Below are 57671 nucleotides of genomic sequence, written 5' to 3' on the forward strand. Positions count from 1 at the left end.
TTTAAGTCAATAACAGGCTCTAAACGGCGAAGCAATGCCAAGTGGTCAGGTGATTCGATCGACCATTGCTGCTCGCCCTTGAACCATTCGTCATAACGGTGGTAGGTGACTGCGCCATTCGTCACCTTGCGACGCACGTAGTCGCATTCTTTGGAAGTGGCGTCGGTCAATCTGAAGTAATCAACATGTTTCTTATGCGCTCCATGCCGCATGACGAAGATGCCTGGGTAGCACGTCACGTCAGGTTCAAAGGGAGATGCTTGCGCTAAATCGAGTACATATTCGACAGCGAAGCGCTCCGCTATCAATCCCCGCAGCTTCTTGCCATACTTGTTCTTGGCAAATCGGTCAGGACAAATGAATGCGAGCCGCCCCTCTTTTTCCAGCAGTTGCAAGCTTCGCTCAAAAAAGGCGACGTACAGGTCGGCACGGTCGTAAAAGCACTTGAGCGACGATCGGTATCGTTCAAGTTTTGCTTTGGGGATTGCTTCCTGCCGAACGTAGGGCGGATTGCCAACGACCAAATCGAACTTGCGATCGAAATCATGCTCTAGAAAATCGCCGATGACGACCCAATGACCTGCCAACTTGTTCGCCAGGCTCTTCGAGACTCCTTCGGTCACAAGTGCTTCGGCCACGCGATCTCGGCAAATGGCAACCGCGTCGTGATCTCGATCAATCGCGAAGATGCAATCGGCGACTTCAGCAAAAGATTCCGGAATCCCTCCGGCATGCACAAGCCGAACGGCCGCCGCTACGGTGAATGCTCCCTCGCCACAGCCGGGGTCCAGCAACTTTGTTGATCGCTCACCGGTGTATTGCGCAAGATCGAGCATCAACGCAACGATATGTGGCTTGGTAAAGACCTGGCCATGCACAGCTACTTGCGGCGAATCGTCGATCTTGCGGTAGACACTGAATGCCTGTTCCATGCTGGCGCACTCTCGGAGCATCCGTGATGACTGGGCGACGCGAGAAAGCGGATGGGGAGGGATTCGAACCCCCGGATGCCTTGCGACATCGGCGGTTTTCAAGACCGCTGCCTTAAACCACTCAGCCACCCATCCGGCTGCGAGTTCGCCCCGCCAGTTTACCAATTCTGTCAGTAGGCACACTAGGGGCGGTCGAGTTCGCTGCCGTGTCTAGGTTGGGTTGTGGCGTTGAATCGAGAATCCCCCCACACTTCTCAATGAGCCGAGGGTTGGGAGCGCAGGTCGCGGGCGAGACGCCGCTAGTCCCGGTTGGGATAGACGTCTAAGTCCTGGCGGCCGAAGTTGTAGTCGGACCAGCGGCTGTTGTAGCTCGGCGACTGAGCTGGATACCAGGTCGACGACGACGGTGTCGAGCGAACGGATGGCGAGGGCTGCGAATGGTAATTGGCAGACTCGCGACTGCGAAATGCGCGAAACCGACCGGCCCTGCCCCAGGTCGGAGTCAGCAGCACCGCTGCCCCAGCGACCACGGCCAGTGGCACTCGCGTCAAAGAATGAATCGTCATAGGGCACCTTGCGCGAGAAAGGCAGGATCAGTTCGTCAGCCGAGGATTATTGCATCCGATTAGCCACGGTTTCGCCGTCAAACCTTCGATTCACGCCAAAACGGCACTTTAATCACCGCCTGCTACTTGGACATCAATGCCGCAAGGCGAATCTGAGCGATGCCCAGGGCGAGCAATAAAGTGGCCTAGAATCCAACAACACTGGACGGAGCAGAGGATTGTTTCAGGACATCGCCACTGATTAAATGGAGGCCGCTGGCTGGCAACCAGATGACACCCGCGCCTGAGGCGTACACGAAGCCGGACGCGGTTCCAATGAAGGAAGGCAGAAAATGTTGCGCACATCGTTAACATTGATCCTTTGGGCTGGGCTTGTGGCCCCCATCGCTGCCGAGCCAACCCGAGAGTCAGTCGCTCGGGGCAAAGCTGCGACGGCCTTCGTTCATTTTGGGAGTGCCGAGGGATCGGCGACGGCGTTTTGTATCGATGCCGAGTCAGGAATCTTCGTCACGAATCAGCATGTGGTCAAAAAGCTTCCCAACAACGGAAGGCTGCAACTCGTCGTCGATCCAAGCAGCGATCGCCCGCGCGAGCTGCTGGCGCGGGTGTTGCGAACCGACGTGGAAGCGGACCTGGCGATTCTAAAGGCAGTCGATCATGCCGAAGGGTTGACGGCGCTGGAGTTGGGCGACGACACCGCACTCTTTGAAACGATGTCAGCCACGACATTTGGCTTTCCATTCGGAAAGCAACTGGCAGCCAAAACGGAAAAGTTTCCCGAAGTCAGCGTGAGCATCGGGCGCGTCACCGCCTTGCGGCGCAAGCAGGGCAAGCTTGATCGTATCCAGCTTGACGCCACGCTGAACCCTGGCAACTCCGGTGGCCCTGTCATCGATGAGAATGGGAAACTCATCGGGGTTGTCAACGCTGGCATCTTTGCCACAGGGGTCAACTTTGCCATCCCCACCAGCAAGCTAGAGGCCTTGCTTGCCAAGCCGATCGTTTCGTTTACGCCACCGGCCATCAAGGCCGAGGAGCAAAGTGCCACCACATCGTTCGAGGCCTCGATCGTGTCGCTGGCAAAGACCGCCGAGCAATATGTAGTTGAGCTCGAATTGCGCGGGGGGGGGGCAACCGGTGCGAAAGTTCGCCACTCGACGGGGGGCGGAAAGTAAATATGTCGGCGAGTTCGTGGCGATTCCAAAGCCGGATAGCCCAAAAGTCAATGCAGACGGGCAGGATGTCTGGTTGGACGCGACCGCAACGCTCGGCAGTGGGAAAGTTGAAGGAAAACTGCTCAATCAATCGTTTTCGGTGAATGGAGAGTCGTTGCGTTTCGACAATGTGCGATTGTTCGAGAATCAGCAACCTGTTCAAGTCACGCGCCGCGACGGCACTCGTGTCGGCGGCAAGCCAGTGGGATTGCGACCTGCAAAATTCAATCTCGGGGGGGCGACGGTCGAACTGGATATCGCCGCGATCAAACGCATCGAGATTCGACATACCGAACCGCACCGCGAGCCATTGCAGTACACGCTCACCGTTCGGCTGGCCGGCCAGGAAATTGCCAAGCAAGAAGGAACAGTCGCAATACTTGCGGCCGCCAGCAGCCTTCCGGCGGCCATGTCCACCACTTCGTTCCAGCCGTTCTCGGGCGAATCGCGGCAAATTGATTTGCCTGACCCGATCGCCGACGTGGTGGTGGCGCGAGGAGGACAATTGGTGCTGCTGTATCTGAAGAACAGCCGCAAGCTGGCGGTCTACGACGTGAATCAAGTCAAGATCGTCCGCTACCTTTCGTTGGCCATGGACGACGCGCTGATTGCCGCGGGGCAGGACAAGCTGGTGATTATCTCGCCGTCCGCTGGGACGATCGAGCGCTGGTCGTTGGACACGTTTGAACGTGAGACGCGCCGCACGCTGACACTGCCTGATCCAACGGCAGCGATCGCTTTGGGCTATGCGTCGCAAGGCCCCTTGATCGCAAACAATTCGGCCAAGACACCTGGCCATGCTCCCAGGTTTATCGACCTCCAATCGTTGGCCCAACTGGATGTGAAGATCGAAGGCTCGTCTCCGCGCGACTGCCGGGCTGATTCTCTGGTTCGGGCTTCGGCAAACGGCCGTACGTTCACCTGGTGGGCCACCGAAACATCTCCCAATGGGATCAACGTGCTTCGCCTGGCTGGAAGTCGGGGGCAGTATGCCTATGAACATTCGTCTGCCTCTTACTTGGCGCCGAACTTTGACGGCTCGTATGTCATGACCGGCAATTACGGAACATTTCGCTCCGATCAGATTGCGCAAGGTTCCGTTCGCGGCTATTGCGTTCCCACGACGCATCCCCGTTTTTTCGTGAACCTGCCCGCGCCGCAGATTCCGGCTATTCGCAATAATGCCAAGCAAAACGACAAGACGATTGCCACGATTTATTCCGTGTCGGGACAAGTCCCCGTGGCAACATTACCCGACATTGAGCTCGGCGCGCCCGAAAAACTGATCGGCTGGAATCGCAGCAACTTTACTTTTGACAAGCGGTTTGTTTATGTCGTGCAAGCTGGTCAGTTTCTTTACATTCCGCTGTCGAATGATCGATTGATGGTGCGTAAGTTTGACCTCCGCGAGGCCCTTGACGCGAGCGGCAATGACTATCTATACGTCTCGTCGCTGCCGCCGAGCGCATTTCGCAAAGGTGAAGAGTTCAGCTATCAACTGGAAGTGGTTTCCAAGCCAGCCGAGTTTACCGCCCGACTTGATAGCGGCCCCGATGGCATGGCGCTGAGCGCTGATGGCAAGCTCACCTGGAACGTGCCGGCTGATTTTGCCGACCGCCGTATCGACGTGATCATCTCAATTGAAAACAAGAGCGGGCAAGCGGTGTTTGAACGGTTCGGCGCGGATCAGGAATGAGGCCCTGCCGCTTCGTCAGGCGGCAGCGGACCAACTCGGAACGGTCTGAGTGGCCGAACCTCGGCGGCTCGCGGAGTGTCTATTACAACTGCCCCTGCCGGCCGGTTTTCGCTATACTTTCCGGCTTACGGTGGGTTGGCTGCTGGTGTTACGGACTGGGACGCCCTTTGTATCGGCGTCGCATCGGCGGCAACGACAACTCATCGCTGGCACCAGTTAGGCGCGCCATTCATGCTTTCGGTCAAGTTGCCCGACGGATCGACCAAGGAATATTCCCGTCCCGTTCGCCCGCTCGACGTCGCCCAGGAAATCGGTCCCCGGCTGGCCAAGGCCGCCGTGGCCGCGGTCGTCAATGACCAAACGGTCGACATGACCACCCCCCTGCCCGCCTCGGGCCAGGTGGAGCTTAAGCTCCTCACGCGCAAAGACGCCGAGTCGTTGCGGATCATGCGTCACTCGTGCGCCCACATCATGGCCCGCGCCGTGATGCGCTTGTATGACGGCGTGCAACTGGCGTTCGGGCCGACGATCGAGAACGGCTTTTACTACGACTTTGAATTGCCGCACAAGCTGACCGAGGAAGACTTCCCAGCCATCGAAGCCGAGATGCGCAAGATCATTAAGGAAGACGAACCGTTCGAGCGGATCGACGTCCCCCGCGCCGAAGCGATCAAGATTTGCGACGACCTGAAGCAGACCTTGAAGGTCGAGCACATCAACACCGGGCTCGTCGATCAGGCTTCGCTGTCGTTCTATCGCCAGGGCGAGTTCCTGGACCTGTGCCGCGGGCGCCACATCCCGAGCGCTAGCTTCGTCGGCGAGTTCAAGCTGCTGAGCGTGGCCGGCGCCTATTGGAAAGGGGACTCCTCGCGTCAGCAATTACAGCGTCTGTACGCGACCGCTTTCTTCACCAAGGAAGAACTCGAAGCTCATCTCAAGCTGGTCGAAGAGGCCAAACGGCGCGATCACCGCGTGCTGGGCAAGGCGCTCGAACTGTTCACTATCAACCCGATGGTGGGGCAGGGGTTGGTTCTGTGGCTGCCGCGCGGCGCGATCATCCGCAGTATTCTCGAAGGCTTCATTCGCGACGAGCTGTTCCGTCGCGGCTATGACCCGGTCTACACACCGAACATCGGCCGCGTCGAACTATACGAGACCTCGGGGCATTTCCCTTACTACTCGGACAGCCAGTTCAAACCGATCGAGATGGAAGAAGGCGAGCGGTATCTGCTGAAGCCGATGAACTGCCCGCACCATGCCATGATCTACCAGTCCAAGCCGCGCAGTTATCGCGAGCTGCCGGTGCGGTTGGCCGAGTTCGGCACGGTGTATCGCTATGAGAAGTCGGGCGAGCTTGGCGGCATGACCCGCGTGCGTGCGTTCACTCAGGACGACGCGCACCTGTTCTGCACTCACGACCAGGTGGCCGATGAATTCCGCGGCTGCCTGGAAATGACCCAATACGTGTTGAAGACGCTGGGGCTGACCGACTATCGCGTGCGGCTTGGCTTCCGCGATCCAGCCAGCAGCAAGTACGTCGGCTCGGCCCAGGTTTGGAACCAGGCCGAGCGCGAACTAGCCGATGTGTGCAAGAACCTGGGCATCGATGCCCAGGCCGAAGCGGGCGAGGCGGCGTTCTATGGACCGAAAGCCGACTTTGTGGTCACCGACTGTCTGGGACGCGAATGGCAGTTGGGGACCGTGCAGCTTGACTACAACTTGCCCAGTGCCGAGCGGTTCGCGCTCGAATACGTCGGCGCCGACAACACGATGCACCGTCCGGTGATGATTCACCGCGCGCCGCTGGGGAGCTTCGAACGCTTCATCGGTGTGCTGATCGAGCACTTTGCCGGAGCGTTTCCGTTGTGGCTCGCGCCGGAACAGATGCGAGTGCTGACTGTCAGCGAAAAGTCCGAAGAGTACGCCCGCAAGGTCGAAGCCCGACTGCGGCAAGCCGGTTTTCGCGTGTCGGGGGATTACCGTAGCGAAAAGCTCGGCTCCAAGGTGCGCGATGCCCAGCTTCGGCTGGTGCCGTACATGTTGGTCATTGGCGAACGCGACGCCGAGGCGGGCACGGTTAGTCTGCGCGATCGGATCGAGGGGGATCTGGGGGCCATGCCGATCGAGCAAGCGGTCGCCCGGCTACAGGCCGAGGTGGCCGAGCGGCGAATCCGCCAAGTGGCGAAGATGGGGGGCTCGGCCTTCGGCGACCGCCAGTCGGAAAACGCCTATTAAGAGGCGTTTCGTTGACGGTCGCTTGTTCTGGTCCACGCTAACCGGCGGCTTACGCTACGGGCTGCTAGGGACAAGCACGTACCGTGCTGTCGCACGGGGCACTATCGCGCCCCGTTGAAGGTCGCCCCGGAAATCGCCGGCCCGGCCCACATTTTTGTCGGGTGGCGGTTGACGGTCGCCCGACGCGTACCCGATACTGAAGTATTAGGCATCGTCGCGGCGTTCGCGGCAGCCGGTGATACCCAACTTATTGAGTTGTTTTGCAGTTCAGAGTGTAAGGACGTTTACGATCGAACGGTCTCAGAGGGTCAACGAACAGATCCGCATTTCTCCTGTGCGTGTGATTGCCGCCGACGGCGCTCAGTTGGGCATTATTCCCACCGATCAAGCGCTGAGTTCGGCTCGCGAAGCGGGCTTGGACCTGGTCGAAGTGGCGCCGAACGAGCGGCCCCCCGTGTGCCGCATCATGGACTTTGGCAAGTTCAAGTACCAACAAAAGAAGCGGCAGCACAAGGCCCACACGCACCAGACCAAGATCAAGGAAATCCGCGTTCGCCCCAAGACCGGCGAGCACGACATCGAGGTCAAAGTCACGCACGCCCGCGAGTTCCTGCTGCATAAAGACAAGGTCATCGTGTCGGTCGTGTTCCGCGGCCGCGAGTTGGCCCACATCGAAGAAGGCCAGCGCGTCGTTCGCCAGGTGATCAAGAACCTGGAAGACGTCGCCAAGGTCGAGTCCCCCCCCAGCCAACAGGGGAAGCGGATCATCTGCGTCCTGGCACCGAAATAGGTCGGACGCGTAGACAGGTATCTCCAATAGATCCAGGGCTTTCATCTCCTGGATACTTCGCACGCGGCTAATGGCCTGCCTATTCGTCCGTCATTCCCGCGCAGGCGGGAATCTAGAGATTGGGTCGCGCGCCTAGATTCCCGCCTGCGCGGGAATGACGGCAGGGGAACCGCCTTGCCACCCATTGAATTGCGCACTGGACCCACGGGTGAAACCCTTGGCCTTGAGTGCCGTAGTCGAACGTAAACCGCTGCCCTGCCCCGTTTTTCGTTGACAGTCGCGCTTTTCGGCTAGTAGAGTGGATGGTTGCGGAACGAGAGGTGTCACCGCGCCACGCACGCGCCTTGCGCGGCTGTTGCCGATCGTTGACTGGCCGCCGGTGTATCGAGCGCCGCTGTCCGCGCGCATCGACTGTTGCGCGCTGTCAACTCACGGCGAGCGATGCGCATGCGCCCAGGCCGCCGGGTCACGCCGGCTTGCTGATCGTGACACCGCGCCGACGGGCGATGGTCCTGCTCGGCAGACGAAACTTATCGCGCTGTTTCAGCGCCCAATTCATACGAACCCGCTAGACGATTGCTATGGCAAAACAGGTCGCAACCTGGGGCATCGACATCGGCGACTCCGCGCTCAAGGCGCTACGCTGTGTCCCCAACGAAGACGGTAGCCACATCACCGCCGTTGCCTTCGACTACATCGAGTATCCCAAGCTGCTCAGCCAGCCCGATGCCGATCGCAACGAGTTGGTCGTGGAAGCGCTCAAGCAGTTTCTGTCGCGCAATTCGGTTCGCGGCGATCGGGTGGTGATCTCGGTTGGTGGCCAGGCCGGCCTGGCCCGGTTTATCAAGTTGCCGCCGGTCGAGACCTCGAAGATTCCCGACATTGTCCGTTACGAAGCCCGACAGCAGATCCCCTTTCCGTTGGAAGATGTCGTCTGGGACTTTCAGCAACTCAGCGGCGGCATGGCCACCGAAGGGTTCGCGCTCGACTCGGAGGTGGGCTTGTTCGCGATGAAGCGCGACCAGGTTTACAAGTATCTCAAGCCGTTCGACGACGTCGACGTGGAAGTCGACGTCATCCAGTTGACGCCCGAGGCGCTGTACAACTACGTCGTCTTCGACCAGTTGACCAACCTGCCGCCGCCGGACGAATACGACCCCGACAACCCGCCCGACAGCATCGTGGTGATGTCGCTGGGGACTGAATCGACCGATCTGGTGGTGACCAATGGGTTCCGTATTTGGCAGCGCAGCGTGCCGGTCGGCGGCAACCACTTCACCAAGGCGCTGGTCAAAGACCTGAAGATGAACTTTGCCACGGCCGAACATCTGAAGCGGAATGCCGCGCAGGCCGAGGATCCCAAGGCGCTGTTCCAGGCGATGCGCCCCGTGTTCAACGATCTGCTCTCCGAGACGCAGCGCTCATTGACCTATTTCAAGAACAACATCGATCGCAAGGCCAAGATCAGCCGCATTCTGGTTCTTGGCAACGCCATCCGGTTGCCGGGCCTGCAAAAGTTCCTGGCCCAGAATCTGGGTCACGAGCTGGCCAAGGTGGAAAGCCTGCGCGGGCTAAGCGGCAGCGGCGTGATCGACCAGCCCGCCTTCCGCGACAACCTGCCGGCGTTTGGCGTCTGCTACGGGCTGGCGCTGCAAGGCTTGAGCAAAGCGCGGTTCAACACCAACCTGCTGCCCCCCGAGATCATCCAGTTCCGCAAGATTCGGGCCAAGAAGCCGTGGGTGGCGCTGGCGGCGTCGCTGATGTTGATCGGCTTTGGCGCTAGCTTCTTTATGTGGTCCGAGGCGCTCAAAGCCGTCTCGCTCGATCCGCCGCAGGGAGATCAGTTTTCGACGTTTCGGAAGCCAATGGATAACGCAAACAGCGTGATTAACGACGCGGCTAAATGGCAGAAGGAATTTGAGGAGAACCGGGCCGCGTTTGTCAAAACCGATGAAGTGGGTCAGAGCATCGTGCAAAACGTGATGCACCGGGACACCTGGATGCAATTGTTGCGGGCGGTCAATCTCTGTCTGCCGCGCAATGCCGGCGAACGCCCCAAGGAAGAAATCAAGCTGCGCGACGAGATCAAGATCGACAGCTTTGACTGCCGCTTTGTCCCCAAGCTCGAGGAGTGGTACGCCGCTCATCACAAGCCGGCCGTTCCCGCGCCGGGCGCGCCTTCGATGGACGGCTCGCAACCGGGCGAGCAGCCGCCGCCTGACCCGAACGCCGACCCCAACGCGCAGCAGCCGGTGCCGACCGCGCCGACCGACGCGGGGCCGACTGGCCCAGGTTGGGTGATTCAGATCACGGCGCACCATTATCGAAACATTCGCAGTGAGCCAGCCACGAACCAGGGGGCCAACTTCCTTCGCCGGACGCTGATGAAGAATTTGGAACAAGACACCGTGCCCATTCCCGACAGCGAACGCAAGGAAGGTGATCCACCGCGGTTCCCGGTGAAAAAGCTGGGCATCACTTACCCGTTGTTGATGGGCGACGCCGCCATCGACTGGAACTACAAGCTGACGATCCCGCAGGGGGATGGCGGCGACCATGGCGCCGGCGGCGGTGGTCAGGCCCCGCCGCCCAAGATCGTCGAGCAGCCGCGTTATGACTTCAAGGTGCAGTTCTGCTGGCAGCCCTTCAAGCCCGCCGAGTCGGCCGCCAAGCCGGCCCCCGACGCCGCGGCCATGAACCAGTAAACGAGCGAATGACCTGGCGACCGAGCATTAGCGACCAACGAACGCAAGCTGAAAGCGAAACGATATGGACAAGGTGAAGGTCTATCTCACCTGGCTGAAGCGCAATAACTTCTGGGTGCTCTGCTTCATCCTGCTGGCGACGGCAATTGTCTGCTGGAATATGGCGACCAGCCAAGTGGAGGCGGATGTCCAAAAGAATACCAAGCAGATCAATGACGTGAGTTCACGTCTTCGCAGGTTGCAAAAACAGCAGAATCCAAACGAGCGGTTTATCGAAGGCTTGAAAGCCGAGGATAAGAAGATTCGCGATCAGGCGTTGCGGGTCACCGAACTGGCTTACGAGACGCAGCACAAGCTGCTGAAGTGGCCGCTGCCGGCCGAAGTCGAAGCCATCGGCGAATTGAAGCTCAGCTCCAAGGAAGAAAAAGAGAATCACCCGCCCGGAGATCCTCGCGTCCCCGAGATCCCGATCGGCACGCGCGAAATCTATCAGAACCTGGTGGCCCAGCCGGAGATGAAGCGGATCATCGAAAAGGTGAAAATTCGCCGTGTGAAGCCGGCCGACAAGGGAGCCAATCCCAACGCGAACCCGAATCACCGTGCGCCGGCGGCCTTCACCGGGATTGTCACCTGGCCCGAGGACCAGTGGAGCACACTGCTCGACCGCTATCGCATGGACATCACCCCTTCGACGGTGCGAGTCTATGTGACGCAGGAAGACTTCTGGGTCTTCGAGGCGTTGATCGACGTGATCCTGTACATGAACCGGGACGCGACCGACCACTTGAACGCCGTGGTCCGCGGCGTTCAAAAGCTCGACGTGGCGCAGTGGGCCACGCTGGCGGCTCAGCAAGAACCGGGCGTTGATGTCATGCCCGTCGATGCCGACGCCGCGGCCGGCCTGCCCGGCGGTATGGGTGGCCCGCTGGGTGGCGGCGGAGCGTCGCCGCCAGGAATGCCCGGCAGCGAAGCTGAATACGTCAAGATTCCCGGCCAGAAAGGCGCGGCCGGCGACGAGAACAAGCTGAGCCCCGATGACCAGTTGATCGATGGCCGCTATGTGGACGGCGAGAACAAGCCCGTCCCGGCCGAAGCGGTGAAGACCACACCGCCCTTCAACGAATTCAAGCAGTTGCCGATCGTGATGCGATTGCAGATGGACCAGCGCCGTGTGCCCGACCTGTTGGCGGCGCTGGCCAATTCGCCCGAGCCGAAGGCCTTGCCGATCGAAGTCCGGCAAGTGCGGATGTTCTTTTTGGACGTCGACCAGAAGGCCGATGCCGCGGGCTTGGGGGGCAACGCGATCGAGCAGCGAGCCGACCGCGGCCCGTATGATTGTGACGTCGAGATTCGTGGGATTGTGTACTTGTACAATCGGCCCGACGCGTCCAAGCTCGGCTTGGGCTCGGCGGCCACGCCGGCCAAGCGCGAGTTCGGCATTCCGGTGCCGTCGTCGGCCAGCGTGCCGATGCCGCCGATGAACTTCGATCAGCCGCAGTAAGACCAGCTTTGATGGAGCGCGGAACCTTTAGCCCCCGGTCAATGACCGGGGGCCTTGTGGCGCGAAGCCACCAGGGAGTCTCAATACCATGAAGATGAAACTCAAGCTCGACTCGGCCCGCTTCAAAGGGTTTTTCATCGAGCACGGTGAAAAGGTGGCCCTGCTCATCGCGCTCGCCGTCTTGGGATGGCTGGGCTATTCGGCTTACCTGACGCCCATCTATGCCGAGAAGCCGGCGGATTTGGATCAGGACGCGGTCAAGATACGTCGTGTCATTAAAGATGCGCCTTGGGATCCCAAGCTCTACGACATCAAAATTCCCCAGCCCGAGTACCGCCAGCAAGCCGAAGTGGCGATGGTCACGTTGGACCCGAATCGCTATGGCATGGGCATGTTGTGGAGCCCGCCGATCCGCGATCTGCGCGTCCGCCGCGTGGCCCCCACGATCGTCGCCGCCCAGAAGCTGCAAGCGACGTATCGCTTCTCGGCCGTGGCGATGAAAAGCGGCAAAGATGCGTACACTGGCCGTAACTGGATCGTGGTGACGGCGCTGCTTCCTTACGGCGAGCAAGCCGCCGAGTATCGCAAGCTATTCGAGAATTGCTTGAATCCCGTCACGGGCGATTTTCCCAAGTACAACCAGGTGATGATCGAACGCGCCGAAGTGCCGCCAGGGGCCAAGGCCGATGCGCTGGAATGGAAGGCGCTCGACATGGCGGCCAACCGGGCCCAGCGCAAGGGGCTGGTCACCGGCGCCGACAGCGTCGAAAAGAAATTCTTCGACAAATACGTCGCCGAATCGTGCCTGCAACTGGTTGGCACCACGAACGGTCCCGAGGTGGCGCACGAGCCCGAGATTCCGTTCGTGGTTCCCGCGGCCGCCGACGCCAACAAGCCCGCCGCCCAGGCCACGCCGGGAGTCGATGACGACGCGCCGAAGAGCCTGCTCGAGGAAGAAAAGAAGCAGGTTGTTCAACATCAGCAGAATCAAGGCAATGAACCGCAAAAAGCCCTGATCGAAACTATCGATTACAAGCTGATTCGCTTCTTCGACTTCACGGTCGAGCCGAGCAAGGCCTACGCCTATCGCGTCAAGTTGCAATTGATCAACCCGAACCACGGGATGCCGCAGCATTTCTTGAAGAGCCCCGATCTGGCCGAGGCCCAGACGCTCGACTCGGCCTTCAGCGAGCCGAGCGAAACGGTCGCCATTCCCAGCCCGTTCCGCGTGGTGGGTGGCGACGTGACGCCGGCCCGCAGCCAACTGCAAGAAGCCAAGGGGCGCGTGATGATCGTCAAGTGGTCTCCCGAGCAGGGGGCCGAGGTGGCGCACGAGTTCACCTTGGAGCGGGCCGCGGTGTTGAATTATCGCGACATTTCCGCCCAGGTGCCCGTGCCCGGCAAGACGGGTGAATTCAAGGACGGGACGATCACTTACGAAACCGATTACGTGCTGGTCGACGTGGCGGGTGGCGAGGACATCACCTCGCGCGAGAATAGCCAGCGTCGTTATCGCCTGCCCGGCGAGTTGTTGCTGTGGACCCCCACGGGCAAGTTGGCGCTGCGTGGTTCGATCGACCAAGGTGGCGACGCCGAGCGCAACCGGCCGCCGGTCAAGGCCAAGGAAGGAAAAGCCGCCGCCGACAAGGACGCCGATGGGCCAGGCGCGCCAGGAGGCGGCAAGTCGTTTGAAGACTTGATCAAAGGGAAATAAGCTGAGCCGACACGCCATGGGCGTGCGCGCATCTCCGCGGAATTGCGGTTAAAACGCCAGCGTGATTGAAGCCGGGACTCAACTCTCGGCTTTTTTCATGCGCCGATCGACGGCACATCGCCGACAGCGTGGCTTCCCGCCTCCCTGCTCCCACTCCCCTGTCCTTGGCGCGTCAGCACGCCGAGTTGGATAAAGATTCTAATGATTCCGTCGCGAGTGACCTTGACCGGCTTTGCCGGCATCGGTATTAACACCGCCTCTTGTCTGAACTTGTCCCTTGATCCGACCAACAGGTGAGCTCAAACGGCCCACGTTTTCCGGCGAAATTCAGCGGTTTTCGCTGAATCGACCTGGACAACGCGACCCCCGCCGCGCGGTTCACCGAACCTGCCGAACGACCCGTCAGAAAAATCTTGCCGGAAAAAAGTCCGGTCAGATTTGCGCTGACAACAACGTCCCATCCTTTGCGTTGTCACGGTCGAGCGTCGCAGGCCAACCAACACCGAACACCCCCGCCCGCCGCACACTACGCCTGGCCGCAAGGCCCGGCGCGCAAGTCTACGCATCTCGAAAGGAGATCGGCTTGAACACCACGTCGCGATTCCTGCTTGGCTGCCTGGCCACTGGCGCGCTCGCCTTGAGCAGCGTCGTTTGGACCGGCATGCCCGCTCAAGCGCAGAACCCGGCGGTCGGCGTACCGTCCGAGGACGCGAACGAGGCGTTGGAAAACGAGTCGGTCGAGATGCGCCGCGTCAAGGTGCTCGACTTGTGCAAGCGCGCCCGCCAGGCGATGGAGGCCGGCAATTGGGAAACGGCCGACTCGCTGATTCGCCGCTCCGAGGCGTTCCAGGTCCGCTGGCCGGTGATGTATTTCGGCGACCGCCCCGAAAAGGTGCGCAAGGACTACCAGAAGGTGCGCGGCACGTCGGCTGGGCTGCCCAGCAAGCAATACCAGGCCAACAGCACCACGACCAGCACGCCCGACGCGCCGGTCGCCAAACACAACAGCAAGACCCCGACCGATCCATTCGCCGCCCAGGCGGCATTGGCCGCCCAGAACGAAGCCGCCCCCAAGGCCCCGTCGATCAACGACCCGGGCAGCCAGGCCAAGCAATGGCTGGCCAAGGGCCGCGCTGAACTCAGTCGTGGCAACGTCACCGGCGCTTCGCACTGGTATCAGAAGGCCGCCCAGGCCCAGACCACTTGGAATCCGAACGAAGACACGCCCGAGAAGTTGTTCGTCGACCTTCGCGCCGCCGGTGGCAAGGCGCCAGCCGCCGAGCCGATCGCGGCGAACCCGGGCGCCAACGCGCGCAATCCGGTCGCCGCCGGCAACAGCCCGTTCGCGCGCCCCGAGACGACCACGCCGCCGGCCGCCGACGACCAACTCCCCCCTGCCCTGCGCCGCGCGGGCGCAAACAACGCGCCGGCCACTGCCCAGGCCGCCCAGGCCAATCCGATGACGGCGCCGGTCAATCCGCCGTCCGCCCCCCCTGTCACGAATCTGCCCGCGGTGACACCCGCGTCGTTCAACGCGCCGCCGGTTGCCGCCGCGCCGACGACCGCTTCTTACCCGACGACGAATGTGCCGGCGACCGCTTCGCTGCCGACCACGGCCACTCCAAACGACACGGAAAGCCGCCGCGCGCAAAGCGACGGCTTGTTGTGGACCGCCCGCCGCGCGCTGGCGGTGGGCGATGTGCGCCGCGCCACCGAAGCGGTGAACCAGGCCAAGGCCTTGGCCGTGAACTATGACCCGCGTGAAGATTCGCCGGCCCGCGTCGAAGCGGCTGTCGCCAAGTTCGCCGACCTGGCCCAGCGTCCCGCCGGCGAACGTGACTCGGAAGGTTACCGTCGCCGCTACGCCGAATTGCAAATGCAGCAGGCCGACGACCTGCTCCGCCTGCGCGACTTTGACGAGGCCGAACGGCTGGCCACCGAGGCCAAGCGGCGCGGCATCATCTACTCGCCGTTCGAGAACAATCCGGACGATCTGCTGAAGCGGATCGCCGAAGCCCGTCGTGGCACGAACTCGCGCTCGATCGAACCGTTGCCCAGCCCGACCGGGGCCCCGGTGACGATGACTCCGCCGGCCGCCGCCAACCCGACGGCAACTCCCGCGGCCACCAACGAACTGAAGCTCCGTGCGCAGAATCTGCTGCAACAAGCCCGGGTCGCCATGGCGGGGGGCGATTTGAACCAGGCCGAAGCCTTGGCCCAGGAAGCCGATCGGCTGCGCGTGCCCGAGGAATCGCTCGGCCAGCGTGACGACCGTCCCTGGCTGGTGTTGATGCAGATTCAAAAGGCCCGGCAGCAGCAAGCCACCGGCGGCGTGCAAAACGTCGGCGCCGTGCAGCCCGCCTCGGGCGTGATGCCGATTGCCGGCGCGAACGCGGCGTCGCAGGCATACTACGATCCGGCCACCGACGCGACGCACAATATGACCGTCGCCAACCAGCAACCGCTGACGACCGGCGCGTCGACACCGGCTGCTGGTCCGTCGAGTTCACAGAAGATCGGCGTGGCCTTGTTCGTGCAAGGTGAGGAGGCCTTGCGGCGCCACGATCCGAAGACCGCGGCGGCCCTGTTCCGCGAAGCGGCCACGCACCACGACGACCTTGACCAGCAAATGCAACAGCGGCTGCAAGATCGCCTGCAACTGACCGCCGGCACGGCGCCGTTGCCGACCACCCAGCCCAACGAAGCCAACTCGCTGATGCGCGAAGCCGCCCAGGGTCAGGCCCTGAAGCTGCGCCAGGCCAGCGACGAATTGAACCGCAAGATTTCCCAGGCCAAGCGCCTGCAAGAGTCGGACCCCAAGCAAGCCACCCTGGTCTTGCAACAGGCCCGCACCGAAGTGGAAAAGTCATCGGTCGATTCGAGCAACAAGGAAATGTTGCTCCGCCGCGTTGACCGAGTGAGCGACGAACTGGCCAAGTACCTCGATGCCAATCGGCCGCGCATCGAGCTTGACGAAAAGAACCAAGCGGTCAAAGACGAGATCGCCCGCGAAGAGCAAGCCAAATTCGACATGCAGGACAAGCTGGCCAAAACGATCGATGAGTTCAACGAACTGATGGACCAGCGCCGCTTTGCCGAAGCCGAACTGGTGGCCAAGAAGGCCTTCGAGATCGCGCCGCGCGAACCGGTGGTGATGCAGGTCATGCGTCAGGCCAAGCTCGTGCGAAGCAACGAAAATGCCAAGGCGCTCCGCGAGGAAGGCCAGGACGGCTGGGTTCGCCAGATGGAAAGCATTCAAGAATCGGGCATCCCCTTTGATGACCGCCAGCCGATGCAGTTCCGCGACGCCAAGGAATGGAAGCAACTGAGCGAGACCCGCGGCGCCTGGTTGGCCCGACAGTCCAAGCGGAAGACCGAGCGCGAAATCGAAATCGAACAGCGACTCCGCACGCCGGTCTCGATGCAGTTCAAGGACACGCCGCTGCAAGAAGTGATGCGGCACCTGTCGAGCGTGACGGGTGTGAACATCTACCTCGATCCGCGCGGCCTGGCCGAAGAAGCCGTCGACAGCAGCACCCCGGTGACCATCAGCCTGAACAGCGACATTTCGCTGAAGAGCGCGTTGCACCTGGTGCTCGATCCGTTGCACCTGAGCTTCATCATCAAGGATGAAGTGTTGAAGATCACCAGCGAGCAAATGCGCGATGGCGAGGTCTATACCCAGACCTACAGCGTCGCCGATCTGGTGATTCCGATTCCGAACTTCGTGCCGAACGGGCAGATGGGCCTGGCCGGCGCGTTGGCCGACGCCCAGCGCAACGCCGGCGCGGCGGGCAACGGGCAAGGCAGCATGGCCGGCACCGGCGGCCCCATGGCCGTGGTCGCCAGCTCGAATGGCGGCTCGACCAATGCCGCGGTCAATCCCGAGGTGCTGGCCCAGTTTGGCGGCGGCATTCAGCCGATGGGCGGCATGTTCGGCCGCGGCGGCGCGACCGGTTCGCCCCAGAACATCCCCTTCGCCTCGCCGGGCGGATTGGGTGGTGGCGTGCAGCCGGACTTTGACTCGTTGATGGAATTGATCACCCAGACCATCGCGCCGCAAAGTTGGACCGAAGTCGGCGGCGCCGGCGCGATCAAGGAGTTCCCGACCAACTTGAGCCTGGTCATCAGCCAGACCCAGGAAGTCCACGAACAGATCGCCGAGTTGCTCGAGCAGCTCCGCCGCCTGCAGGATCTGCAAGTGACGATCGAAGTCCGCTTCATCAACCTGAGCGACACGTTCTACGAGAAGATGGGGATCAACTTCGACATTAATATTCCGAGTAATGTGCCGCAAAGCACGCTCAACAATCAGTTCACCACCGACGCCAACGGCAACCTGATCAAGACCGGCACGTTCAGCTACTCGAACTCGATTACTGGTGGTATGCAAAACTTGACCCAACCGACCAGCACGACAGGCGGTTTCTCGCCGGTGTGGACGAACGACCTGAGCATTCCGTTCAATCAATCGAGCTTTAGCCTGACGAATCCAAACCTGTCGCAGTTCAACTTGCCCCAGTCGGGCGTGTTGGGCGGGGCCTCGCTCGGGTTTGCCATCTTGAGCGACATCGAGACCTACTTCTTCTTGCAAGCGGTGCAAAGCGACAGCCGCACCAACATCATGCAGGCCCCCAAAGTCACGCTGTTCAACGGCCAGCAGGCGTTCGTGTCCGACACGCAGCAGGTGCCGTTCGTCATCACGGTCATCCCGGTCGTCGGCGACTTTGCCGCCGCCCAACAACCAGTGATCGTCGTCTTGTCCGAAGGAACTTTCCTCACGGTCCAGGCGGTGGTGTCGAGCGACCGCCGGTTTGTCCGACTGACGGTGGTGCCATTCTTCAGCAATATCTCGGCCGTGAACACCTTCACGTTCACCGGTTCGTCCAGCAGCACCCGTGACACTAGCACCACCGGTCCGGTGGGCGCCTCGACCAGCCAGAACAATGTCGCGTCGGCCACGAACAACGGCACCACGGTGCAGTTGCCGACGTTCGCCTTTACCACGGTAACCACCACGGTCAGCGTGCCCGACGGCGGCACGGTCTTGCTCGGTGGCATCAAACGACTGGCCGAACAGCGGATCGAGAATGGCGTGCCGATCCTGAACAAGCTGCCCTACGTGCAGCGGTTGTTCAACAACATCGGCACCGGCCGCACGACGACTAGCCTGATGATGATGGTCACGCCGCGCATCATCATCCAGGAAGAAGAAGAAGCCAAACTGGGCCAAGGTTCCACGCCGTAAGCCGACGGCGGCCCTGCCGCCGGCCTGGCGTTGAAGGGTTGGCCCGATCGAATTGCAAGCGACGTTCCCTCCGGCCGTCGTGGTTCCCTCCTCGTGGGGGAGCCACGACGGTTTTTTCTTGCGCGCGGCGGATCGCTATAATGGGGAGCGAATCGCCACGACCGTTGATCGAGGAACGAATATGACTCCCCGCATGTGGATTGCCTTGGGGGCCGCGACCGGCGCGCTGGGAATCGCCCTGGGCGCTTTCGGCGCGCACGCCCTGCCCGGCTGGCTGACAAGTCAGGGACGCACTGCCGAGGCGATCGTTCGCGCCAGGGAGATCTTTGAAACGGCGGTGCGGTACCAGATGTACCAGGCGTTTGGCCTGGTGCTATTGGGGCTCTACGCCCTGCACCGCCCCGAGGGATCGGTCACGCTGCCCGGCGCGGCCATATTTCTGGGGATGTGCGTCTTCTCGGGCTTGCTCTACGCGCTGGTCATCACCGACGTGAAGGTGCTGGGGGCGATCGTCCCGATTGGTGGCGTGTTGATGATTGTCGGCTGGCTCGGTTGGGCCGTCAAAGCCTGGCTCGATCGCTGAGCGAGAAACGATCAACGATCAACGATGAATGAAAGGCACGAGAGGGATGATCGACGCATGGCGGTGGTGATTGGTTCAAGGTCACGCAACCTGCGCCGTTTATCGTTCATCATTTATCGTTTCTCCCGAAGATGAGTTCGGTATTGTCGCGCAGCACTTGCGTGCCGAGCGCCAACGCCCGGTCTTCGCTCCAGCCCCGGTCGACGACGAACTTCTCGGCCAGCACCTTGGCGAGTGTCCGCTTGTACATGGCGAACTTCGGCAGCGCGAACTCCAGCTTGTACATGTCGCTGTAGTAGCCGATCTGCTTGGTCCGCGGCACCGCTTCCAGTCGCGAAGCCAGATCGTGCTCGATGAACGTCGGCGTGTTCGAGTACCACCAGTGGCCGTTGGTCACCACGTTCGGGAAGATCCAGCTATAGCTGGTCAGTTCCTGATTGGTCACGCTGGCCAGAACCGAAATCGGGAACGTCACCTGCGGAAAGGCGTTGAACAGCTCGCGGTATTGAATCAGCGACACTCGGCTGTCGTACAGGTCTTGTCCCTGGTAAACGCCCGCCGGATAGACCTGGCGATTGACGCCGATCATCAAATCGAACGGCAACTTGTACTCGGCGCAATACTCGGCCAGCGTCCAAAAGACAAAGTGCGACACGGTGCGTCGCGGGTCGTCGAACGTGTGACTCCCCTGCTTTAACACCGATTGTAGCGCCGGCCCTGCGTCGGCCTCGCTCACCTTGGACGGAGCGAAATCAGGCGGCAGCGAAATGGCGCAGGCCTTGGCTCCCTTGGCCACAAAATGGGCGAACAGCTTGCCGATTGCTTCCTTCAGTTGGGCCACCGTGCCAACCGCGATGCCCGTCGCTTTTTCCAGTCGAGCACGCACCTCGGACTTGGCCAAATGGAACACCAGATCATCAGTCCGCAGACAGGGGATATAGACCTTGGTGTCGAACCCGGTCAGCGGATCGTCGAAGTCGTTGGTTAAGAATACCGCCGACAGGCGGCTTTGCTTCAACACCTGGTTGGCCCAATCGGGCGAGCTCATCTTCTTGACCGCGCCGTCGTACAACGCTTCCCAGTTCTTCATGGTCAGCCGGTCGTCGGCAAAGCCGAAGAACTCGCGGGCTAGTTCGATGAACCAACTGTATTGAATCGTGTTGTCCAGCGGCCCCATCCGCTCGACCAGCCGGCGAACTTTCTCCTTGGGGTCCAGGCCGGGTTCTTCGATCCGCGCCTTGGGCATGCCGGCCGAGTGGGCCAGTTCGGTGTAGTAGTGATAGCCCAGGATGTCGGCCACCGTCTGCGACGCCGGCGCGTGCGGGTTGATATGCGTGTGCGGATCGACAATCGTCAGGGCATTCAACTCGGCAAACAACCGATCTCGTAAAGCTTGCGACATGGCGGCAATGGTCTCGTGTTGGAGATGAGTAGCTAACGGGACAATTCAAATTCAACCACGACGACATGGCGCAAACGCCAAGAAATTTGCACCACGGAGACACAGAGATCACAGAGAGGACAGAGAGGACAAACAGCACAGTTCTTTCTGTTCTCTGTGTCCTCTGTGTCCTCTGTGCCTCTGTGGTGAATTCCCTCTCTGATGCCTTGACGTCGTGTGGTCGTGGTTGATTGCTTGGCTTCACGAACCGAAGGCAGGCGATAGCTGTTTATAAGGCTCGGCCAGCCCGGTCGCAATTGGCCGGCAATGTCGGCAACCATGCTTAATGGCTGAATCCAAAACAACTTGCATCCCCACCCCTGCTGAAAAAACCTTGACACTTGCGGCCCGGTTTGGTTCGATGGAGTCCTGACCCTCCGGCCGCGAACTCCAGCACCGCCCTCCCCTGCGAACGAAACGATCGTCGCAGCGGTCCCGCCTGCGGTGGCCTGACCCCCGGACTGCCCGCCTTCCGGTTTTGTCCGAGGAGTTTGCCGATGATTGCCCGGCGCTCATTGATTTGGGTGTGCCTTGTCGTGCTTGGCGCTACCGCTGCAAGCGGCGGTGTCTTCGTTTGTCCGTTGGCCGCCGCCGAGAAGTCCCCTGCCCCGGCCCAGATCGACTTCACCCGCGACGTGCAACCGATCTTCGTCAAACGCTGCTATTCGTGCCACGGCCCCGACACGGCCGAAGGAAGCCTGCGACTCGACGATCGTTCGTCGGCCCATCGTGGCGGCAACAGCGGCCCTGCCTGGGTCGCGGGTCAAAGTGGCGAAAGCCGGCTGGTGCGCTATGTGACCGCGCCCGAGGACGAGGAGTTCGCCATGCCTCCCGAGGGGGAACGATTGTCGTCCGACGAGGTGGCGCTGGTCCGGGCCTGGGTCGATCAGGGGGCGCGCTGGCCCGAGCAGGCCGCCACGGCTGGCAAGAAGAACGATCACTGGTCGTTCCAGCCCGTCAAGCGTCCCGAGGTCCCGCGTGTGAAGCGGGCCGACTGGTGCCGGAACCCGATCGATCACTTTGTGCTGGCTCGACTCGAACACGAAAACATCACACCGTCACCCGAGGCCGATCGGGCCACGTTGATTCGCCGCCTGAGTCTCGACCTGACCGGGCTGCCGCCGACGCCGGCCGAGGTTAACGACTTTGTGGCCGATCCAAGCGCCGGCGCGTACGAACGACTGGTCGATCGCTTGCTCGCCTCGCCCCATTACGGCGAGCGTTGGGCACGCCACTGGCTCGATCTGGCTCGCTATGCCGACAGCGACGGCTACGAGAAAGACACCGGCCGGCCCCATGCCTGGCGGTGGCGCAACTGGGTGATCGACGCGCTCAATCGCGATCTGCCGTTCGACCAGTTCACCGTCGAGCAACTGGCGGGCGATTTGCTTCCAGGCGCGAGCGAAGATCAACGTATCGCCACCGGCTTTCACCGCAACACGTTGACGAACAAAGAAGGAGGCGTTGACCAGGAAGAATACCGCGTCGCGGCCACGATCGACCGCGTGAACACGACCAGCACTGTATGGATGGCGTTGACGATGGGCTGTGCGCAGTGCCACACCCACAAGTACGACCCCATCGCCCAGCGCGAATACTACGAGCTGTTCGCGTTCTTCAACAACTTGCAAGAGACCGACATGCCGGCCCCCCTGCCCGACCAGGTGGCGGCTTATCAAAAGGCCAAGGCCGCGTTCGACGCCGACCATGCGAAACTCGTCGCCAAGGTGACCGACTTCGAGCGCGAGCAACTACCCTCGCGGTTGGCCAACTGGGAACGCGAAGCCAAGCCGGCCGAGTCGATCGAATGGCAAGTCGTCGAGCCGGCCGCCATGACGCCGGGCCCCAAGGCCAAGACCAAGTTCAAGCAACTGCCCGACGGCGTCGTCGAGGTCGAAGGGGCCGCGTCCGACACCGAAGTTTACACGCTGACCCTCAGCACTAAGCTGCGCGGCATCACCGGCCTGCGGCTCGAAGCCTTGGCCGACGCCGAAAAGAAAACGGGCCCGGGCCGGGCAAAGGATCACAACTTTGTCCTGACCGGCGTGCGGATCTCGGCCGCGCCCACGGGCAAGAAAGACGCCAAGCCGGTGACGGTGCCGCTCCGCTGGGCCGTGGCCGATTATTCACAGGGCAAGTTCGAGGTGCTGAACGCGATCGACGCCGACCCCAAGTCGGGTTGGGCCATCGGCCCCAAGTTTGGCGAGGACCATCTCGCGCTGTTCGAACTGGCGTCGCCGATCGATTTCGAGGAGGGGGCCACGCTCGTCGTCACGCTGGACCATCAATATCCCAAGCAGTTCGCCCTGGCCCGGTTTCGCTTGTCGCTGACCACGACGACTGGCCCCTTGTCCGACGCCAAGATTGCGACGGGGCCGGCCGCGGTGCTGGCCAAGCCGGCCAGCGCGCGCAGCGCCACCGAACAGAAACTGCTGGCCGATTACTATCGCCGCGTCGACAAGGATCTGAGTGCGCTCGACGGCGCCGTCGTCGCTCACGCGAAGAAAGCCCCCGTCGACCCCGCCACGACCAACCGAGCGATGGTGCTGGTCGATCTGCCCAAGGGGCGCGAGACACATGTTCTGGTCCGCGGCGATTTCTTGCGGCCGGGGGCGAAAGTCGAAGCGGGCGTGCCGTCGTTCTTGCCTCCGATCGAGCCGCGAGGCGAGCACGGCGACCGGCTTGACCTGGCCCGCTGGCTGGTTTCGGAAGAAAACCCACTGACGCCGCGCGTGACCGTGAACCGGATATGGGGGCAACATTTCGGTCGCCCGCTGGTCAACTCGGTGCCCGACTTCGGCACGCAAGGAGACCGGCCGACGCATCCTGAGCTGCTCGATTGGCTGGCCGACGAGTTTCGCCAGACGTGGAGCATGAAACAGCTCCACCGCTTGATCGTTACCTCGGCCACGTACCGGCAATCGTCGCGCCGCCGGGCCGAGCTCAACCAGCGCGACCCATACAACATGCTGCTGGCGCAACAACCGCGAATGCGCGTCGAGGCGGAAGTGGTCCGCGATCTGGCGCTGGCAGTGTCGGGTCTGATCGACGAGCGGATCGGTGGTCCGAGCGTGCGCCCCAAGCAACCGGACGGCGTGTCCGAGTTGACCTACGCCAACGCCGCCAAGTGGGTCGAAAGCAACGGGGCCGACCGCTACCGGCGCGGGATGTACACCTGGTTCCAGCGCACTAGTCCCTACCCGATGCTGATGACATTCGATTCGCCCGACGGGGTGTTGTGCTGTGCCCGGCGCGAGCGCTCGAACACGCCGCTCCAGGCGTTGACCTTGTTGAACGACCCGGTGTTCGTCGAGTGTTCCCAGGCGCTGGCCCGTCGGGTGTTGCGCGAAGCGCCGGCCGGCGACACGACCGAGGGGGCGCGCGACGGGCGATTGCGCTGGGCGTTTCAGGCCTGCCTGGCGCGTGTGCCGAGCGCCGGCGAACTTGACGCGCTGCGAGCGTTGTACGCCGATCAATTGCAACTGGCTCGGGCGAACGCCGACGCGTCCAAGGCGATTGTCGGCACGGGTGTGAAGGACGAAAAGGTCGACGACCCGGCCGAGTTGGCGGCCTGGGTGATGGTGGGGCGGACGCTACTGAACTTGGACGAATTCATTACGCGGGAGTGACGGCCATGAATCCGCTCGATGCTGCGATTGCTCGCTCGCGCCGGCAGTTTCTCTGTTCGACGGCCAGCGGGCTGGGCGGCGCGGCCTTGCTGCAAATGCTGCTGGCCGATGCGCTGTTGGCGGCCGACAAATCGCCCGACCCGGCGAACCCGTTGACGGTGAAGCTGCCCCATTTCGCGCCCAAGGCCAAGGCGTGCATCTTCATTTTCCTGGAAGGGGCGCCGAGCCAGCTCGATCTGTTCGACCCTAAACCCGAGTTGAACCGCCTGCACGGACAGAAGCTGCCCGAGTCGCTGACCAAGAACGTCCGCTTTGCCTTCATCCAGAAAGAGTCGGCGGTCGTGATGGGCTCGCCGCGCAAGTTCCAGAAGTACGGCGAATGCGGCATGGACATCAGCGACCTGCTGCCTCACACGGCCACGTGCGCCGACGATCTCTGCCTGATCCGCTCGATGCACACCGACGCGTTCAATCATCATCCCGCGCAGTTGTTGATGAACACGGGCGTGTCGCGGTTCGGCCGGCCGAGCATCGGCGCGTGGTTGAACTATGGCCTGGGGAGCGAGTCGAGTGACTTGCCCGGCTACGTGGTGTTGAACGCCGGCCGAGGGACCAGCGGCGGGGCCAGCCTCTGGTCGAGCGGCTGTTTGCCGTCGAGCTACGCGGGCGTGTTGTTCCGCAACAAGGGCGAGCCGGTGCTGAACCTGGACAACCCGGCCGGCGTGAGCGACGCCATGCAACGGCGCAGCCTCGACGCGCTGGAGCGCTTGAACCACGAGCGGCTCACGGCGCTGGACGATCCGGAAATCGCGTCGCGGATCAACGCCTATGAACTGGCCTTCCGCATGCAGTCGGCGGCGCCCGAACTGATCGACTTGGCCAGCGAGACGCAAGCCACGCGCGACGCCTACGGCGTCGACCGTCCCGATGACGAGGCCAGTAAAGTTAGCCGCGGCGGCGGGGCAGGGGTGTTCGCGTCATTCTCGCGCAACTGTCTGCTCGCGCGGCGCCTGGTCGAGCGTGGCGTGCGGTTCGTCAATTTGTATCACGCCTCATGGGACCACCACAGCAACTTGGACAAGGAACTGGCGTTCAATTGCCAGATGGCCGATCAACCCGTCGCGGCGTTGCTCAAGGACCTGAAGCAGCGCGGGCTGCTTGATACCACGTTGGTCGTGTGGGCCGGCGAGTTCGGGCGCACGCCACTGGGCGAGAATCGCGGCGGCAACCCCAACGCCACCGGTCGCGATCATCACCCGTTCGCGTTCAGCCTGTGGGCGGCCGGCGGCGGGATCAAAGGGGGTCAGGTCGTTGGCCGCACCGACGACATCGGTTGGAACATTGTCGAAGATCCGATCCACATGAACGACTTCCACGCCACGCTGTTGCACCTGTTCGGGCTCGACCACCTAAAGCTGACATACAAGTTCCAAGGGCTCGACGTGCGGTTGACCAACGTCGGCGGCAAGGTGGTGAAGCAGCTGCTGGCGTGATGGGGAAACGATGAACGCGAAACGATGAACGATCAAGTAATGCTGTCGTTCATTAGCCCCCGGCGAGTCGCCGGGGGCGTGCGATTGGCCACGGCGAAATAGTCCCCGACTTGCTTTGTGTGTCGCAAGTTGTGTTCCTGAAGTGACTTGCGCGCCGTTTGACGGCGAAGCTCATCTTTACCGCGTAACTTTTTTCGTTTTCGCGCGAACTTATTTGCCGACCAATGCTCATAAGCATCGTTCCCCCCGTTGATGCTCGAAGTGTTGCCTGGGGGGGGTACGATTCGTGGTCGGCCGGCGTCTAGCTGGTATGCTAGAGAGGTTGACTGAAGCTAGCGGGAACGTGGCCGAGAAATGGCCGTGACTTGCCGGCGCGAGTTTGGTAATTGAGTTCGGATACAAGCCGGTCGTCGTCACGTGGTTATTCACCGCGCGGCGATCGGAACTGGTTCAGAGGTTTTTGCAAGCAGCGTTTTAACAAGAGCGACAGTTTCTTTCTTTTTTCGACGCGCTGGTCGCCCCGGCGCAGGAGCATGTCATGCGTAGCTCATTCTTGGTTACCGACGTCCGTAACGTACTGGGTTCGACCCTGGTCCGTAACGTCGTTGCCGGTTGCCGTGAAGTGCGCTCGGACAAGTGCGCGTCGAAATCCTTTGGTAAGCGGTTCGCCTTCTTGGCGGACCATCTGGGAACGGCGTTGCGCCATCTATGGCGCACTACGCGGCATGAAGGCGCGCGGTATCAAGCCGCGTGGTCGATGCAGCCCGCAGGCGTGCCGATGGCCGCCATGCTACCGGCAGCAACGGCCACGGCGACAGGTTGGCGAATTAACGCCGCCAGTCGCACGCCTGCGGCCGCGACGAGTCGGCAGTAGCGCGAGTCGCCCGGCAGACCGGGTTCCTCCACGTTACGACCTGATCTCGCTCGACGTCACCGCCAGGCGTATGGCCCTCTGGCTGTTGCGCGCGTTGTTTCGCGCTTCGCAGCCGGTGCTCGCCACTCGCGTCTGGTTTGCTTCCCATTCAATCCATGCACCGCTTGCTCAAGGAATACGACCGTGGCACCTATCGCTTGTGAGGAGTTGATCACCGAGGCATCGATCGCGACCCTCGTGCGCGCCGCGCAGGAGGGGGACAACGATTCGTTCGCGGAACTGGCCCGTCGGTTCGAGCGGATGGTCTACGGACTGGCCTTGCGCCGGCTGCAGAACCACGCCGAGGCCCAGGAGACGGTGCAGGAAGTGTTCGTCACCTTGCTGCGCAAGATCCACCAGCTGCGCGAGCCGGCCAGCTTGCCGGGCTGGCTGCGGCAGATTGCGATGCGCAACATCAGCAATCGGCTGTCGCGGCGCGGCCCGGTGACGTCGACTACCGGCGAGTACTTGGAGGCGGCCCACGCCACCCAGGAAACCCCGCTGACTTCGGCGCTGGCCCGCGAACGGCAGAGCCAGGTCCGGGCTGGCCTGGCGCGGCTGGGCACGCTCGACCGTCGCACGCTGGTGGCGTTCTACGTCGAGGGCCAGTCGCTCGTCGAGATGAGCGAGGCGTTTGCTTCGCCCGTCGGCACGATCAAGCGCCGGCTGCACGTCGCCCGCAAGCGGCTGGCGGCCGAACTGAGTGGGTTGGAAATGATGAATGCTTAATGCGCAATGCTTCATAAAGGCATTCGCGCGGAGCGTCGCATTCAGTTGCAGTGCAACAAGAACCGGGGACGAAAGTCCCCGGTTTTTTTATGCGCTCAGCCGTCGAGCGTCTGACGCAGCGCGTTTGACAGTTCGCTGCTCGCGGCGGCGACGAAGCGGCGCGAGTCGCAGCGGATCGGGCTGCCGTCGCGCTCGATGACGTGTCCGCCGGCTTCGGCTACCAGCAAGAACCCGGCCGCCACGTCCCAGGGCTTAGCGCTGAGCGACCAATAGGCGTCGTAGCGCCCGGCCGCGATGTACGACAAGTTCAAGGCCGACGAGCCGCTGCGGCGCATCGATTGAGACAGCAGGATGATTTTTAAGAAGTCCTTCAGCTCCTGCGACTCGGCATTGATCCCCGGTGGGGAGCTGACCGCGGTCACGGCCCGGTCGAGGGTCGTCACGCCGCTGGTCTTCATGGGCTTGCCATTCAGCGTGGCGCCCCGTCCGCGCATGGCCGCGAAACATTCCTTGGCCACCGGGTCGAACACCACGCCGACGATCGGTTGGTTCCCTTGGGCCAGGGCGATCGAGACCGCATAGTGCGGGATCGAATGCACATAATTAGTCGTGCCGTCCAAGGGGTCGACGATCCAGGTCAGGTCGTTGTCGCGGCTGGCAATTGACAGGTTTTCCTCACCCAGGAACCCGTGGCCCGGAAAGGCGCCCAGGAGGGTGGCCTGGATGCTGGTCTGGGCGGCCACGTCGGCCTCGGTCACCAAATCGGCCGGCCCCTTTTCGCTGACGCTGAACCGACCGGCCCAATCGAGCAGCACGTCCCCGGCCAGCCGGGCGGCGCGCTGGGCCACGTCGAGAAAACTCGTCAAATCGGCATCGCTCGGGGACCAGTGGGTGGCCATCGGGCTGGCGGGTTCGCGGTCGGGCACGGCTGGTCGCTCTGGGTAAAGAATGTGGGGGATCGGCCCCCACGGAACAGATTAGCGGTTCAGGGGGGCGGCTGACCAGCGGCTGCTGGCCCGACAGGCTGACGCGGCCTCGGTTCAAGAACTGGTTAAAAAAAGTTTGGAAGGCGTCAGGCAGGTTGCTAAAATACAGGCGAAATGGTGACCGTGGGTCGAACGCGACCGGGAAATTAACGGCCTCGTTACATTCCTGATTCCGGAACGCCTCGACCAGTCGATCACCGGCCTCTTCTCTGTTCCGGCCCTGCCGCTCGGTTGACCACGAGCGGCGGGGTTTTTTTATTGGTGGATAGCGCACGGGCAAATGTCCGACCGCTTGAGCCTGGTTTCATAACGCGCGACGGAGTTCACTGCCGATGCCTGACTCTGGTTGGACCTTGCACGACACGACGGCCGAACTTTCGACCGGCAGTTGGCGCGGCTTGCTGTCGCTGGCCCGGTCGAGCGCGGGGCTGACGTGCCTGACATTTGAAAAAGCATTTCATCCCAGCGCGACGATCCTGGCCGTGCAGGTGGCGCCCGAGTCACACACGGGCGACGTGCCGGTCGAAGCGTACGTGCGAGGCAACGATCTGGTGGCGAACTATCCGGCCACCGGCGCGCGCGAGGTGGCGATTCAAGCCTATTGGCGGCTGGCGCCGTGGCGCGATCCGGCGGCGCTGGTTGTCGACTTGCAAGTCTCGGTCAACACACAACAGTGGGAAACCTGCCCCGAACAACTCGTCACCAGTTGGCTGGCGCCGTATCACGCCTATCGCGTGCCAAACGTGCCGGGCGAGTTGATCGCGCTGGGCTGGCCGGCCAGCGACGGCGCGGTGGCGCTCGACAGCGAAACGTACTGCGTCCTGTGGCGACCCAATCGGGGCGGGTTCAGCTATGTCGAGATGACCCATCCCGACGATTCGGCGGTCAATTGCCTGGAACGCCGCACGCTGGGACGCCAGCCGCGCGACGAGCACGAACCCGAGGCCCACCTGTGGCTGAACTCGCACCGGTTGTTTTCGTCGCACCTGGAAAAAGGGGTGATCCTGCGGTCGCGGCTGCGCGGGGCGTGGGTGCCGCGGGCCGGTGACGAGCAAGCGGCCGCCGATCTTTACGCCGATCTGCTCAGCGCGCCGTTGCCGTTGACTACCTGAGCGAGCGTGCGGCCTGGCCATGAAAGATGCGCAAGGAAAGCTCTACCGCGTTCTGCCTAAGCAGGCGAACACCACGCTGGCCGCGGCCCTGAAGCTATGGCTCGGTGAAAAGCAGTCGTGGGGGCGCATCGAGCGGCTGGTCAAGACTCGCCACGTGTTGGTGAACGGCAATCTGTGCCTGGACGGGGCGCGGCGGTTGAAGCTGACCGACGTGATCCGCGTACTCGAACATCCGACCGCGCCGCCGGTCAGCGAACAGGACGTGCGCGTTCGCTATCTCGACGCCGACGTGGTGGTGGTCGAAAAGCCGGCCGGCATGACCAGCGTGCGTCATCGCGAAGAGCAGGGGTGGTCCGAGCGCCGCAAGCAGGACCAGCCGACGCTCGAAGATGTCTTGCCACGGATCATCGCCAAGCGAATCGCCGGCAAGCAAACCAATCGACCCGGCCGAACGAAGCCGGGCAGGGGAGGCGCGCAGCGCCCGCAACCGGGACGCACGCTGCGCACGCCACCGGTGCGGCCGGTTCATCGGATCGATCGCGACACCAGCGGCCTGATGGTCTTTGCCCGGACGGTGCCGGCCGAGCGGATCCTGGGCGCTCAGTTCCGGCAACACACGACGGGGCGGCGCTACCTGGCCGTGGTGCCGGGCAAGGTCAAGGCGCAAACGATCGAGTCGCAACTGGTCCGCGACCGTGGCGACGGCCGCCGCGGCAGCACCGAGGACGAAGGGCACGGCAAACGGTCGGTCACGCACATCCGGCCCGTCGAAACGCTCGACGGCTACACGCTGATTGAATGCCGACTGGAAACCGGGCGGACGCACCAGATTCGGATTCATCTGTCGGAACTCGGCCACCCATTATGCGGCGACAAGGTCTACGGCCGAGCGCGCGGCAAAGAGGAACACGTCGACCGGAGCGGCGCGCCGCGGTTGGCGTTGCACGCCTGCGACCTGGCGTTCGATCATCCGGTGTCGGGGGAGCGGATCGAGTTTCACATGCCGCTGCCCGAGGACTTGCGGCGGTTCGTCGATCGACTGCGGGGGAAGCCTCAGAGAGATGACTAGCCACGGAGGCACTGGGGCACGGAGGTTTGCACGGAGCAGAGAGAGGGAGATGAGAGGGGGCAGGGGAGCGGCAAGTTGGTAAATGATTCGTTGTGGTGTGATGCCGGGGGGTAGAATGCGTCGCGCGGTTCGTGTCGCCTCGATTAGGTCATTCCCGTGCAGGCGGGAATCTAGCGGGTAACCGCAACCACAAGATTCCCGCCTGCGCGGGAATAACGGCCTTGATCGGCAGGCTGAAACGAATTGACAATCGCTCTCACGGGGGCTTTCGCATGTTGCGGATTTCGTTTCTGGATGAGCATCGTGAGTTGACGCGGCGGTTTTTCTTGCGCCTGGGTGTCGCGGCGCCGGCGGTGATGGGTCTGGTGGGCGAATCGCTGGCCGACGAGCCGAACGCCGCGCCTGCCAAAGACGCCAAGCCGGCGGCGAAACTCCCTAAGCCTGACAAGGCCGGCGCGCGGGGCGAGCCTTACTTCACGCCGACCGCCGATTTTCGCGACGTCTCGCGCGGCAAGCCGGTGCCACACACCTTGTCCGACGAACAGAAAGGCGCGGTCGGGCTGACGCGCGAGACCTGGAAGCTGTCGATCATTTCCGACGCCGAGCAGCCCGCTCGGCTGGGCAAGCAATTCAATCGCGACGATGAAACGGCGTTCGACTTTGACGACTTGATGGAGCTGGCCAAGACGCATGCGGTTCGGTTCGCCAAGGTGATGACCTGTTTGAACCTGGGTTGTCCGCTGGGGATGGGGTTGTGGGAAGGGGTGCCGCTGCGCGAGTTGGTGTGGCTGACCAGGCCGCGCGAGAATCTGCGCCGGGTGTTCTACTGGGGCTATCACAACGACGACCCCAAGCAGATGTTTCGCAGCTCGTTGCCCGTGGGACGTGTGCTCGAAGACCCTTACGATCTGCCGCCGGTGATTGTCTGTTACAAGCTGAATGGCGAGTGGCTCGATGCCGAGCGCGGCGGCCCGGTGCGGATCGTGGTGCCCGAGGCGTATGGTTTCAAGTCGGTCAAATGGCTGACGCATGTGGTGTTGTCGAACCTGGCGCACGCCAACGACACTTACGCCGAACAGAGCAACGACGTCGACAGCCCATTGAAGACGTTTGCCGCATCGTTGTCTGTGCCGACGTCGGTCAAAGCGGGCGAGCCAATCGCGGCCTCGGGTTACGCCCAGGTCGGCATCTCGGGCTTGAAGAAGGTGCAAGTCTCGCTCGAGTCGAATGCCGAACCGCGCGCGGGGGACGATCCCCATTTCACGCGAGCGCCGTGGGTCGATGCCGAGTTGCTGCCAGCGCCGGTCGGTTGGGCCAGCTTGCCCGAAGGAAAGATTCCACTCTCGACTCACGGCTTTGACGACGCGGGCAAGCCGAAGCAGTGGCCGATGCGGCTGGCCAACGCCCATTGGGCGGCGGTGTTGCCCGGTGTGCCCGCCGGCGAGTACACGTTCCGCAGCCGGACGATCGACGAGCAGGGGCACGCGCAGCCCATGCCGCGCCCCTTCAAGAAATCGGGGCATGCGGCGATCGAATCGATCGTCATCCGGGCGACGTAGGATGCTCTTATTCTTCGCGTGCTGGGCGACATTGCCGCGAATCGTGCTGCTATTACTAGAGATATGATGCCGTAGCAGGTAAACTGTAACGGCCTGCCAGGTTCACCCTTCCGCGTCGCACTACCCCTGAAAGCTTTCCATGACACGCCCTCTTACGCTCGTTGTGTTGCTGGCTGCCGTGGCTGGCTCGATTCATGCCGCCGAGGCGCCGGGCGGTTCGATCGCCTTCAAGAAGACCAAGCTCGATGGCGTGTTCCGCAGCGAAGGGGTGGCGGTCGGCGACTACAACCACGATGGCAAGCTCGACATTGCCGCCGGCAGTGTCTATTACGCGGCGCCAAATTGGGATCTGCGCGCCATTCGCGACAAGGCCGAGGAGTGGGATCCGCTGAAGTACAGCGACAGCTTTGTGAACTATGCCGAGGACTTCAACGGCGACGGCTGGATCGATCTGATGGTCGTCGACTTCCCCGGCAAGCAGACCTGGTGGTTCGAGAATCCCAAGAACGAGCCGGGCCCGTGGAAGCGACACGAGTGCATTGCCGTCACCAACAATGAAAGCCCGGCGCTGCTGGACATTGACGGCAACGGCCGCCGAGCGCTGGTGATGGCCTTTGCCCCCAGCTTCAAGGAATCGGACGGCCCCGATCGGCAGCAAGGGATCGCTCGCCGCAATGCTGATCCGTTCGCGCCGTGGACCATTCAGGCCGTTTCGGAGAAGGCCGCTCCGAACACGACCAAGTATTCGCACGGGCTGGGCGTCGGCGACATCAACCGTGACGGGCGCAACGACATCGTGATTCCGCAGGGTTGGTGGGAACACCCGGCCAGCCCGGCCGAGGGGCTGTGGAAGTTCCACGAGGCCAAGCTGGGCGAGCCGTGCGCGCACATGCACGTGTACGACTTCGACGGCGACGGCGACAACGATGTGCTCAGCTCGGCCGCCCACAAGATTGGCATCTGGTGGCACGAACAAACGCCCGGCGGCTGGGTCACGCACGAAATCGACAAGACGTTCTCCCAGACCCACGCGCTGTGTCTGGCCGACATCAACGAAGATGGCCTGCCCGACTTCGTCACCGGCAAGCGCTGGTGGGCTCACGGTCCCAAGGGGGACGTCAACCCGGGCGACCCGGCGGTGATGTACTGGTTCGAGCTGCGGCGCGAGAACGGCAAGGCGAGCTGGATTCCGCACCCGTTCGATGACGACAGCGGTGTTGGCACCCAGTTTGAAGTGACCGACGTCAACGGCGACGGCATGCTGGATGTGGTCACCTCGAACAAGAAGGGGGTCCACTACTTCCAGCAGGTCCGGATCAAGTAGCGGTCTTCTGGTTCATTACCCAACGCGCAAACGATGAGCACCTCCTCGACCACCGAAGCGGCCGGCTACGCGATCCGCGTGATGGACCTGGTGAAGGAATATCACCTGGGGGGCGAGGTGGTCCGCGCGCTAGCCGGGGTGTCGCTCGATGTGCCGATTGGCGACTATGTGGCCATCATGGGTCCGTCGGGCTCGGGCAAGAGTACCTTACTGAACATGTTGGGCTGCCTGGACCGGCCGTCCGGGGGAAGTTACTGGCTCGGCGAAGATGACGTGGCGCAGCTCGACGACGACGAACTGTCCGAGATTCGCGCCGCGCGGATCGGCTTTGTCTTTCAGTCGTACAATCTGATCCCGCAATTAACGGTGCTCGAAAACATCGAAGTGCCGCTCTACTATCGGCGCAATTTAACGCCAGCCGACAAACAGCGCTGCCGCGAGTTGGCCGAGATGGTCGGCCTGGGCCGCCGGCTCGATCACCGGCCGACGCAGCTTTCGGGCGGTCAACAGCAGCGCGCCGGCATTGCCCGTTCGCTAATCAACGACCCGTACTTCATCCTGGCCGACGAGCCGACCGGGAATCTGGACTCGGCGACGACACAGGAGATTCTGGCGCTGTTCGACACGCTGAACATGCGCGGCAAGACGATCATCATCGTCACCCACGAAGACTTCGTGGCCAATCGGGCCAAGCGCGTGGTGCGGTTGCGCGACGGACTGGTCCAGTCCGACCTGCGCAACGTCCCGGTCGAGTCGCCGCCCCCCGGCCCGCAACCGGGCGAAGGGGCGCACTAGCTCTTTCTGAAAAGAGTCTCGCCACGGAGGCACTGAGACACGGAGGTTGGCACGGAGAGAGCGGAAGGATTGACCGCGCGACGGATTTGCATTGCTTCAATGCTGGTTGCTGTGTCTGATAATTCACTTTTCCACGAGAGAAAGCTCTCATGAATTTTGCGCGCTCAATTCGCAAACTGTTCGTCTGCAATGTGTTCATGTTGGTAGTATTCGCGCTGCGGGCGAATGCCGCGGAGCCGTTCCTGGAGAAGTCGAGTCTGTTCACCGTGGGGGAAGACCCCGCGTTCAAGCTGTACCACATCCCGGGCCTTGTGGTCACCAGCAAAGGGACCGTGCTGGCCTGGTGCGAGGCGCGCAAGCGATCGGCCGGCGTGAGCGACTGGGACGACATTCGCATTCTGTTGCGTCGTTCGACCGACGATGGCAAGACCTGGAGCCCGCCACGAAGCATCGCCGACGTGCCGGGTCCGAAAACGAAGAATCCTTTTTCGCTGCGGATGAAGAACGTCGATCCAAACGACGTTACGTACAACAACCCGGTGTTGATTGCCGGCCGCGACGGCACGGTGCATATGTTGTTCTGTCTGGAATATGAACGCTGTTTCTACCAGCGCAGCTCCGACGACGGCCAAAGCTGGAACGCACCGGTCGAAATCACCGCGGCCTTTGCCGGCTTCAAGCCAAGCTACGACTGGAAGGTGCTTGCCACCGGGCCGAATCACGGCATTCAATTGCGGACGGGCCGCTTGGTGGTGCCGGTCTGGTTGTCGACGGGCACCGGCGGCAACGCGCATCACCCCAGCGTCACGGCAACGATTTACAGCGACGATCAAGGCCGGACCTGGCGGGCCGGCGAGATTGCCGTGCCGCGCACCGACCAGTGGATCGACCCGAACGAAACCGTGGCCATCGAGTTGGCCGACGGCAGCGTGATGCTCAACGTGCGCAACGAGTCCCACGCTCACCGCCGGCTGGTGACGGTCAGCAAGGACGGCGCTCACGGGTGGAGCACGCCTCGGTTCGATCCTGCGCTGCTGGAACCGATTTGCATGGCCGGCCTGGTGCGCTACTCGGTGAAGCCTACGGCCGAGAAGAACCGCATCTTGTTTTCAAATCCCGACAACTTGGCGCGGGCCGACGGCAAGGAAACGCCAGGCAAGAATCGCGATCGCAAGAACCTGAGCGTCAAGCTCAGCTACGACGAAGGACAAACCTGGCCGGTGAACAAGGTGCTCGAGCCGGGCCAAAGCATGTACAGCGATCTGGCCGTCACGCCGCGAGGGACGATCCTGTGTCTGTACGGCACCGGCGGCAACAACTCGGGGCTCAGTTACTTTGCCGGCGGTCAATTGACCCTGGCGCGGTTCAACCTGGAATGGCTGACCGACGGTAAAGACAAAACTTCCGAGTGAGTTGGCGGTAGGTGCTCCAGTACGCTTCGCTGCTAACATCATTAGTTTTCCGTGACCCGGCGGTCTGGGGCTGGATGACCAACCGCCGCGCCTGAAGGAACGATTGGTCTCGTTGCGCCGGATCGACCGAAGTGACGGTTAATTCCTGCGATGCGTTGAGCCCCCTCTGTCAACGTGCGGGAACACGCATTGTTGGGGGTGAATTGCCTCTAGCTCCCGTAAAGGGTGGGTCGATGCTGTAATCACGTTGGTGCTTGCTGCAATCAAACGATGCTTCGCAGGGTAGCCGGCCGCGGGAAGCGGTCCAGTGCGAAGCATACGATCGGCGCCATCGCTACAGTTTCGCATCGCTCGGCCAACGGACTTGCCACGAGACGACCTTCCATGTCACGACGGTTTCGCTTTGCGCTCGCCTTGTTTGCGCTCCCGGCCACTTTTAGCCCAGGCGCTTTCGCCGCCGAGCCATCGCTGTTGCCGCTGGCCGCTGGTGTGACGGTGTCGAGCGCGGAACCAGCCGCTCAGCCCGAGGCGTCGAGTGGCGGCCCCGCGCGCTCGACCGAATTTGTCCAAGAGCGTCATCCCAACGGCAAGATTCGGGTCGAGCGGGAAGTCACCCAGGACGCCAACGACAACTTCGTCAACCACGGCGTCTGGACGATGTTCAATGACCGGGGCGAGGAAACCGCTCGCGGCGAATACCGCCTGGGCAAGCGCCACGGCAACTGGCAGCGCTCGCACGTGGCGTTGCGCGAACTCGACCTCCCCTTCGCGCCCAATGCCGCCGGTTTCAAAGGACCGTTCCTGTCGACGGCCCAGTTCCAGGACGGCCTGTTGGACGGCGTGTGGCTGATTACCGATTTGGAAGATCGCAAGGTGGTCGAGTTGCACTACTCCGGTGACCGGCGCGACGGAAAATGCACCTGGTACTTCCCCAACGGCAACGTCTGGCGCGAAGTCGCCTACAAACAAGGGGTCCGCGACGGGCAGTTCGTTGAGTACGCGGGCGACGGCTCGGTGGCCAAGCAGTATCAATACACCGACGGCGCGCGGGTGGTGGTGCAAGTCGAGTGGTACAAGAAGGGGCAGAAGAAACTCGAAGTCGACACGTTGCAGCCCCCCGAGTTCGCCGGCACGGTCGATGACTGGTGGGCCGGCTCGAGCCGCGAACTGGCCGCCGACCTGCAACGTCAGTCGGCCCCGGTCACGATCAAGGTCGTGGGCGTGCGGCACGGCGGCTGGAAGCTCTGGCACGCGAGTGGCCAGCTTGCCGCCAGCGGGCAGTTCGAGCACGACCGCCCGGTCGGCAAGTTCGAGTGGGTCCATGCCAACGGCCAGCAAGCGTGCCGCGGCGAGTACGTGCAAGGCCAGCCGGTCGGCGTGTGGACCTGGTGGCACGCCAACGGCTCGAAAGAGGCGAATGGCTCACTGCAAACTGGCAGCCAGATTGGCAAGTGGCTCTGGTGGGACGACGAAGGACGCGTCGTCAAATCGGCACAATTCACCGACAGCCAGAGCGGCCTGCAGCTCACGCTGCTGCCCGAGGGGATTCAGCCCCCCGCAGCCGACATCGACGCCGCCGAAACAGCCGCGAAGCGCCCGACTCGCACAGCGAGCACGCCCGCCCGAGCCGGGCACGGCCCGGTGATTCGGTAAATCGGAACGTAGCCGACCAGAATCGCCAGCGCTGGCTTGTTCACCGGTTAGGATTGCGCGATACTCATTTGCCGCACAAAGGTTCGCGGCGCCGCAGTTCTCTAATGGTCCCTGGCGAATGATGGCACGTTGGCGCAGCAAGCCTGGTCCTTACGTGCAATGGATTGAATTGTTACGCGAACGCATCGCATCGTTCGACGAATATCCGTTCTGCATTCCAGCGGTTCGCCACCTCGAAAAGCTTGTCCTCCACCCGCAGGTAACATTCTTGGTCGGCGAGAACGGGACGGGCAAGTCGACGCTGCTCGAAGCGTTTGCCGTGGCGTCGGGTATGAATGCCGAGGGCGGAAGCCGCAATCTGCAGTTTTCGACGCACGCGTCGCATTCGGCATTGTGCGAGTCGCTTCGCATCGCCCGGACCACGGCCGGTTCACCCGGCGATACCTATTTCCTGCGGGCCGAAAGCTTCTACAACGTGGCGACCGAAATCGAGCGGATCGGCATGTTGATACCCTACGGCGGCCAGTCGCTTCACGAGCAATCGCATGGCGAGTCGTTCTTCACACTGTTCGAAGTTCGCTTTGGCAAGCATGGGCTATACCTGATGGACGAGCCCGAGGCGGCGCTGTCGGTATCACGGCAATTGCAGTTTCTGAGCTTGTTGAACTCCTATTGCCGGCGCGGGTGCCAGTTTGTGATTGCCACCCACTCGCCGATCATCATGGCCTTTCCCCACGCGACGATCTACGAGTTCTCGCCAGTAGGCATTCGCGAGATTAAATATCAGGAGAGCGAGCAGTATCGCGTGACCCGAGGATTCCTCGAACACCCCGAGCGATCGTTGGAGATTCTTTTAGCGGACGACGAGCACGATTTGCCAGAGGAAGAATGAGCATGGCGCCAGTGCAATTGGCAATCGCCACTGCTGATTGCCCCTCGAACAACTTGTCGCTGACTTCGAGTCATTGGCAGATGCGAGCGATTTCATTCATTCTCGTGCTGGCCCTGGGCGCCTCGGTCGCGATGGGTGTCGAACCATCGAGTGGCGACGTCGCGCCGTCGGGTGGGTGGAAGCTGACGGACCTGGCCGAGACAATGCAGACGCTGCGCGGGCGGTCGTACGAGAACGGCAAGCGATTGTTCGCCCGGGCCAATTGCACGCTGTGCCACCGACAGGACAACGTCGGCAACGAGTTTGGCCCCGACCTCTCGAAGCTCGACCTGCGATTCCAACCGCTCGATATCCTGCGCGACATTCTTGACCCGTCGCGGCGGATTGCCGACGCCAAGTTCGATCTGTGGATGTTTGAAACCGAATCGGGCCAGGCGGTGGCTGGCCTGATCGCGCGCGAGACCGACGCACGGGTCGAAGTCCTGGAAAAGCCGCTGGCCTTGGCGCCGGCCGTGGTGCTCGACAAGCGGCAGATCGTCGAGCGAAAAATGTCGCTCGTGTCGATCATGCCGCAAGGGCTGGTCAACAATTTGACCCGCGACGAGATCGCCGACCTGGTGGCGTACCTCGCCGCCCGTGGCGATCCGGCCGACCCCATCGTCGCGCCGGGGAATTGAACGCCGGATGTCGAAACATTTGGCCGCTCACGTCCGACTAATGTCCATAACGAACGGTAGCAGGATCATTCGCTGGCGACGCTCCAAATCTCGCCGAGCAGGTCCACCAGCGCCGGATAGAGCACGCGATTGCCGTGTCCACTCAGATGGTCGTTGTCGAAGAAGAGCGGCTTGTCGCCGTCAAAGGCGGAACATTCCTGGCCGCGACAGAGCAGGGGGAACGGATCCCAGACGCGGACTGCGGGACACGCCTGCTGGACGGCGGCGATCGATCGCATGGCCTGGGCACGATGTGTCAAGAGAAATTCCCGATCCATTACGAAGCCCGGCCGCCCGATCGGGTTCATCTGATTGAACCAGTCACTGCACCGAAACGGAGGCGCGGCAAACGTCGGCTTGGGAGCATCGATCAAGACGACCAACCCTAATGGTTGCAACTGCCGGATCAATTCAACGCCTTCTTGCACCGCGAGCTGACGTTCCGCCTCGGCCGCGGCGCTGTCCCGTTGCTTCAGGACTTCGTCCAGCGGCAGGCTGGCCCATTGCGTGCCGAATCGGAGCACGCGAAACGAGGCCAGAAAGATGACGTCCCCGGGGCGGGACCACCGACGAATGTCGGCCAAGATTCCGACCTGCCGCGATCGGTCGCTTGCCGTCTGTGAGGACACCAGCGACCCGATGCGCGCGCCGCCGAGGCCGCTCAGGTAGACATCAACCCCTTGATGGCGCCGCAACAAACTGACGACTTCCGCGTACGACTCGGCGTGTGAATCGCCGACCACGAACAGCCGCCGCCCGTTCCACGGTTTGCCTGGCTCGCCGGGGCACAACTGGCTGGCCGTGATGTCCTGGGCCGAAAGTTGCCAATCGGTTTTTGATATTTCGCGCGTCGTAATGCTTTGGGGCAAGCTGGCCGACCGATGGGCGCCGAAATAAAGTCCGCTCGCGCCGACGATCACCAACAGGCTGACGATCACCACCACCGCGTGTGCCGGAAGTTTGCCAAAGTGCGCTCGTTCGATGGTCGCAGATGAGAATTGGAACGTCTTTTCAATCAGGTGGTAAGACAGACTGCCCAGCGCGAACGACAGCAGCGTGGCCACCAACATCTGCGAGGGCGATTCAATTCCGCAGGTCCAGCGCATCAGCACGATGACGGGCCAATGCCAAAGATAAAGCGAATAGGAAATCCGGCCGACATATACGACCGCGCGGCTGCTCAAGAGCCGTGCGGGTAAGCAGTCGGTCTGGCCGGCCACGCCAATGATGTAGAGCGCCGAGCCAACAACCGGCGAGATGGCCCACGGAAACGGGAACCAGGCGGCCTGGGTCAGCGCCAATGATGCGGCAATGCAAAGCAATCCGGCCACGACGAAACCGGCGGCTTGCGACGGCGTACGCGCCAGCAGACGATTGCGGCGATGGCACAGACACACAATAGCGCCGATTGCCAATTCCCAGAATCGGCTGGGAAGCAAGTAGTACGCCCAATCCGGCCGCGCAGTTGTCTCGAACGCGGCGTAGGCCAGCGAGCCGCCGCCCAACGCGGCCAACAGCCACGCGGCGCCACGCCCCGAGCGCAGGTAGGCATACAAAATGGGCGGAAACAGAAAGTAGAACTGTTCTTCAACGGCCAACGACCAGGTGTGCGTAAAGGGGTTGAATTCGGCCGTCGGGGCGAAGTAGCCCTCGGTCTTCATGATGAGCTGAATGTTGCTGAGCCCGAAGAAAGCGTAAAAGCCGGTGTGCGCACTGGTGCCCGCCAGAAATGAGACCGGCACGAACATCCGCTTCAGCACCCCCACGACCAGCAACATCACCACCAGTGCGGGATAGATGCGGAGCAACCGTCGCGCATAGAAGCCGGTCGCAAAGTCGAGAAACCCCGCACGGGCGTCGGCTTTGAGCAACGAGCCACAGACCACGTAGCCCGAGATCACAAAGAAGACATCGACGCCGACAAACCCGCCGGGTAGCGCCGGCGCGAACAGGTGATAGACGAGCACCGCCAGAACGGCGATCGCACGCAAACCATCAATGGCCAGAATGCGGTGTTGCGTCGGATTCACGGGGGAGGCAGCCTCGACACGGTCACGCTACTGATCAGCATAGCATTCCAGTCTGGCCGTCGGCGAGGTCGGCAAGAGGGAGGAGCGACCGCAACAGTCAACGAGTCTAGCTCATGCCCGCAGCTCGAAATGTTGGAGTTGCAGGGGCAGGATTACGCCTGATATTATTGCGATTGGAGAGGTTTGCCCACCTCAATATACTCCGCAGCGCTGGGCTGACCTTGCTGATAGCTGCCGCATTGCGGTTCTTCGAAGGGCTCAACTGCAAGCGATGTTGCAATTGCCATCGTTCACGCCATACTGCCCCAAAGATTTCGTACTAACGGCGTGCCCTATTTATACCTCGCGGAGAAATGATCGTGAATGTTCGACCCTGGCTGCCGGTGCTTGGTTTGTTCCTGGTTGGTTGTAGCCGCGGCGTGCAGCACGTGGCCACGTCGCACGACGCGATCGAAGTAACCGACCAGAGCTTTCAGGCCGAGGTGCTCGATTCGTCCCAGCCAGTGCTGGTCGACTTCTGGGCGCCCTGGTGCGGGCCGTGTCGGATGATTGGGCCGGTGGTCGAGGAGTTGGCCACCGAGCACAAAGGCTCGGCCAAGGTCTGCAAGGTGAACGTCGACGAGTGTCCGGAACTGTCGAAGAAGTACGCAGTCCAATCGATTCCGCTGTTGCTGGTCTTCAAGTCGGGCGAGGTGAAAGAGCGTTTTCTCGGTGTGCAGGCGAAGGACACCTTGCAAGCCGCGCTGGAATCCGCCAAGAAGTGAGCGTACGATGCTTGGCCATCGCCACGCCGACGCGAAGCGTTTTCATCACCACACTTGCTGAACAGGGGAGCTGACATGTCGACTACTGACGCGGCGCCACAACCCAAGCGGCGGAATCCCCTGGCCACTGCGGCAATCGTCGTCGTGGGCATCGCGGCCATCGTGGCCGGCGCCATGCAGATCTATCGAGGGCTGGGTGAAATCGCTGGCGGCCTCGGCGGGAAGGCCAAACAGGCGATCGACGAATCGGACAAGCTGCTCGCCGAAGCCAAAGCGCAGACCGTGGCGGCGGCCCCCTTGTTTCAGGAGCTGATGACGGCGGTCGACGCCCAAGGGCTGGAAGCAGCGCGCCAGCAGCATCGCGAGGCTGGCCAAAAAGCAATTGCCGACTATGCCGAGGCGGCCAAGGATTTCCGCCAGGCCGCCGAAAAGGCCGATGAGGTGGCCACCGGTGAGACGAACACTCGTCTCACTAGCTTTCTTAAGAAGAAGTCGGAGAGCTATCGGCAATACGCCGAGGTTTGCGAACTGAATCGGCAACTGATCGCGGCAGTGCTCGACGAAGCGAACAAGGCACTTGAGCCCATGATGGCCAAGCTTCAGCCGCTGATTCAAAAGCGCGACGCGGTGCAAAAATCCGCCGACGCCGCCAGCGTCGAGGCCGACGAGATGGTTAAGAAGAAGTAGGTCTCGTCGTGGCAGGCTCGGCGCTCGGTTTCCGCCAACGGGGCGTCCTACACCCACTCGCGGACGGGTCGCCCTTCGTTCAATAGGATCGGCCGGCCGTCCGGCGTCATCGTGATCAGGTCCAGCGGGATGCCCAGCTTGGTGTAGATCGTCGCCGCCACGTCTTCGGTGGTGTACGGGTCGTCGACCGCGGCACCACCTTCGTCGTCGGTGCGGCCCACGATCGTGCCGCCCTCGACACCGGCGCCGGCCATCATCACAAACCCGGCCGAGGCCCAGTGGTCGCGTCCCGAGGCCGAGTTGATCTTCGGAGTGCGGCCAAAGTCGGTCAGCCAGACCACCATTGTCGAATCGAGCATGCCGCGCTCTTCCAGGTCGATCAGCAATTGCGGCAGGCCCTGGTCGACCGGCGGCATTCGAGTTTTCTTCAACGAGGTGAAGTTGTTCTGGTGTGTGTCCCAGCCCGGGTCGGTGACGGTCACGAACCGGACTCCCGATTCGATCAACCGGCGGGCCAGCAAGCAGCTTTGCCCGAACCGCGTGCGGCCATAGGCGTCGCGCAGGGTGTCCTTCTCGGAGTTCAGGTCGAACGCCCGCTTGGTTTCCGGCGCGGTGATCATGTTCAGCGCCGCTTCGTAGTGCTCGTCAAGCGCGTGATACGCGGCCGGCTGTAGATCGCTCTTGCGTTGCAAATGGTCGATCGCTTCGAGCATCGTGCGGCGGCGGGCAATGCGCCCGGCGTCGATCCCCTTGGGTGGCGTGATGTCCCGAACCGCGAAGTCCTTGGCGGCCGGATCGGCCATCAGCATGAACGGGTTGTGTTCCAGGCCCAGGTAGCCGGCAAAACCACCGTTGTTGCGGTGGTCCATTGAATCGCCCAATTGCACGTACGGGGGCAATGCGTTGCGGAAGCCTTTCTGATGGCTGACCACCGAACCATAGCAGGGGAACGTCAACGCCGGGTTGAATCGCTTGCCCGACAGAACGTAAGCGTCGGCCACGCCGTGGCTGCCGTTCATCGGGTTCCAACTGCGCAAAATCGAGAACCGCTTGAACTCCTTGGCCATCCGCGAGCAGACTTCGGTGAATTGCACGCCCGGCACGGCGGTGTCGATGGCCTTGAACTCGCCGCGGACGGCGACCGGCGCGTTGGGCTTGGGGTCGAACGTGTCGTGGTGACTGGTCCCCCCTTGGGTCCAGATCAGGATGCAGTTTAATTCCTTGGTCGATTGCCCCTGGGCGGCCAACGCTTGCTTGTGCTTCAACAGGGCGGGCAGCGACAGCCCCAGGCCCGAGAGGGCGCCCAAGCGCAGAAACTCGCGACGACGAACACCCTGGCAATCGCGCGAAACGTGGGGCAGCAAGCCAAACATGACGAGCCTCCGCAGGCAGTGATTCGGGGGGGGGCGGGAAAGATCCCGGGCAGGACGTGCAGTATAAGGCCAAATTGCCCGACCAATCAAGCGATTTGGATTGATAGCTGTCGGCAAATATCGGCTTTCTGTCGACAGATTCTTGCCTGTTTTCGCGGGGGTGTTTCGGCCCTTTGGCGGGTATTACGGGTTAGGGGGGCTAAACCAGTAAAGTTGCGCGGTTCTGCGGGTTTTAACAGCTAGCGGTGTTGAGGAAACGCAACCTATTGGTGTCTGGCGGCTTGAAGCACTGGGGGGCGTTGATAGAGTCGAATCTATAGCCCCGATGCAACGACGAGAGCACCATGGCGAGCAGCAGCGACGAGGTTTGGCGTATGTCGGAACCCCAGCCCACGAAATTCGATGAAGTCGAGCAGTTGATGCGCAACGCGCAACTGCGCGACGAGCTCGAACGATATGGCGACGAGTCGATCACCGTGCTCGACACGCGCGCCGTGCCGACTCCGGTCGAAAACGAATTCCTGGCCAGCATGCTGGCCTGGGAACGCGCGCCGGTGTTGCCGATTGCTCGCTGGTTCGAGCCGGCGTTGGCGTTGCCCGCGCCCGACACGCTGGACGACGCGCCGCTGCGCGATCTGTTGTGGAGCACGATCCACAAGCTGTTCAGCAAGCGGATTGTGTTGGACTTCACCGACCACTTATCGGATCGACAGTTGTACTGCTTGATCTTCCGCGACATTCTGCCGGCCTGCGAAAAGAAGATCGACAACACCGAAAGCTACCTGCACTGGGACTGCGCCGGCGTCGGGGACGACGTTGAGGTCTGGCTCCGCTTTTACGCCTCGGACGAAGAGCGCGAAGACTGGGCCGAACAGTTTCCCGAAGACCCGATACCCGGGCGCGAATCGCCCCCCTTCCCTCGTCGCCTGCCGCGGCGACCCCTCTGATCGCAAGATCAGGGTCGCTTCTAAACAGCACGAGTAACACGTCGATAACACAAGCCCAGGGGCCTCACCCCTGGGTTTTTTGTTTGCCACCGCTTTGCTTCCCAAGGGAGTGAAATTCCTTGGCTTCGCGGGAGTTTAGCGACGTTGGACGCTCCCTTCAGGCACCGGTTGGTCGACTTCGCTATACTTGGAGTAGATCGATCTTCTCGTCGAGCAAGGCTTGGTCGTTCGTATGGACCCGCTGATCTGGGCAATTCTGCTGCTGGTGGTTGGCCTGTTGCTGGCTGTCCTCGAGCTGTTCATTCCCTCCGGGGGCATCATCGGCGCCCTGGCGGCCGTGTCGCTGATTGGCGCGGTCTGGATGGGGTTCAAGCACGGCAATTGGACCGGTTTGGGGATGGCGACGGTGGCGCTGGTCGCGCTACCGGGGATTCTCAGCTTGGCGTTTCATGTTTGGCCCCACACCCGGATGGGGCGTCGGCTGCTGCTGGATACACCGACCGCCGAGAGGGTGCTGCCCGACAACGACTTGCGTCGGTCGCTCCGATCGCTGGTCGGCAAGGTGGGTGTGACGCAGAGCTTGATGATGCCCAGCGGCGCGGTCGAAATCGAAGGCCGCTCGGTCGACGCGGTGACCGAAGGGCTGGCCATCGAAGCAGGCCAGCCGGTGCGCGTGGTCGAGGTGCGGGGCACGCTGGTCGTGGTGCGTCCGTCGACCGATAAACCGGCGGCGCAAGACCCGCTGGCCCAATCGATTGAGTCGATCGGGCTCGATCCGTTCCAAGACCCGCTGGCCTAATTCGCCCGTTGCTTGACAAGCCTCTCGGCCCAGGCGACGATCCAAGCGGCTTTAATACACACTTTTCAGGGGCTGCCCATGCCGTCCGCCCAGCTTGCCTTGTTCGCCGCGATTTCTGCGCCGAACCTGTTCTTGATCATCGGCTTGTTCATTGCGGTGATCGTGCTGCTGATCTTCCTGGCGGTGTTTGCCAGGTATTTCCGGTTTTGGATTCAATCGGTGACGACCGGCGCCGACATTGGCATCTTGGACCTGATCGGCATGACCTTCCGCAAGGTCAATCCGACGGTCATCGTCCGCAGCAAGATCATGGCCGTGCAGGCCGGCCTGGGCGAAGACACCGGCATTACCTGCAAGGCCCTCGAGGCACACTACCTGGCCGGTGGCAACGTGCCGCTGGTGATTCGGGCCATGATCGCGGCCATGAAGGCCAAGACGATTGATCTCGATTTCAAGTTGGCGACGGCCATCGACTTGGCCGGGCGCAACGTGCTGGAAGCCGTCCAGACCAGCGTCTATCCCAAGGTGATCGACTGCCCGGGGCGTTCCTCGGGACGCGAATCGCTGGATGCGGTGGCCAAGAACGGCATTCAATTGAAGGTCCGCGCCCGGGTGACGGTTCGCGCGAATCTGAACCAGGTCATCGGCGGCGCGACCGAAGAGACGATCATCGCGCGCGTCGGCGAAGGGATTGTCAGCGCCATTGGCTCGGCCGAGACGCACGCCGACGTGTTGGCGAATCCTGATCGCATTTCCAAGGCCGTGCTGGCCCGCCGGCTCGACTCGCAAACGGCGTTCGAGATCGTCTCGATCGACATCGCCAACGTCGACGTCGGCGATAACATCGGCGCGCGCCTGCAAGCCGACCAGGCCGAAGCCGACACGCGCGTGGCTCGGGCCAGCGCCGAAGGACGCCGCGCGATGGCGGTCTCGCAAGAGCAAGAGAACATAGCAATCATCGAAGAAAGCCGGGCCAAGCTGGTCGAAGCCGAAGCGGCGGTCCCCCAGGCGATTGCCGATGCGTTCAACGATCGCAAGCTGACGATCATGGACTATTACAAGCTGCGCAACGTGCAGGCCGACACCGACATGCGGGCCGCCATCGCCGGCACCAGCCATACGCGCAATGGACAGCGGAGTCCCGCCACATGAGCATGCTGCTGGCCGGCCTGATGCCGGACCACGTGTTGCTGGCCGACGGTGACATGAAGGCGGTGATTCAGATCATCGTCTTCATTCTGATTCTGGCATTCTCCGGGATCAGCCAGTTGGTCAAATGGCTCAAGAAGCAACAGCAGCAACCGCCCGGCCCCCGTCCCGATGCCCCGGCGCAGCGCCCGGCCGGCCAGCAAGAGCTGATGAACGAGGTCGAAGAGTTCCTGCGTCGCGCTTCGCAGGGAGGAAACAAGCCCCCTGAGCCGCAACCTCAAGCCCAGCAGCGCTCGCGTCAGGAGCGTGGCAAGAAGCGCTCCGCCGCGCAAAGCGAATCTGCCAAGCAAGCTTCCCGCCGCACACAGCGCCCGGCGGCACAGCCGCGCGTGGACGTTGTGGCAGCCGAGGTGGTGGACGAGCCGCTGGCGCGCCGGCATTTGGCCCCCGGCCTGCAGGATCACATCAGCCAGCGCAACCTGGAACAGCGCCAAGGAAGCATTGCCGAGCACGAGCAACAGTTCAGCTCGAAAATCGAGTCGACGTTCCAGCACAGCGTCGGCGGGTTGTCGGCCCAGTTGGGTGACTCGACTGTCGAATCGGCCACACCCGCCGCTCCGGCCGGCCAGGAGGCGCCGGCTGACTCGCCCGCCGCCGAGATGCTGGCCTTGCTGCAAAGCCCCGCGGGCATTCGCCAGGCCGTGCTGCTGAACGAGGTTCTGCAGCGTCCTACCCAGCGCTGGTAATAACGGCCATAATCAAGCCATGTCCGCTTTGCTTGCGCCACTCGGGCGCTATAAGAACTCCGAATCTAGAGTCGCTTGACGGAGCGATCGGTAGATGAAAGTGCGCGAGTGACGTATAAGCTGGTTTCGATTGAGAATTGTAGCGAGAAGTGACTGGCATTCTGCGAAACAATACGTTTCGAAAACGGACAGATCCGCGAATCGCTGCGCTCTGGAAGGGAAGGTCGCACTATGAGTAACTTGCACGCCGGGATAAGCGAAGTTGCCATCAGGAACTTTAGGGGCATCGAGGATTTGACTCTAAAGTTTGAACAACCATCTGGCTATCCCACGCAAGTTGGCGTAATTGCTGGACCAAATGGGTCAGGTAAGACTTCCGTACTCGAGGCGTGCCTTGCAGCTGGAGCCCATCGTGATTTAGTCAAGGGACAGCTTGGCAAATCGGCTGTTCGGTTCGGGCAAGCTGACTATCAGATTGACATCACGATCCGCGTACAAAGCGAGACTTATGAGGCTAGAGCTACGGCTCAAAGTCATGGTCGGTCGGTCATCCCTTTTGCCTACTTCTCATCCTGGAGGGCTCCTCAGCTGGTGGGGTCATTGGGAATTACCGCTGGAAAGCGCGGGCGCCGACCCAAATTGAATGAACAGAACCGCTTGTGGAATATCAAACAATTCTTGATCAACGCGAGGGCGCACGAGTTCTTCCCAAAAACGACCCAACCGGTCAAATCGCGATTTGAATCGGTTGCTCACGATTTGAACCATGTGTGGAATCTCTTCTTTCCTGGCCAATCATTTGTCGTTGAACCTGTCGATGAGAGACCCGACGAGGGATTTGATGTATTTCTACTAGACCGCGGCGCACGACTGCCCATCGACGCGCTGAGTTCAGGTCAGTTGGAGATTTTTATGTTTGCGGGTGGTCTAGCTATCGAAGAATTTCAGCAAGGGATCATTCTCATCGATGAGCCGGAATTGCACCTCGATCCTCAATGGCACCGGACGTTTCTAAAGGCCCTCGCTTATCTGAAGCCAGAATGCCAGATTATTGTTGGAACGCATTCACCAGAAGTGTTCGATTCCGTCATGTCGTTCGAACGGCACTTTCTCGTCCCGGCCGAAGACCGAAGAGCCAATGCGTGGCTAAGCGGTTTCGGCAAGGGAGCATGATATGACGGCAACTGCCAAGTTCCCCGGCTTTTACACCGGCGCTATCAACCTTTGGGTCGAAGATGTCGTAACTGAAAATTACTTGCGAAAGGCATGGAACGATGATCCGGCAGTTCGCTTTTACATTGGCGGAGGAGCGGACGGCATTTTAGCTGTTCTAAAGGAGGCAGAGTCAGCCGGACTTAAAAACGTGTTTGCCTATGTCGATCGTGATTTTCGGACGTCGAATCGAGCGGATTGGAATAATCCTGCAAAGGGTCGGAAATTTGTTGCCGATGTGCATGAAGTCGAAAATCACCTTTTAGATTGCGCCGCGCTCGCTGGGTGTCGCTTAAACTCACAAGGCCGCGTGGCTGCGGATATCGATACACGGCTTAAGCAACGTGCTGGGGAATTGGCGTGGTGGATGGCTTGTCGAAGAGTAATCGCTGAAGTGAGAGAACGAACACTCCAGGGTTTTTATCACGACCCCATATGCCCTGAAGTGACTGATCAGACATCGGCCGAAAAGTATGTTCTGGCCGAACCCTGGCGAGCCCAAGTGCAAGCCTATGTGCCAACATTGACCAACCTTAATCTTCAAACGGCTCTGGCAAATCACCATGTAGACGCCACCACTTGGATCACGAATGGTCAATGGCGATCGCAGTTTTCAGGCAAAGAACTCTTCAGGCACATTCGCGGTTGGGTGTACACCAACGCGCCGGCAACAAATTCGACATCCATGTCCGATGCCGACCTAGCCAAGGCAATCGGTGAGTGGCAGTGCCAGAATGCATGCGTTCCGAGTGAGATTGCCGATCTGCTCATTGCGTTGAAGGCCAAGGCGGGAGTTCCGTAGCAGTTCCATGTCCAAGAGCACTTGCGTGATATACGACTAACATTCTTTTGGTGCCCGACGTCAACCACGCCGCACGATTCAACTTTGATCCACACACAACTCTCAATACAGAAGGATACATCGCATGGCCATTCTCAAAATTGAACCCGGCAAGACGCGACTCGGCTGGATCGGCACCGGTGTGATGGGGACCAGCATGTGCGGCCACCTGCTGGCCAAAGGCTTCGCGGTCACCGCCTATAACCGCACTCGTGAACGGGCCGACAAGGCGCTGGCCGCCGGCGCCAAGTGGGCCGACACGCCCAAAGCGGTTGCCGAACAATCGGACGTGGTGTTCACCATTGTCGGTTATCCGCGCGATGTCCGCGAAGTGACCATGGGCAAGGACGGCGCGCTGGCCGGCAGTAAGGCCGGCAACATTCTGGTCGACATGACCACCAGCGAACCGTCCCTGGCGCGTGAAATCGAAGCCGCCGCCAAGGCCAAGGGAGTGCATAGCGTCGACGCGCCGGTTTCGGGTGGCGACATCGGCGCGCGCGAAGCCCGGCTGTCGATCATGATCGGCGGCGATAAGAGTGTCGTTGACGCGCTGATGCCCTGCTTCGAAGCGATGGGCAAGACGATCGTTCACCAGGGAGGCCCTGGCGCTGGTCAACACACCAAGATGGTGAACCAGATTCTGATCGCCACCGGGATGATTGGCGTGTGCGAGGCGATGTTGTACGGCTACAAGGCTGGGCTCGACCTCGAAACGGTGCTCAAGTCGGTCGGCTCGGGGGCGGCCGGCAGTTGGTCGCTGTTGAACTATGGGCCGCGATTGCTGGCCAACAACTTTGACCCGGGCTTTTACGTCGAGCATTTCATCAAGGACATGGGCATCGCCTTGGAAGAGGCTCGGCGGATGAATCTGTCGCTGCCTGGACTCGGCCTGGCCCAGCAACTATACGTGGCACTGGCGGCCCAGGGGCACTCGCGCTGCGGTGTGCAGGCCTTGCAGTTGGCGCTGGCGAATCTGTCGGGCATCGATTGGAAGAACCGTGCCAAATAAGTTGTTGCGGCTGGCAAGCGCGATGGTCTGGTTGACGGCGGCCGTGGCGGTGGCCGCTGCGCCGGGTGAGCGACTGCCCTGGCCCGACAAAAGCGGCCCGACCTTCGACGGGCACGCGGCCGCGGAAGATTGCGCCGGCGTGCCGACCACTTGGGACGAAGCCTCGGGCAAGAACGTCGCCTGGAAGATTCCGATCGAAGGGGCTGGGCTCTCGACGCCGGTCATCGGCCACGGCAAGCTTTGGTTCACCTCGGCCACCGAAGACGGCAAGCAGCAGTACGTCTATTGCGTCGAGGCGGCCAGCGGGCGCGTGCTGCACCACAAGCTGGTGTTCGAGAATCCCGAGCCCGAGCCGTTGGGCAATCCGGTGAACACGTACGCCTCGCCGTCGTGTTACTTGGAACCTGACGCGGTGTACGTCCATTTCGGCGCGTATGGGACGGCGCGGCTCGATCCGGAAACAGCCAGCGTCGTCTGGCAGCGGCGCGACCTGCCGTGCCGTCACTTTCGCGGGCCGGGCTCGTCGCCGGTCGTGTTTCAGGATTTGCTGATCCTGACGTTCGATGGCATCGACCTGCAATACGTCGAAGCCCTCGACAAGCGCACCGGCAAGACGGTGTGGCACACGCCACGCAGCACCGACTACAAGGACTTGAACGCCGAGGGAAAGCCGAAGGCCGACGGCGATCTGCGCAAGGCGTACCACACGCCGGTCATCACCATGGTCGACGGCCAGCCGCAGCTGATTTCCATCGGATCGAAGGCCGGCTTTGGCTACGAGCCGCTGACCGGCAAAGAGATTTGGACGTTCGAGCACAGCGACATGAACGCCTCGGCGCGGCCGCTGTTTTTGCCGCACCAAGTCATCGTCAATACCGGCGGCAGCGAGCTGTATAACATTCGCCTCGACAGCACCGCGCGCGGCAATGTGTCGAAGAGTCACGTCAATTGGATGCGCAAAAAGAACAACGCCAAGCTGTCTTCGCCGGTGGTGGTAAAGGGCCGGATTTACTACGTGACCGACAAGGGGGTGGTGTTCTGCGTCGATGCCGCCAAGGGGGAGGAACTGTGGGCCAAGCGGCTGGGCGGACAGTTCGTGGCGTCGCCGGTCGTGATTGGCGACTTGATCTACTTCTGCGACGAGGTCGGGACCAGCTACGTGATCCGCGCCGGCACCGAGTATCAGGAAGTGGCGCAAGGCCTGCTAAGCGACGGCATGCGGGCATCGCCGGCGGTGGCCAACGGCGCGCTGTACATGCGCACCTTTAATTCGCTCTACAAGATTGCCGCCAAGTAACGCTAGCTGGGCACACACGCCGCGGGCGACACGCGACCGGCGGAAACTTTGTGCGGCCCAGGCAAATCAAGGTTGCCCAATCGCGCGCGGCGCGGCTAGATTCTGGGCTGCGCCGGGCGTATTCGTTGGCTCGGTTTCATTCGTTGACTCGCACCGAGGCAGGCTTATGTTGCGATACACACCACTGGTCATTGCCGCGCTCGTCACGTTCAGCGCCAGCGCGCCGGTCGTCCACGCCGATCCCGAGCAGACGGTCCTTTCGGCCGATCAGGTGTTGCAGGAGGTGATGGCCATTCCGGCCAAGCAGATTCCCGAGTCGCTAATCACGCAGGCTCAGGGGATCGTGATTGTGCCCGACGTGTTGAAGATCGGCTTTGTGGCCGGCGTGCGGCGCGGACAGGGAGTAGTGATGGTGAAGGACAAGGACGGCGAGTGGACCTTGCCGCAGTTCATCACCCTGACCGGTGGCAGCGTCGGTTGGCAAGCGGGCGTACAAGGTTCGGATGTGATTCTGGTGTTCATGACTCAAAAGAGCGTCGAAGGGCTGCTGCGCGGCAAGGTGACAATCGGCGCCGACGCGGCCGCCTCGGCCGGTCCCGTGGGGCGCAACGCGGCCGCCGCCACCGACGCGCGCTTGAAAGCCGAGATTCTTTCCTACTCGCGTAGCCGCGGGTTGTTCGCTGGCCTGGCGATTGACGGCTCGGTGATTGAAGTCGATCAGACCAGTCCGCTGGCTTATTACGGCGCTGGGGCTGGGCAGATACCACTGCACGTTCCTCAGTCGGCGGCCAAGCTGCGCCAGGATCTGACCGCCATCACCCACGGCGTGGCCCACGCACCGGCCGCGCCGGGTGCCGTATCTGGGAGCGCGCCGCCGACTCGGTTGATGGTCCTACGCCAGTCATTACGGACCAATGCGGGACAGTTGACGCCGCTGGTCGATCCCAGTTGGCAGCAATACCTGGCGCTGCCACGCGAGGTGTTTGAAGGAGACGTCGCGCCGAGCCTTGATAGCCTGAAGGCGGTGCAGGATCGGTACGCGTCCGTGGCCACACGGCCCGAGTACAAAGCGTTGGCTGAGCGCCCCGAGTTCCAGGCGACGTACGAGACCCTACGCGAGTTTACCCAGGAAGTCACCGCCGCCACGCGAGCCCGGCTGGCCTTGCCACCACCACCGGCGCCGTAAGGCGAGTCGTGCGTTTCAACCCTCGCCCCTTGCGGGAGAGGGTGGCGAGCGCAACTCGCCGGGTGAGGGGTGAGAAGCGTGCGCGACGCTCAGCTTGTCAGCAGTGGAGAGTGGACCCTCATCCGGCCTTCGGCCACCTTCTCCCCGGGGGAGAAGGGTCGAGGCGCACTCGCCCGAGGGGTCATTCCGCTGAATCCTTCGGCGGTTCGGGCGGGGGTTCTTGCGCGCGGCGCTGGGCGGCCTCGAACGCGCCGGTCAGCGAGTGGAGCAAGCCGGGAACGTGCTGCGCGCTCATGCAAATCCGACAACTGACCGCCGAGCGCGGAAAAAAGTTGGTGATGAAGTCGAACCAGAACTCGGTCGCCGTGTGCCCGATCATCACCGCGTTGGCATACACGCCGCTCAGCATTTCATCAGGCAGCTTCAAGTCGGCGTAAACGTCGTCGATCGTGACCCGATTCTCGGTGGCGTGCGGCTTGCCATGAGGCTGCGAGCCGACGATCCCGGCGGCGCCCGGCGGCGGTTGGCTGACGACCGGCAGCGGAGCAGGGGGACCGAAGCGGCTGGTGTACATGCCCAGGTTTTCGCGCAAGGCGCCGATTACCTGGCCGAACACGGGCGGCGAGATGATCACGCGGGCCGCCACGATGTGCGGCTTGCCCAGCCGTGTCAGAAAGTCGATCACGAACTCGGTCGGCGCCTGAAACACGATCACTTCGGTGGCCAGAATCCAATGACTGGCTTGTGTGGGAATCCGCGCGCTGACCGGCGCCATTTCATATTTCTGTGGATCGCTGGGGTCACCCGGACCTGCCGGTTCGCCGTGGTTGGTCATGTGCGGTCCAGTTGACTGCTCAAAGGTGCTGGAAGACGAGTATCGATCGACCGTTATCATCAGCCCCGGTCAACAAGTCGTCAAGTTGAGCGCGGCGCGATAAGATCGTTCTCGCCACCCCCAATTGCCATTCACGAGCGCAGAGCGCCAAAGGATCCGAGATGAATTACGCCGAGCGTTCGTTTCTGGTCACTGGTGGCGCGGCTGGCCTGGGGCGTGCCTGCGTCGAGCGGCTGGTCTCGCTGGGCGCGCGCGTGGTGATTGCCGATCGGAACGCCGCCGAGGGCCAGGCGCTCGCCGCTCAACTCGGCGCGCTGGCCGAGTTCATCGCCACCGACGTGACCTCGACCGGCGACATCGAGCGCGCCGTGGCGTTGGCCCAGCAGCCGCAGCGTCCCTTGTTCGGCGTGGTGCAATGCGCCGGCATTTTGACCGGCGCGCGGGTCGTGGGGCGCGACGGGCCGCACGACCTGGCGATGTTCGAGCGCGTGATCGCCGTGAACCTGACCGGCACGTTTAACGTGTTGCGGCTGGCCGCGGCCGCCATGTCGAAGAACACGCCCGACGAACACGGCCAGCGCGGCGTCGTGGTGAACACGGCCAGCATCTCGGCCTACGAAGGACAGATCGGCCAGGCGGCCTATGCGGCGTCGAAGGGGGGCGTGGCGTCGATGACCATGCCCGCGGCACGCGAACTGGCGAGGTTCGGCATTCGCGTGGTGGCGATTGCGCCAGGGGTGTTCGAGACGCCGATGATGGCCGCGGCCGCCTCCGAGATTCGCCAATCGCTGTTGGCTGGCGCGACGTTTCCAGCACGGTTTGGGCTGCCCGGCGAGTTTGCCCAATTCGTCCAGCAGGCCATCGAAAACCCCATGCTCAATGGCGCGGTGCTACGCTTGGACGGGGCCATGCACATGGCCCCCAAATGATTCCATGCGTCAGATTGCCATTACAGCCGTTAGGCTCGGCCTGATTCGTCGTTGCATCTTAAAAAACCGACGTGCCGCCGCCGCGGAATGATTGCGGCCGCGCGTCGGCGATCCTTACAATGGGGGGCTCAGTCCTCAATCGGCATTGGGCAGTCCGATGGCAATGACGGCCGAACAACTTGGGCAAGCGATCGTCGACGCGAGCATTATGCCCGCCGACGAGATCAAGGCCTTCTGGTCTTCGCTGCCGGCGGGGAGCCGGCCCAAGACGGGTGAAGAACTCGCGCGGTTGCTCGTCGAAAAGCAACTCTTCACCGAGTTCCAAATCAAGCAAATGTTGGCCGGCCGCGCCCAGGGGCTGGTGTTGAACCAGTACCTGCTGATCGACAAGATCGGCGCCGGCGGGATGGGGCAGGTGTTCAAGGCCCGACATCGCAAGATGAAGCGGCTGGTGGCAATCAAGCTCCTACCCCCTCAGATGGTCAAGGACAAGGACGCCATCCGGCGCTTCCAGCGCGAGGTCGAAGCGGCCGCGCGGTTGTCGCACCCGAACATCGTCGCGGCGCTTGATGCCGACGAGTGCAAGGGGTTGCACTATCTGGCCATGGAATACGTCGACGGCAAGGACTTGTCGGCCAATGTCAAAGAGCGCGGGCCGTTGCCGGTTGACGAGGCGTTGAACTACATCGCGCAAGCGGCCCGCGGGCTGGCGTTCGCCCACGGCGAAGGGGTGGTCCATCGAGACATCAAGCCGGCCAACTTGTTGCTCGACAAAAAGGGTGTCGTCAAGATTCTCGACATGGGGTTGGCCCGGCTCGAGGACGCCAATGCCGCCGACCAGCAATTGACGAACACCGGCGCGGTGATGGGGACCGTCGACTACATGGCCCCCGAGCAGGCGACCGACACCCGCCACGCCGACGCCCGCAGCGACATTTACAGCCTGGGTTGTTCGCTGTATCGCATCTTGACGGCTGAAAGCGCGTTCGAAGGAGACACGGTCGTCAAGAAGATTCTGGCGCACATGAACGCGCCCATTCCCTCGCTCGTGGCCAAGCGCCCCGACGTGTCGGCCGAGGTCGATCGGGTCTTTCAGAAGATGATGGCCAAGCGCCCCGAGGACCGCTACCAGACGGCCGATCAACTGGTTACCGAACTCGACGCCGCCCGAGGGGTTTCGTCAACGGCCACGATGGTCACTTCGGCCAGCACGACCAGCGACCCCCAGTTGAGTCAGTTTCTCAGCTCGTTCAAGCCCGAGGGGGGCAGCTCGCCGAGCCTCGGTGGTGCGGGCAAGGTCGTCGACTTCGCGGACAGCGCGACGGCGGCGTTCGGTAATCAGCAACTGAAGAGCTTGATGGGGAATACGCTTTCCACGTCGCGGGCCGAGTTGGAAACCGACCCCAAAAGTCAGGTTCAATTCCCCAAGGGTCTGCCTGGCGCCAAACCGGCCGGCGGCAAGTCGCCTCCCGGGAAGAACCCGTTGGTGCTCGTCGGCGCTGGCGGGGCTGGGTTTGTGCTGGTGGCGCTGGGACTGTGGTTGGTGTTCCGCGATTCGGGCGGCAAGGAAGTCGCTCGCGTCGAGGCCCAGCCGGGAGTGAAAGTGCAGACGGCGCCGGGTACCACGGTCGAGGTGCAATCTCCATCGGCCGACCCCGACGGCGCCTTCAAGATCGGCGATTCTGACCGCGCAGTCGCCGAGTGGATTTGCGCCAATCAAGGATTGGCTGGCATCGAAGTCGGCACTGGTCGCGCGATGCGCAACGTCGACGCCAAAGACGCGGGCAAGCTGCCTGTCGAAAACTTTGCTTTGGTGACCGTGAGATTCCCAGCGGGCAAGAAGCCGCCAGCGGAAATCATTCAACAGCTTCCGGGCTGCAAGCGCCTGTCGAACCTGGTGCTCAACAAGACCTTACTCACCGACACTGATTTGTCGCCGCTGTCCAAGCTGCCGCAACTCAGCTGGCTCGATCTGGCCTATAACGACATCACCGCCACGGCGCTACTGGTGCTGCGTAATCAACGCAGCCTGAAATTACTGTTTCTCAACTCGACCCAGATTGCTCCCCAATCGGCCGTGGCGTTCGCCTTGAGCCAACCGGCGCTCGAACACTTGGACGCTAATTGGGACGATGCCACGCGCGCTGCATTTGTTCCCCCCCCGACCCTCACGAGTCTGGGCATGCCAGGCATCGATGACCAGATTGCCGCGCGAATGGGTACCTGGGCCCAACTCAATAACTTGTCGATCCCTTCCAGCGGCAAATTGACCGAAGCAGGTTTCGTCAACATTTGCCGGTTAACTAAGCTGGACCGCTTGAGGATCGACAGTACCAACGCCGCCGACTCATGGTTGCTCCATTTACAAAAGTTGCCGCAGCTCGAACGTCTAGAGGTTGGGAATACCAAGGTCACAATCGCTGGACTGGAAAAACTCGCCTCGTTGCCGAAGCTTCGTTTCGTCAGCCTCACAGGCTCCAAGCTGAGTGCCGACAACCTCGCATCGCTCAGAAAAGCGTTACCCAAGTGCATCATCGATTACGACGGCCGCACTTTTGGACCGTCAATCGGAGGGACGGACGTTTCGAGCGGCTCGTCAGCGACCATTGCGTCGGCTTCCTCGCCGTACGCCCCTTGGCCGTACGATCTCCAGGACGGCAGGCAGTATGCGTGGAGTGCGCCCGAGAATCTCGGGCCAAATATCAACACCAACAATGAAGATATTCTGTGGGGAGTCAGCGAAGACGAGCGGACTCTTTACTTCGTCAATGCTCGAAGCACCTTGCAGGTGAGTCGCCGCGCCAGTCCAAGCGAGCCTTGGCCCAAGCCGACATCACTTCCTGTTATGCCAGGATTTGAGTATGTGGGCATCGTCAGCTACGACGGCCAGGAAGCGATGAGCGTCAAAGATAAGGATCTGTGGCAGTGTCATTGGGACGCGAAACAGCAGGCGTTTATCA

Annotated in this window: 41 protein-coding genes and 1 tRNA gene (1 of these 42 running past the window's edge); 35 read left to right on the forward strand and 7 right to left on the reverse strand. The window is 62.0% G+C overall.

Features of this window, described 5'->3' with window-relative positions; all coding sequences use genetic code 11:
- Positions 1-932 (reverse strand): Eco57I restriction-modification methylase domain-containing protein (locus JSS27_20915; GenBank protein ID MBS0211411.1); only part of this gene is annotated, 932 nt, incomplete at its 3' end.
- Between the two features lie 48 nt (positions 933-980).
- Positions 981-1067: transfer RNA gene (locus JSS27_20920), tRNA-Ser, on the reverse strand.
- 763 nt (positions 1068-1830) lie between these two features.
- On the opposite strand from JSS27_20920, the gene JSS27_20925 reads away from it, so the two are divergent.
- The 9 genes from JSS27_20925 (at position 1831) to JSS27_20965 (ending at position 19184) form a co-directional block, all read left to right on the forward strand.
- Complete coding sequence (locus tag JSS27_20925; protein ID MBS0211412.1) at positions 1831-2673, forward strand: trypsin-like peptidase domain-containing protein; 843 nt, start codon at positions 1831-1833, stop codon at positions 2671-2673.
- Positions 2674-2827: 154 nt separating this feature from the next.
- On the forward strand, positions 2828-4408 hold the full coding sequence (locus JSS27_20930) for a hypothetical protein (protein MBS0211413.1): 1581 nt from the start codon (positions 2828-2830) through the stop codon (positions 4406-4408).
- A gap of 231 nt (positions 4409-4639) precedes the next feature.
- Entirely contained in the window at positions 4640-6643 is a 2004-nt protein-coding gene (gene thrS / locus JSS27_20935) for a threonine--tRNA ligase (protein MBS0211414.1), read from the forward strand.
- A 289-nt stretch (positions 6644-6932) separates the two neighbouring features.
- The gene (locus JSS27_20940; GenBank protein MBS0211415.1) at positions 6933-7433 is read left to right on the forward strand and encodes a translation initiation factor IF-3; all 501 of its coding nucleotides are present in this window, start codon (positions 6933-6935) and stop codon (positions 7431-7433) included.
- 581 nt (positions 7434-8014) lie between these two features.
- Positions 8015-10138: a pilus assembly protein PilM gene (gene pilM / locus JSS27_20945; GenBank protein MBS0211416.1), complete on the forward strand. Its 2124-nt coding sequence runs from the start codon at positions 8015-8017 to the stop codon at positions 10136-10138.
- 64 nt (positions 10139-10202) lie between these two features.
- A complete protein-coding gene (locus JSS27_20950; protein MBS0211417.1) occupies positions 10203-11639 on the forward strand; it encodes a hypothetical protein in 1437 nt (478 codons plus the stop codon).
- Between the two features lie 88 nt (positions 11640-11727).
- Positions 11728-13353 (forward strand): hypothetical protein, encoded by a 1626-nt coding sequence (locus JSS27_20955; GenBank protein ID MBS0211418.1) that lies wholly within the window; start codon positions 11728-11730, stop codon positions 13351-13353.
- A 583-nt stretch (positions 13354-13936) separates the two neighbouring features.
- Positions 13937-18601: a hypothetical protein gene (locus JSS27_20960; protein ID MBS0211419.1), complete on the forward strand. Its 4665-nt coding sequence runs from the start codon at positions 13937-13939 to the stop codon at positions 18599-18601.
- 181 nt (positions 18602-18782) lie between these two features.
- The gene (locus JSS27_20965; protein MBS0211420.1) at positions 18783-19184 is read left to right on the forward strand and encodes a DUF423 domain-containing protein; all 402 of its coding nucleotides are present in this window, start codon (positions 18783-18785) and stop codon (positions 19182-19184) included.
- A 109-nt stretch (positions 19185-19293) separates the two neighbouring features.
- Here JSS27_20965 and JSS27_20970 read toward each other — a convergent pair whose 3' ends face one another.
- Positions 19294-20586: a glucuronate isomerase gene (locus JSS27_20970; protein ID MBS0211421.1), complete on the reverse strand. Its 1293-nt coding sequence runs from the start codon at positions 20584-20586 to the stop codon at positions 19294-19296.
- A 536-nt stretch (positions 20587-21122) separates the two neighbouring features.
- Between JSS27_20970 and JSS27_20975 the strand changes: the two genes are divergently transcribed.
- The 4 genes from JSS27_20975 to JSS27_20990 all read left to right on the forward strand — a co-directional run bounded on the left by JSS27_20975 (position 21123) and on the right by JSS27_20990 (position 27389).
- The gene (locus JSS27_20975) at positions 21123-24254 is read left to right on the forward strand and encodes a PSD1 domain-containing protein (GenBank protein ID MBS0211422.1); all 3132 of its coding nucleotides are present in this window, start codon (positions 21123-21125) and stop codon (positions 24252-24254) included.
- A gap of 5 nt (positions 24255-24259) precedes the next feature.
- On the forward strand, positions 24260-25747 hold the full coding sequence (locus JSS27_20980; protein MBS0211423.1) for a DUF1501 domain-containing protein: 1488 nt from the start codon (positions 24260-24262) through the stop codon (positions 25745-25747).
- Between the two features lie 538 nt (positions 25748-26285).
- The gene (locus tag JSS27_20985) at positions 26286-26621 is read left to right on the forward strand and encodes a hypothetical protein (protein MBS0211424.1); all 336 of its coding nucleotides are present in this window, start codon (positions 26286-26288) and stop codon (positions 26619-26621) included.
- A 210-nt stretch (positions 26622-26831) separates the two neighbouring features.
- Positions 26832-27389 (forward strand): sigma-70 family RNA polymerase sigma factor, encoded by a 558-nt coding sequence (locus JSS27_20990; protein ID MBS0211425.1) that lies wholly within the window; start codon positions 26832-26834, stop codon positions 27387-27389.
- 95 nt (positions 27390-27484) lie between these two features.
- Here the strand turns inward: JSS27_20990 and JSS27_20995 are convergent, their stop codons facing one another.
- Positions 27485-28255, reverse strand: a complete 771-nt coding sequence (locus tag JSS27_20995) for an inositol monophosphatase (GenBank protein MBS0211426.1) — start codon at positions 28253-28255, stop codon at positions 27485-27487.
- 452 nt (positions 28256-28707) lie between these two features.
- On the opposite strand from JSS27_20995, the gene JSS27_21000 reads away from it, so the two are divergent.
- From JSS27_21000 to JSS27_21040, 9 genes are all read left to right on the forward strand, one after another.
- Positions 28708-29487, forward strand: a complete 780-nt coding sequence (locus tag JSS27_21000; protein MBS0211427.1) for a hypothetical protein — start codon at positions 28708-28710, stop codon at positions 29485-29487.
- Between the two features lie 19 nt (positions 29488-29506).
- On the forward strand, positions 29507-30556 hold the full coding sequence (locus tag JSS27_21005; GenBank protein ID MBS0211428.1) for an RluA family pseudouridine synthase: 1050 nt from the start codon (positions 29507-29509) through the stop codon (positions 30554-30556).
- A gap of 272 nt (positions 30557-30828) precedes the next feature.
- Positions 30829-32115, forward strand: a complete 1287-nt coding sequence (locus tag JSS27_21010) for a molybdopterin-dependent oxidoreductase (GenBank protein ID MBS0211429.1) — start codon at positions 30829-30831, stop codon at positions 32113-32115.
- A 139-nt stretch (positions 32116-32254) separates the two neighbouring features.
- Positions 32255-33439: a VCBS repeat-containing protein gene (locus JSS27_21015; protein MBS0211430.1), complete on the forward strand. Its 1185-nt coding sequence runs from the start codon at positions 32255-32257 to the stop codon at positions 33437-33439.
- A 33-nt stretch (positions 33440-33472) separates the two neighbouring features.
- Positions 33473-34234, forward strand: a complete 762-nt coding sequence (locus JSS27_21020) for an ABC transporter ATP-binding protein (GenBank protein MBS0211431.1) — start codon at positions 33473-33475, stop codon at positions 34232-34234.
- A 149-nt stretch (positions 34235-34383) separates the two neighbouring features.
- A complete protein-coding gene (locus JSS27_21025; GenBank protein ID MBS0211432.1) occupies positions 34384-35646 on the forward strand; it encodes an exo-alpha-sialidase in 1263 nt (420 codons plus the stop codon).
- 384 nt (positions 35647-36030) lie between these two features.
- The gene (locus tag JSS27_21030; GenBank protein MBS0211433.1) at positions 36031-37299 is read left to right on the forward strand and encodes a hypothetical protein; all 1269 of its coding nucleotides are present in this window, start codon (positions 36031-36033) and stop codon (positions 37297-37299) included.
- 121 nt (positions 37300-37420) lie between these two features.
- Positions 37421-38191: an AAA family ATPase gene (locus tag JSS27_21035; GenBank protein MBS0211434.1), complete on the forward strand. Its 771-nt coding sequence runs from the start codon at positions 37421-37423 to the stop codon at positions 38189-38191.
- A gap of 2 nt (positions 38192-38193) precedes the next feature.
- Complete coding sequence (locus JSS27_21040; GenBank protein MBS0211435.1) at positions 38194-38868, forward strand: c-type cytochrome; 675 nt, start codon at positions 38194-38196, stop codon at positions 38866-38868.
- A gap of 65 nt (positions 38869-38933) precedes the next feature.
- On the opposite strand, the gene JSS27_21045 is transcribed toward JSS27_21040, so the two are convergent.
- Complete coding sequence (locus JSS27_21045; GenBank protein MBS0211436.1) at positions 38934-40937, reverse strand: acyltransferase; 2004 nt, start codon at positions 40935-40937, stop codon at positions 38934-38936.
- 353 nt (positions 40938-41290) lie between these two features.
- Between JSS27_21045 and trxA the strand changes: the two genes are divergently transcribed.
- The gene (trxA, locus tag JSS27_21050) at positions 41291-41701 is read left to right on the forward strand and encodes a thioredoxin (GenBank protein ID MBS0211437.1); all 411 of its coding nucleotides are present in this window, start codon (positions 41291-41293) and stop codon (positions 41699-41701) included.
- A 75-nt stretch (positions 41702-41776) separates the two neighbouring features.
- Positions 41777-42388: a hypothetical protein gene (locus JSS27_21055; GenBank protein MBS0211438.1), complete on the forward strand. Its 612-nt coding sequence runs from the start codon at positions 41777-41779 to the stop codon at positions 42386-42388.
- Positions 42389-42435: 47 nt separating this feature from the next.
- On the opposite strand, the gene JSS27_21060 is transcribed toward JSS27_21055, so the two are convergent.
- Positions 42436-43761 (reverse strand): DUF1501 domain-containing protein, encoded by a 1326-nt coding sequence (locus tag JSS27_21060; protein ID MBS0211439.1) that lies wholly within the window; start codon positions 43759-43761, stop codon positions 42436-42438.
- A gap of 374 nt (positions 43762-44135) precedes the next feature.
- Here JSS27_21060 and JSS27_21065 point away from each other — a divergent pair, with 374 nt between their 5' ends.
- The 9 genes from JSS27_21065 to JSS27_21105 all read left to right on the forward strand — a co-directional run bounded on the left by JSS27_21065 (position 44136) and on the right by JSS27_21105 (position 52947).
- Complete coding sequence (locus JSS27_21065) at positions 44136-44708, forward strand: hypothetical protein (GenBank protein MBS0211440.1); 573 nt, start codon at positions 44136-44138, stop codon at positions 44706-44708.
- A 232-nt stretch (positions 44709-44940) separates the two neighbouring features.
- Positions 44941-45507, forward strand: coding sequence for an NfeD family protein (locus JSS27_21070; protein ID MBS0211441.1), 567 nt, complete (start codon positions 44941-44943; stop codon positions 45505-45507).
- Positions 45508-45585: 78 nt separating this feature from the next.
- Positions 45586-46659 carry a flotillin-like protein FloA gene (floA, locus tag JSS27_21075; GenBank protein ID MBS0211442.1) on the forward strand — a complete coding sequence of 358 codons (1074 nt, stop codon included), beginning with the start codon at positions 45586-45588 and terminating at the stop codon, positions 46657-46659.
- A complete protein-coding gene (locus JSS27_21080; GenBank protein MBS0211443.1) occupies positions 46656-47402 on the forward strand; it encodes a hypothetical protein in 747 nt (248 codons plus the stop codon). The genes floA and JSS27_21080 overlap by 4 nt, the downstream gene beginning before the upstream one ends.
- Positions 47403-47633: 231 nt before the next feature.
- The gene (locus JSS27_21085) at positions 47634-48575 is read left to right on the forward strand and encodes an AAA family ATPase (protein ID MBS0211444.1); all 942 of its coding nucleotides are present in this window, start codon (positions 47634-47636) and stop codon (positions 48573-48575) included.
- 1 nt (position 48576) lies between these two features.
- The gene (locus tag JSS27_21090) at positions 48577-49416 is read left to right on the forward strand and encodes a hypothetical protein (GenBank protein MBS0211445.1); all 840 of its coding nucleotides are present in this window, start codon (positions 48577-48579) and stop codon (positions 49414-49416) included.
- Between the two features lie 124 nt (positions 49417-49540).
- On the forward strand, positions 49541-50464 hold the full coding sequence (locus JSS27_21095) for an NAD(P)-dependent oxidoreductase (GenBank protein MBS0211446.1): 924 nt from the start codon (positions 49541-49543) through the stop codon (positions 50462-50464).
- On the forward strand, positions 50454-51761 hold the full coding sequence (locus JSS27_21100; protein ID MBS0211447.1) for a PQQ-binding-like beta-propeller repeat protein: 1308 nt from the start codon (positions 50454-50456) through the stop codon (positions 51759-51761). Before JSS27_21095 ends, JSS27_21100 begins: the two co-directional genes overlap by 11 nt.
- Before the next feature lie 166 nt (positions 51762-51927).
- Positions 51928-52947: a lipid-binding SYLF domain-containing protein gene (locus JSS27_21105; protein ID MBS0211448.1), complete on the forward strand. Its 1020-nt coding sequence runs from the start codon at positions 51928-51930 to the stop codon at positions 52945-52947.
- A gap of 181 nt (positions 52948-53128) precedes the next feature.
- Here the strand turns inward: JSS27_21105 and JSS27_21110 are convergent, their stop codons facing one another.
- Positions 53129-53782: a DUF3467 domain-containing protein gene (locus JSS27_21110; GenBank protein MBS0211449.1), complete on the reverse strand. Its 654-nt coding sequence runs from the start codon at positions 53780-53782 to the stop codon at positions 53129-53131.
- A gap of 161 nt (positions 53783-53943) precedes the next feature.
- On the opposite strand from JSS27_21110, the gene JSS27_21115 reads away from it, so the two are divergent.
- The gene (locus JSS27_21115; protein MBS0211450.1) at positions 53944-54711 is read left to right on the forward strand and encodes an SDR family NAD(P)-dependent oxidoreductase; all 768 of its coding nucleotides are present in this window, start codon (positions 53944-53946) and stop codon (positions 54709-54711) included.
- 157 nt (positions 54712-54868) lie between these two features.
- Positions 54869-57671: the start of an NPCBM/NEW2 domain-containing protein gene (locus JSS27_21120; GenBank protein MBS0211451.1), read on the forward strand. The gene runs 3413 nt beyond the window's last position; 2803 of the gene's 6216 nt are visible here — the first part of the coding sequence; it begins with the start codon at positions 54869-54871; its stop codon lies beyond the right edge, outside the window.

This window comes from Planctomycetota bacterium (assembly GCA_018242585.1).
GTDB lineage: Bacteria > Planctomycetota > Planctomycetia > Pirellulales > PNKZ01 > JAFEBQ01.

Bases quoted from the DNA above. Each gene is read 5' to 3' on its own strand.
- JSS27_20970 (MBS0211421.1), bottom strand. From the start codon at position 20,586: ATGTCGCAAGCTTTACGAGATCGGTTGTTTGCCGAGTTGAATGCCCTG.
- JSS27_21095 (MBS0211446.1), top strand. From the start codon at position 49,541: ATGGCCATTCTCAAAATTGAACCCGGCAAGACGCGACTCGGCTGGATC.
- JSS27_21040 (MBS0211435.1), top strand. From the start codon at position 38,194: ATGGCGCCAGTGCAATTGGCAATCGCCACTGCTGATTGCCCCTCGAAC.
- JSS27_20980 (MBS0211423.1), top strand. From the start codon at position 24,260: ATGAATCCGCTCGATGCTGCGATTGCTCGCTCGCGCCGGCAGTTTCTC.
- pilM (MBS0211416.1), top strand. From the start codon at position 8,015: ATGGCAAAACAGGTCGCAACCTGGGGCATCGACATCGGCGACTCCGCG.
- JSS27_21025 (MBS0211432.1), top strand. From the start codon at position 34,384: ATGAATTTTGCGCGCTCAATTCGCAAACTGTTCGTCTGCAATGTGTTC.
- JSS27_21015 (MBS0211430.1), top strand. From the start codon at position 32,255: ATGACACGCCCTCTTACGCTCGTTGTGTTGCTGGCTGCCGTGGCTGGC.
- JSS27_20950 (MBS0211417.1), top strand. From the start codon at position 10,203: ATGGACAAGGTGAAGGTCTATCTCACCTGGCTGAAGCGCAATAACTTC.
- JSS27_21020 (MBS0211431.1), top strand. From the start codon at position 33,473: ATGAGCACCTCCTCGACCACCGAAGCGGCCGGCTACGCGATCCGCGTG.
- JSS27_21005 (MBS0211428.1), top strand. From the start codon at position 29,507: ATGAAAGATGCGCAAGGAAAGCTCTACCGCGTTCTGCCTAAGCAGGCG.
- JSS27_20985 (MBS0211424.1), top strand. From the start codon at position 26,286: ATGCGTAGCTCATTCTTGGTTACCGACGTCCGTAACGTACTGGGTTCG.
- JSS27_21000 (MBS0211427.1), top strand. From the start codon at position 28,708: ATGCCTGACTCTGGTTGGACCTTGCACGACACGACGGCCGAACTTTCG.
- JSS27_20925 (MBS0211412.1), top strand. From the start codon at position 1,831: ATGTTGCGCACATCGTTAACATTGATCCTTTGGGCTGGGCTTGTGGCC.
- JSS27_20975 (MBS0211422.1), top strand. From the start codon at position 21,123: ATGATTGCCCGGCGCTCATTGATTTGGGTGTGCCTTGTCGTGCTTGGC.
- JSS27_20955 (MBS0211418.1), top strand. From the start codon at position 11,728: ATGAAGATGAAACTCAAGCTCGACTCGGCCCGCTTCAAAGGGTTTTTC.
- JSS27_21115 (MBS0211450.1), top strand. From the start codon at position 53,944: ATGAATTACGCCGAGCGTTCGTTTCTGGTCACTGGTGGCGCGGCTGGC.
- JSS27_21105 (MBS0211448.1), top strand. From the start codon at position 51,928: ATGTTGCGATACACACCACTGGTCATTGCCGCGCTCGTCACGTTCAGC.
- JSS27_21065 (MBS0211440.1), top strand. From the start codon at position 44,136: ATGTCGGAACCCCAGCCCACGAAATTCGATGAAGTCGAGCAGTTGATG.
- JSS27_21080 (MBS0211443.1), top strand. From the start codon at position 46,656: ATGAGCATGCTGCTGGCCGGCCTGATGCCGGACCACGTGTTGCTGGCC.
- JSS27_21055 (MBS0211438.1), top strand. From the start codon at position 41,777: ATGTCGACTACTGACGCGGCGCCACAACCCAAGCGGCGGAATCCCCTG.
- floA (MBS0211442.1), top strand. From the start codon at position 45,586: ATGCCGTCCGCCCAGCTTGCCTTGTTCGCCGCGATTTCTGCGCCGAAC.
- JSS27_21110 (MBS0211449.1), bottom strand. From the start codon at position 53,782: ATGACCAACCACGGCGAACCGGCAGGTCCGGGTGACCCCAGCGATCCA.
- trxA (MBS0211437.1), top strand. From the start codon at position 41,291: ATGATCGTGAATGTTCGACCCTGGCTGCCGGTGCTTGGTTTGTTCCTG.
- JSS27_20965 (MBS0211420.1), top strand. From the start codon at position 18,783: ATGACTCCCCGCATGTGGATTGCCTTGGGGGCCGCGACCGGCGCGCTG.
- JSS27_21085 (MBS0211444.1), top strand. From the start codon at position 47,634: ATGAGTAACTTGCACGCCGGGATAAGCGAAGTTGCCATCAGGAACTTT.
- JSS27_21030 (MBS0211433.1), top strand. From the start codon at position 36,031: ATGTCACGACGGTTTCGCTTTGCGCTCGCCTTGTTTGCGCTCCCGGCC.
- JSS27_21070 (MBS0211441.1), top strand. From the start codon at position 44,941: ATGGACCCGCTGATCTGGGCAATTCTGCTGCTGGTGGTTGGCCTGTTG.
- JSS27_21035 (MBS0211434.1), top strand. From the start codon at position 37,421: ATGGCACGTTGGCGCAGCAAGCCTGGTCCTTACGTGCAATGGATTGAA.
- JSS27_21060 (MBS0211439.1), bottom strand. From the start codon at position 43,761: ATGTTTGGCTTGCTGCCCCACGTTTCGCGCGATTGCCAGGGTGTTCGT.
- JSS27_21010 (MBS0211429.1), top strand. From the start codon at position 30,829: ATGTTGCGGATTTCGTTTCTGGATGAGCATCGTGAGTTGACGCGGCGG.
- thrS (MBS0211414.1), top strand. From the start codon at position 4,640: ATGCTTTCGGTCAAGTTGCCCGACGGATCGACCAAGGAATATTCCCGT.
- JSS27_21090 (MBS0211445.1), top strand. From the start codon at position 48,577: ATGACGGCAACTGCCAAGTTCCCCGGCTTTTACACCGGCGCTATCAAC.